Annotated in this window: 57 protein-coding genes, 3 pseudogenes and 1 other annotated feature (2 of these 61 only partly in view); of the genes and pseudogenes, 32 read left to right on the top strand and 28 right to left on the bottom strand. The window is 53.0% G+C overall.

The genetic code is table 11. The features are described 5' to 3' along the window. A protein-coding gene (locus tag ACFFLD_RS13865) for a bile acid:sodium symporter family protein (RefSeq protein WP_240720505.1) crosses the window boundary here: on the top strand, positions 1–464 show its 3' portion. 457 nt of this gene lie to the left of the window's left edge; the window shows 464 of its 921 coding nt (coding positions 458–921); its start codon lies off the left edge, out of view; its stop codon occupies positions 462–464. Between the two features lie 375 nt (positions 465–839). On the opposite strand, the gene ACFFLD_RS13870 is transcribed toward ACFFLD_RS13865, so the two are convergent. Further along, positions 840–1,280, bottom strand: coding sequence for a DUF411 domain-containing protein (locus ACFFLD_RS13870; RefSeq protein ID WP_240720504.1), 441 nt, complete (start codon positions 1,278–1,280; stop codon positions 840–842). A gap of 13 nt (positions 1,281–1,293) precedes the next feature. Then, a complete protein-coding gene (locus ACFFLD_RS13875; protein WP_268762349.1) occupies positions 1,294–1,428 on the bottom strand; it encodes a hypothetical protein in 135 nt (44 codons plus the stop codon). A 538-nt stretch (positions 1,429–1,966) separates the two neighbouring features. On the opposite strand from ACFFLD_RS13875, the gene ACFFLD_RS13880 reads away from it, so the two are divergent. Beyond that, positions 1,967–2,338, top strand: a complete 372-nt coding sequence (locus ACFFLD_RS13880) for a copper resistance CopC family protein (RefSeq protein WP_159340858.1) — start codon at positions 1,967–1,969, stop codon at positions 2,336–2,338. Positions 2,339–2,389: 51 nt separating this feature from the next. Continuing rightward, positions 2,390–3,247, top strand: a complete 858-nt coding sequence (locus ACFFLD_RS13885) for a copper resistance D family protein (protein ID WP_240720503.1) — start codon at positions 2,390–2,392, stop codon at positions 3,245–3,247. A gap of 144 nt (positions 3,248–3,391) precedes the next feature. Here ACFFLD_RS13885 and ACFFLD_RS13890 read toward each other — a convergent pair. Then, positions 3,392–4,231, bottom strand: a pseudogene (locus ACFFLD_RS13890) (IS5 family transposase). Positions 4,232–4,430: 199 nt separating this feature from the next. Here ACFFLD_RS13890 and ACFFLD_RS13895 point away from each other — a divergent pair. From ACFFLD_RS13895 to egtD, 20 genes and pseudogenes are all read left to right on the top strand, one after another. After that, positions 4,431–4,964, top strand: a complete 534-nt coding sequence (locus ACFFLD_RS13895; RefSeq protein ID WP_386036791.1) for a cupredoxin domain-containing protein — start codon at positions 4,431–4,433, stop codon at positions 4,962–4,964. 14 nt (positions 4,965–4,978) lie between these two features. Further along, positions 4,979–5,644, top strand: coding sequence for a response regulator transcription factor (locus tag ACFFLD_RS13900; RefSeq protein ID WP_306420934.1), 666 nt, complete (start codon positions 4,979–4,981; stop codon positions 5,642–5,644). Further along, on the top strand, positions 5,631–6,965 hold the full coding sequence (locus ACFFLD_RS13905) for an ATP-binding protein (RefSeq protein WP_386036795.1): 1,335 nt from the start codon (positions 5,631–5,633) through the stop codon (positions 6,963–6,965). Before ACFFLD_RS13900 ends, ACFFLD_RS13905 begins: the two co-directional genes overlap by 14 nt. 68 nt (positions 6,966–7,033) lie before the next feature. Continuing rightward, positions 7,034–8,911, top strand: coding sequence for a copper resistance system multicopper oxidase (locus ACFFLD_RS13910; RefSeq protein ID WP_386036798.1), 1,878 nt, complete (start codon positions 7,034–7,036; stop codon positions 8,909–8,911). A 9-nt stretch (positions 8,912–8,920) separates the two neighbouring features. Next, positions 8,921–9,691: a copper resistance protein B gene (locus ACFFLD_RS13915; RefSeq protein WP_240720563.1), complete on the top strand. Its 771-nt coding sequence runs from the start codon at positions 8,921–8,923 to the stop codon at positions 9,689–9,691. A gap of 132 nt (positions 9,692–9,823) precedes the next feature. Then, positions 9,824–10,240: a hypothetical protein gene (locus ACFFLD_RS13920; RefSeq protein WP_240720564.1), complete on the top strand. Its 417-nt coding sequence runs from the start codon at positions 9,824–9,826 to the stop codon at positions 10,238–10,240. Between the two features lie 198 nt (positions 10,241–10,438). Next, on the top strand, positions 10,439–11,197 hold the full coding sequence (locus ACFFLD_RS13925) for a glutaredoxin (protein ID WP_240720565.1): 759 nt from the start codon (positions 10,439–10,441) through the stop codon (positions 11,195–11,197). Positions 11,198–11,360: 163 nt separating this feature from the next. Further along, the gene (locus tag ACFFLD_RS13930) at positions 11,361–12,698 is read left to right on the top strand and encodes an APC family permease (RefSeq protein WP_035556027.1); all 1,338 of its coding nucleotides are present in this window, start codon (positions 11,361–11,363) and stop codon (positions 12,696–12,698) included. Positions 12,699–13,196: 498 nt separating this feature from the next. Further along, a pseudogene (locus tag ACFFLD_RS13935) lies at positions 13,197–14,294 on the top strand (IS3 family transposase). Then, positions 13,472–13,588, top strand: a sequence feature (AL1L pseudoknot). Its footprint overlaps the pseudogene before it by 117 nt. A 288-nt stretch (positions 14,295–14,582) precedes the next feature. After that, positions 14,583–14,778, top strand: a pseudogene (locus ACFFLD_RS13940) (IS30 family transposase); the annotation flags it as partial. 212 nt (positions 14,779–14,990) lie between these two features. Continuing rightward, the gene (locus tag ACFFLD_RS13945) at positions 14,991–15,338 is read left to right on the top strand and encodes an NADH-quinone oxidoreductase subunit A (RefSeq protein ID WP_035556078.1); all 348 of its coding nucleotides are present in this window, start codon (positions 14,991–14,993) and stop codon (positions 15,336–15,338) included. Further along, the gene (locus ACFFLD_RS13950) at positions 15,329–16,645 is read left to right on the top strand and encodes an NADH-quinone oxidoreductase subunit D-related protein (protein WP_386036804.1); all 1,317 of its coding nucleotides are present in this window, start codon (positions 15,329–15,331) and stop codon (positions 16,643–16,645) included. The genes ACFFLD_RS13945 and ACFFLD_RS13950 overlap by 10 nt, the downstream gene beginning before the upstream one ends. Continuing rightward, positions 16,632–17,558, top strand: a complete 927-nt coding sequence (locus ACFFLD_RS13955) for an NADH-quinone oxidoreductase subunit H (protein WP_113271257.1) — start codon at positions 16,632–16,634, stop codon at positions 17,556–17,558. Before ACFFLD_RS13950 ends, ACFFLD_RS13955 begins: the two co-directional genes overlap by 14 nt. Then, positions 17,555–18,181: an NADH-quinone oxidoreductase subunit J gene (locus tag ACFFLD_RS13960; RefSeq protein ID WP_045812309.1), complete on the top strand. Its 627-nt coding sequence runs from the start codon at positions 17,555–17,557 to the stop codon at positions 18,179–18,181. The genes ACFFLD_RS13955 and ACFFLD_RS13960 overlap by 4 nt, the downstream gene beginning before the upstream one ends. Before the next feature lie 30 nt (positions 18,182–18,211). Further along, complete coding sequence (gene nuoK, locus ACFFLD_RS13965; RefSeq protein ID WP_035413666.1) at positions 18,212–18,517, top strand: NADH-quinone oxidoreductase subunit NuoK; 306 nt, start codon at positions 18,212–18,214, stop codon at positions 18,515–18,517. After that, positions 18,517–20,490: an NADH-quinone oxidoreductase subunit 5 family protein gene (locus tag ACFFLD_RS13970; RefSeq protein ID WP_386036809.1), complete on the top strand. Its 1,974-nt coding sequence runs from the start codon at positions 18,517–18,519 to the stop codon at positions 20,488–20,490. Before nuoK ends, ACFFLD_RS13970 begins: the two co-directional genes overlap by 1 nt. Next, positions 20,487–21,974, top strand: coding sequence for a complex I subunit 4 family protein (locus ACFFLD_RS13975; protein WP_206604585.1), 1,488 nt, complete (start codon positions 20,487–20,489; stop codon positions 21,972–21,974). The genes ACFFLD_RS13970 and ACFFLD_RS13975 overlap by 4 nt, the downstream gene beginning before the upstream one ends. Then, positions 21,974–23,383, top strand: a complete 1,410-nt coding sequence (locus ACFFLD_RS13980; RefSeq protein WP_113271255.1) for an NADH-quinone oxidoreductase subunit N — start codon at positions 21,974–21,976, stop codon at positions 23,381–23,383. Before ACFFLD_RS13975 ends, ACFFLD_RS13980 begins: the two co-directional genes overlap by 1 nt. 52 nt (positions 23,384–23,435) lie before the next feature. Continuing rightward, positions 23,436–24,743, top strand: coding sequence for an ergothioneine biosynthesis protein EgtB (egtB, locus tag ACFFLD_RS13985; RefSeq protein WP_386036813.1), 1,308 nt, complete (start codon positions 23,436–23,438; stop codon positions 24,741–24,743). 2 nt (positions 24,744–24,745) lie between these two features. Next, positions 24,746–25,708, top strand: coding sequence for an L-histidine N(alpha)-methyltransferase (gene egtD / locus ACFFLD_RS13990; RefSeq protein WP_083025447.1), 963 nt, complete (start codon positions 24,746–24,748; stop codon positions 25,706–25,708). Positions 25,709–26,187: 479 nt separating this feature from the next. Here the strand turns inward: egtD and ACFFLD_RS13995 are convergent, their stop codons facing one another. The 4 genes from ACFFLD_RS13995 to ACFFLD_RS14010 form a co-directional block, all read right to left on the bottom strand. Beyond that, complete coding sequence (locus tag ACFFLD_RS13995) at positions 26,188–26,364, bottom strand: hypothetical protein (protein ID WP_386036816.1); 177 nt, start codon at positions 26,362–26,364, stop codon at positions 26,188–26,190. 354 nt (positions 26,365–26,718) lie between these two features. Beyond that, positions 26,719–27,258, bottom strand: coding sequence for an HPP family protein (locus ACFFLD_RS14000; protein ID WP_386036819.1), 540 nt, complete (start codon positions 27,256–27,258; stop codon positions 26,719–26,721). Then, positions 27,258–30,086, bottom strand: coding sequence for a molybdopterin oxidoreductase family protein (locus ACFFLD_RS14005; RefSeq protein WP_386036822.1), 2,829 nt, complete (start codon positions 30,084–30,086; stop codon positions 27,258–27,260). The genes ACFFLD_RS14000 and ACFFLD_RS14005 overlap by 1 nt, the downstream gene beginning before the upstream one ends. A gap of 267 nt (positions 30,087–30,353) precedes the next feature. Then, positions 30,354–30,611, bottom strand: a complete 258-nt coding sequence (locus tag ACFFLD_RS14010; protein ID WP_386036942.1) for a tyrosine-type recombinase/integrase — start codon at positions 30,609–30,611, stop codon at positions 30,354–30,356. Positions 30,612–31,059: 448 nt separating this feature from the next. Between ACFFLD_RS14010 and ACFFLD_RS14015 the strand changes: the two genes are divergently transcribed. The 5 genes from ACFFLD_RS14015 to ACFFLD_RS14035 all read left to right on the top strand — a co-directional run bounded on the left by ACFFLD_RS14015 (position 31,060) and on the right by ACFFLD_RS14035 (position 34,942). Next, positions 31,060–32,292: a hypothetical protein gene (locus ACFFLD_RS14015; protein ID WP_386036826.1), complete on the top strand. Its 1,233-nt coding sequence runs from the start codon at positions 31,060–31,062 to the stop codon at positions 32,290–32,292. Positions 32,293–32,499: 207 nt separating this feature from the next. Next, positions 32,500–33,045 (top strand): c-type cytochrome, encoded by a 546-nt coding sequence (locus ACFFLD_RS14020; protein ID WP_386036829.1) that lies wholly within the window; start codon positions 32,500–32,502, stop codon positions 33,043–33,045. Positions 33,046–33,056: 11 nt separating this feature from the next. Further along, complete coding sequence (locus ACFFLD_RS14025) at positions 33,057–33,512, top strand: DUF305 domain-containing protein (protein ID WP_386036832.1); 456 nt, start codon at positions 33,057–33,059, stop codon at positions 33,510–33,512. Beyond that, the gene (locus tag ACFFLD_RS14030) at positions 33,512–34,075 is read left to right on the top strand and encodes a hypothetical protein (protein ID WP_386036835.1); all 564 of its coding nucleotides are present in this window, start codon (positions 33,512–33,514) and stop codon (positions 34,073–34,075) included. The genes ACFFLD_RS14025 and ACFFLD_RS14030 overlap by 1 nt, the downstream gene beginning before the upstream one ends. A gap of 126 nt (positions 34,076–34,201) precedes the next feature. Then, positions 34,202–34,942 (top strand): ZIP family metal transporter, encoded by a 741-nt coding sequence (locus ACFFLD_RS14035; RefSeq protein WP_386036837.1) that lies wholly within the window; start codon positions 34,202–34,204, stop codon positions 34,940–34,942. A 603-nt stretch (positions 34,943–35,545) separates the two neighbouring features. On the opposite strand, the gene ACFFLD_RS14040 is transcribed toward ACFFLD_RS14035, so the two are convergent. The 7 genes from ACFFLD_RS14040 to ACFFLD_RS14070 form a co-directional block, all read right to left on the bottom strand. Next, positions 35,546–36,046: a c-type cytochrome gene (locus ACFFLD_RS14040; protein WP_386036840.1), complete on the bottom strand. Its 501-nt coding sequence runs from the start codon at positions 36,044–36,046 to the stop codon at positions 35,546–35,548. Further along, complete coding sequence (locus tag ACFFLD_RS14045) at positions 36,006–36,872, bottom strand: WD40/YVTN/BNR-like repeat-containing protein (RefSeq protein WP_386036843.1); 867 nt, start codon at positions 36,870–36,872, stop codon at positions 36,006–36,008. Before ACFFLD_RS14045 ends, ACFFLD_RS14040 begins: the two co-directional genes overlap by 41 nt. 23 nt (positions 36,873–36,895) lie before the next feature. Then, positions 36,896–37,639, bottom strand: a complete 744-nt coding sequence (locus ACFFLD_RS14050; protein ID WP_386036846.1) for a cytochrome c biogenesis CcdA family protein — start codon at positions 37,637–37,639, stop codon at positions 36,896–36,898. Positions 37,640–37,655: 16 nt separating this feature from the next. Continuing rightward, entirely contained in the window at positions 37,656–38,039 is a 384-nt protein-coding gene (locus ACFFLD_RS14055) for a hypothetical protein (RefSeq protein WP_101146723.1), read from the bottom strand. A 12-nt stretch (positions 38,040–38,051) separates the two neighbouring features. Further along, complete coding sequence (locus ACFFLD_RS14060) at positions 38,052–38,600, bottom strand: TlpA family protein disulfide reductase (RefSeq protein WP_101146722.1); 549 nt, start codon at positions 38,598–38,600, stop codon at positions 38,052–38,054. Between the two features lie 14 nt (positions 38,601–38,614). Then, positions 38,615–39,055 carry a DUF411 domain-containing protein gene (locus tag ACFFLD_RS14065; protein WP_386036849.1) on the bottom strand — a complete coding sequence of 147 codons (441 nt, stop codon included), beginning with the start codon at positions 39,053–39,055 and terminating at the stop codon, positions 38,615–38,617. Positions 39,056–39,154: 99 nt separating this feature from the next. Continuing rightward, entirely contained in the window at positions 39,155–39,391 is a 237-nt protein-coding gene (locus ACFFLD_RS14070; RefSeq protein ID WP_062363006.1) for a hypothetical protein, read from the bottom strand. 246 nt (positions 39,392–39,637) lie between these two features. Here ACFFLD_RS14070 and ACFFLD_RS14075 point away from each other — a divergent pair, with 246 nt between their 5' ends. Beyond that, positions 39,638–40,063 carry a MerR family transcriptional regulator gene (locus ACFFLD_RS14075; RefSeq protein ID WP_035563000.1) on the top strand — a complete coding sequence of 142 codons (426 nt, stop codon included), beginning with the start codon at positions 39,638–39,640 and terminating at the stop codon, positions 40,061–40,063. Here ACFFLD_RS14075 and ACFFLD_RS14080 read toward each other — a convergent pair. The 10 genes from ACFFLD_RS14080 to ACFFLD_RS14125 all read right to left on the bottom strand — a co-directional run bounded on the left by ACFFLD_RS14080 (position 40,060) and on the right by ACFFLD_RS14125 (position 48,303). After that, the gene (locus ACFFLD_RS14080; RefSeq protein ID WP_386036853.1) at positions 40,060–40,794 is read right to left on the bottom strand and encodes a sulfite exporter TauE/SafE family protein; all 735 of its coding nucleotides are present in this window, start codon (positions 40,792–40,794) and stop codon (positions 40,060–40,062) included. The two genes, ACFFLD_RS14075 and ACFFLD_RS14080, sit on opposite strands and share 4 nt — an antisense overlap. After that, positions 40,795–41,337: a protein-disulfide reductase DsbD N-terminal domain-containing protein gene (locus ACFFLD_RS14085; RefSeq protein WP_386036856.1), complete on the bottom strand. Its 543-nt coding sequence runs from the start codon at positions 41,335–41,337 to the stop codon at positions 40,795–40,797. Then, the gene (lgt, locus tag ACFFLD_RS14090) at positions 41,334–42,146 is read right to left on the bottom strand and encodes a prolipoprotein diacylglyceryl transferase (RefSeq protein ID WP_386036859.1); all 813 of its coding nucleotides are present in this window, start codon (positions 42,144–42,146) and stop codon (positions 41,334–41,336) included. The genes ACFFLD_RS14085 and lgt overlap by 4 nt, the downstream gene beginning before the upstream one ends. 66 nt (positions 42,147–42,212) lie before the next feature. Continuing rightward, positions 42,213–42,740, bottom strand: coding sequence for a DsbE family thiol:disulfide interchange protein (locus ACFFLD_RS14095; protein WP_386036862.1), 528 nt, complete (start codon positions 42,738–42,740; stop codon positions 42,213–42,215). A gap of 90 nt (positions 42,741–42,830) precedes the next feature. Continuing rightward, positions 42,831–43,508 (bottom strand): TVP38/TMEM64 family protein, encoded by a 678-nt coding sequence (locus tag ACFFLD_RS14100; protein WP_053856992.1) that lies wholly within the window; start codon positions 43,506–43,508, stop codon positions 42,831–42,833. Positions 43,509–43,569: 61 nt separating this feature from the next. Further along, positions 43,570–44,400 (bottom strand): thiol:disulfide interchange protein DsbG, encoded by an 831-nt coding sequence (gene dsbG, locus ACFFLD_RS14105; protein ID WP_022522190.1) that lies wholly within the window; start codon positions 44,398–44,400, stop codon positions 43,570–43,572. Positions 44,401–44,465: 65 nt separating this feature from the next. Further along, on the bottom strand, positions 44,466–44,591 hold the full coding sequence (locus ACFFLD_RS14110) for a hypothetical protein (RefSeq protein WP_386036867.1): 126 nt from the start codon (positions 44,589–44,591) through the stop codon (positions 44,466–44,468). A 33-nt stretch (positions 44,592–44,624) separates the two neighbouring features. Continuing rightward, entirely contained in the window at positions 44,625–47,099 is a 2,475-nt protein-coding gene (locus ACFFLD_RS14115) for a heavy metal translocating P-type ATPase (protein ID WP_227404212.1), read from the bottom strand. A gap of 80 nt (positions 47,100–47,179) precedes the next feature. Next, complete coding sequence (locus ACFFLD_RS14120; protein WP_035563017.1) at positions 47,180–47,587, bottom strand: heavy metal-responsive transcriptional regulator; 408 nt, start codon at positions 47,585–47,587, stop codon at positions 47,180–47,182. A gap of 80 nt (positions 47,588–47,667) precedes the next feature. Further along, entirely contained in the window at positions 47,668–48,303 is a 636-nt protein-coding gene (locus ACFFLD_RS14125; RefSeq protein ID WP_386036872.1) for a peroxiredoxin, read from the bottom strand. A 247-nt stretch (positions 48,304–48,550) separates the two neighbouring features. Between ACFFLD_RS14125 and ACFFLD_RS14130 the strand changes: the two genes are divergently transcribed. Then, the gene (locus ACFFLD_RS14130) at positions 48,551–49,273 is read left to right on the top strand and encodes a cytochrome c biogenesis CcdA family protein (protein WP_386036875.1); all 723 of its coding nucleotides are present in this window, start codon (positions 48,551–48,553) and stop codon (positions 49,271–49,273) included. Between the two features lie 713 nt (positions 49,274–49,986). Here the strand turns inward: ACFFLD_RS14130 and ACFFLD_RS14135 are convergent. Both ACFFLD_RS14135 and ACFFLD_RS14140 read right to left on the bottom strand, forming a co-directional pair. Then, positions 49,987–51,033: a DNA-binding protein gene (locus ACFFLD_RS14135; protein ID WP_240719882.1), complete on the bottom strand. Its 1,047-nt coding sequence runs from the start codon at positions 51,031–51,033 to the stop codon at positions 49,987–49,989. 267 nt (positions 51,034–51,300) lie between these two features. Continuing rightward, entirely contained in the window at positions 51,301–52,203 is a 903-nt protein-coding gene (locus tag ACFFLD_RS14140; RefSeq protein ID WP_240719881.1) for an ArdC family protein, read from the bottom strand. A 138-nt stretch (positions 52,204–52,341) separates the two neighbouring features. Between ACFFLD_RS14140 and ACFFLD_RS14145 the strand changes: the two genes are divergently transcribed. Then, positions 52,342–52,896 (top strand): JAB domain-containing protein, encoded by a 555-nt coding sequence (locus ACFFLD_RS14145; protein WP_240719879.1) that lies wholly within the window; start codon positions 52,342–52,344, stop codon positions 52,894–52,896. A 1,185-nt stretch (positions 52,897–54,081) separates the two neighbouring features. On the opposite strand, the gene ACFFLD_RS14150 is transcribed toward ACFFLD_RS14145, so the two are convergent. Both ACFFLD_RS14150 and ACFFLD_RS14155 read right to left on the bottom strand, forming a co-directional pair. Continuing rightward, a complete protein-coding gene (locus ACFFLD_RS14150; protein WP_035561720.1) occupies positions 54,082–55,113 on the bottom strand; it encodes a hypothetical protein in 1,032 nt (343 codons plus the stop codon). A 33-nt stretch (positions 55,114–55,146) separates the two neighbouring features. After that, positions 55,147–55,503 (bottom strand): histone-like nucleoid-structuring protein, MvaT/MvaU family, encoded by a 357-nt coding sequence (locus tag ACFFLD_RS14155; protein WP_240719877.1) that lies wholly within the window; start codon positions 55,501–55,503, stop codon positions 55,147–55,149. Between the two features lie 601 nt (positions 55,504–56,104). Between ACFFLD_RS14155 and ACFFLD_RS14160 the strand changes: the two genes are divergently transcribed. Further along, positions 56,105–56,353 carry the 5' portion of a hypothetical protein gene (locus tag ACFFLD_RS14160; RefSeq protein WP_386036881.1) on the top strand. It continues 75 nt past the right edge of the window, so the window shows 249 of its 324 coding nt (coding positions 1–249); its start codon is at positions 56,105–56,107; its stop codon lies off the right edge, out of view.

Consider the following 56,353-nt stretch of genomic DNA (forward strand, 5'->3'; position numbering starts at 1 on the left):
ACGTGCCGCTTGGTTCAATTATTCTTGAATTAACACTAATCGTGCTTGTCCCCACCGTGATTGGTGTCAGCTTGCGGACAAAGTTTTCGGCCTTTTTTGCACAGCATGATTCAGCGTATGCAGGGATAGGGTCGATTCTGTATCTGCTGATCCTACTCGCCGTGGTAGGTCCGAATGCCACCACGATCATTGGTTATGGCTGGTATGCATTTGTGATTGCGGGGGCGGCCCTGTGCCTCAATTTGATTGGGTATCTTGTAGGAATGGCCTCACGGTTACTTACCTCCGATCGCAAAGAGGTGATCACCTATCTTTTCACTGTCAGTAAAAAGGAATTCAGCATTGCCGCAGCGTTTGTCGCTGCTTCCGGTTTGCCATCAGAAATCGCGATTCCAGCCGCTTTTTTTGCAGTGATTCAAATGATCACTTCGCCCATCGCAGCGAAGATTCTCGCCCGCCACTGAAGGTTGGCAGTATGACGCTTCACCAGAAGTGCACCTGGCATCTGGTTTGCGCGCAGGATGCTCTTACCAGCAATACGGCAATAGCCTAATGTGGCACATAGCACCTTCGCTGAGTCACCGTGCCCAATACCGACCTTGTTAAAAGCATTCCTCACCGAGGCTTCGCAGGGTATCTGTTCATTTTTGGATTTAGGGTGCTTAAAAGTATCAGCGAACCCTGGGAAAGGCCCCGCCAATTTCTGGATGATTTCTTGAACATGTCGCACGTTAGAGAGCGTCTGACGCAACCAATTTTCAAATCATCTCGAAACACACCTGGTGCTTAACAAACATCTCATGTAGTACAAGAGGTCTAATTATGTCATCCAAAACCTACTACAGCGTCATAAACGCCTTGTCTTCTTGATCCGTAAAGGAATACACGTCATAGGGCGCTTCCTGAGGCCCTGGCATCCCCGGTGTACCGATGGGCATACCTGCTAGGCCAATGCCGTCTGCATCAGGCTGTTGCTCAAACAGCGCCTGTACGGCTTCCATCGGAACGTGGCCCTCAATCCAATACTCGCCGATTTCGATGGTATGGCACGATCCAAGACCATAGGGAACACCCGCCTGTTGTTTGATATCACCCAGCTCGACGTCATCAATAATGGTTACGTCTACGCCAAGTTCCTCAAGATGGCGCGCATATTCGTCACAACAGCCGCACTGGGGGTTCTTATACAGTGTCGCCTCTGGCGGTAACGCCGCTTGAGCGGAGACCGTCCCAATTAGCATGAAACCCGAGAGCAAAAGTTTGGTGGTCATATGTTGCATTAATTTCAACTCCTTAATGTGAACGACTGAAGAGGTACTTGGCCAGCGACGCGATCGCCAAGCCAATTAATAACAGCATAGCCAGGGGCATCAACCAGTCTAACCACCCCATTGACCCCATAAAAGCAAAGCATTCCGCGTTCATCATGACATCACTCCTGATTTATGCCTTGAGCAAAGATGGCGCTACTTAAGACACTGAGGATTGCAGCCCCACCAATAGCAAAGTTCATCGTGTGCTTAACCATGATATTTCCTCTCATCATGTTGCTGATCGAGACATTGCCTTATCCGATAAAAATGGAAGAAGGCAGAGTTAGCTTTTGTTATAAGCCTACAACCTATAGGTAGCCCAAAGGTAAAGAAGAAACTGATCCCAAACGCTAGATTTGTCACAGGTCATTTTTTCCGCCATTTTCAGCTCTGTTTCAGGTTGGTACGCTATAACACCGACTCAGTTCCATGAAGAAGAGCGCGTACAAATGCTGCTCAAATACATCTCCACCCAAGAAGCGAAAACCCAGCAGCCAAAGAATTCCTGAATGCTCTCTTGGTTCTTTAAGAGCAAGATGCCATGTGCCTTGTTCGTCAAATAGGGCAAATGAACGATGTCTGAAGGCTCAACCGAATCAGATTTGAAGCCTCCGCGACGAACCATTCAAGCCTAAAAAATATAAGGAAACGGTATGCAAAAGAAGACGACTTCGCTCCCTATTATTCACGCTACCTTAGCAACGCTGTTGCTGTCGCTCGCAAGCCCAGTGTTGGCCCATGAAGGGGGCGCAAGCACTTCGCCTAAGGATGGCGTCACCATTCAGGATTCCCCAGCAGAGATTGGCATCGAGTTTGGTGGCATGATGCGCATCACCCAGTTTGAAGTGGCAGGCCCGGACGGCCCCGTTCCTCTTGATGGTCAGCCAGGCAGTGAACAGGTCGATCGCTACTTCGTAAAGCCCAGTGACATTCTTTCGGCTGGGGATTACCAGGTGCGCTGGCGTGGCCTATCGGATGACGGGCACATGATGTCTGACGGTTTTAACTTCTCGGTCGAGCCTTGACCCGTGGTCTGGTGGCCCTCAGTAAATAGCCTTGATGTCTGGACCGTCGCGATGATTCTCGTGGCGGCCGGGATTTACCTTAGTGCCCTAGTCGCGACGGGGGCCGTGTTGTTTCGTCTAGCGTTTCCCCGACTCCCTGATCACGACCGGAGGCGCGTCGCCCGCATGGGCATCTTTGCTGCCTGGGCGGGGGTCATTCTGATTCTGTTCCAGTGGCCTTTAGAAGCTGGTTACCTTGGGGGCGGCAATATCGCTGCTGCAACCAACCCAATGCTGCTCGGAATCGTGTTCGAGGGTGCGTCCGGGGTCCGACTAATACTGGCGGTAACTGGCTTGCTGCTGGTCCAGGCGATTCAGCTTAATAACTTAGCGCTCTCGAAATCAGCCAACAGCTTGAGCCTAGTAGGCGTGTTACTGGTGATGCTGGCTTTCGTGCAGGTGGGGCATACAGTAAACACCCCACGCCTCGTTCTAGCTGGCTTGCTGATCGTTCACCTGATGGCGGCAGCATTCTGGGTGGCCTCGCTGTGGCCGCTGTTCCATTTAGTGGGACGGGGTCACAACCAGGACAATACCGCCCACATTCTGACCCGTTTCGGGAAACTCGCTATAAGCGGAGTCGGCTTGTTGGTACTGGCGGGCGTCACGTTGGCCACGCTACTAGCAGGCGGTCTCACGCCACTGCTCACCACGGCATATGGACAGTTCTTGATTGGCAAGGTATTGATTGTGGCGGTGCTACTGTTATTTGCTGCCGCGAACAAGTGGCGGCTTGTTCCGGCCTTTGAGAACGGCGACGCAACAGCCCCAAGACGGTTACAGAGAAGTATTGCACTGGAGATGGTGCTGGTCGCGGTTATCTTGTTGATCACGGCGGTGCTGACAAGAGTGTCATCACCGAATGGGTGACTAACAGGTCAACCACCTTGTTGAGCCATTCCAGAGATCGACCATTAACGTCGCCTTCTTGTGGGCCGTACTCTGAGGTTTAGGCGGAGGCTGCCATAGGCAATTGCACCAAAAAGACGAAAAGTCATTGCTGCAGCGTTGACTCTAGGTTTTGTATGAAAAGTTGGCTCGCAAGCAACGATCGATGCACATGACGCATACCATCGCTCTAAAGCTGCTGGCTAATTTTCATAGCGTGTGGCGATTCAGCGTAGCTCATTCAGCCAACCAAAGCAGCGCTCTACCGCATTGCGTTGCCGATACTTATATTTATCAAACCGTCTTGGCAATCCCGGGCGGGCTCTTCGATGCATATTCCGTTGAGCTATAACGGGCTTCATACCTTGTCTGTCACAATAGTGGCGTAGCTCATCGCTGTCATAGCCCTTACCCACCACTATGTAGCGACTACGCTTGCGGGGCCGACCAGTTCTACCTCGTGGGTGGATCCTTTCTAAGATAGAGATGAATTGTCGAGAATCGGCCTGTTGGCCGGGTGACAAAGTGAAGGTCAAAGGCCAGCCGTGTCGGTCATATACCAAGTGAATTTTGTGGTTAATCCGCCGCGACTACAGCCAAGCGCATGATCTACCGGTTCTTTGAGCCCCCTTTTAGTGCCTCCAGCGGCAGCACGTTTTGCTCGAACTGAGGTGGCATCAATCATCCATGTATTCAAGTCCGAAAGGCCACCTTCACGCAGTTGAAGCTGCAGGCGGGCCAAGGGTGCCATCATCGCGCCACTGGCGGAAACGTTCATAGGCGGTAGACCAGGGGGCCATATAGTTCAGGTAAATCGCGCCATTTGGCACCCGAGCATAATATCCAGAAAATACCATTGAGCACTTGCCGGTCATCGCGTCTGGGCCTGCCCATGGTTTGAGGAGGCGAAACGATATCTTCAATCTGTGCCCAACCGTCATCAGATATCTCGTAACGTCCAACCATCGTTTTCCCTATGCTGCTATTGCATAGGGAAAGTTAGCAGATAAGACTTTTCGTACAAAACCTAATCAGGGGATCAGGATCCATCATCATGTTAGCAATGCTTTTGGGTAGCAGGTGATATTTTTACGTTAGGTTCAGGCTCGTTTCAGGTTAACACCGTATAAAGAACAAGTGACAATAACCTCTGAGGTAAATGACCATGCGCAAAATCTCCTTAACAACGTCTTTGTTTGCCCTTTCACTAAGCTTGATAACGAGTGCGGCATGGGCTTCGCCCGGCCAAGGCAGTGGTGACAATGGCCTAACCGAGGCTGACGTTGACCGCACGATCAGCCTCGACGCTGGCGATATGTGGTTCGACCCTGAAGCGCTAGAAATGGCGGCAGGGGAAGTGGTTAAATTTGAAATTACTAACACCGGCAATCTAGAACACGAATTTGTGATTGGTAGCAAAGAAGCCCAAGAAGAACATCGCCAGATGATGCTAAACATGGCCAATGGCGGAGGCCATGACATGTCGAATATGGCACACGGTGAAGGCCACGATATGTCCAATATGTCAAACGGCGATGGTCACGATATGGCCAATATGAGCATGGAAGGCGTCACCATTGCGCCTGGTGAGACTGGGTCTCTATTATGGCGTGTTCCTGATAATGTTAACGAGCTAGAGTATGCCTGTAACATTCCCGGCCATTACGAATCCGGCATGTACGGCAATTTTTCTCTCTAATCTGACGTATATCCATGAAACTGTTGCTACTTGAAGATGATGACTTGCTAGCGGAAAGCTTAGCAGAGAGTCTCAAAGACAACGGTTACCTAGTTGATTTGGCCGCTTCCTTGAAAGCGGCCAAGTCGCTGATGGCAACCGAGCATTATGAACTGGCGATCTTAGATGTCGGTTTGCCCGACGGCTCAGGGCTGGATCTGCTCGCCCAGTGGCGCAGGCAAAAACGCGACACGCCTATTTTGATCCTGACGGCCCGCGATACCTGGGAAGATAAAGTTGTCGGCCTTGAGACGGGGGCCGATGACTATCTCACCAAGCCCTTCCACGAAGCCGAACTGATGGCCCGGCTGAAGGCCTTGCTACGCAGGCCGTCTGGTCAGTTATCTCAAGTGATCACGCTTAACGGCGTTTCGTTGGATGGTGCTGGTCAACGAGTGTGTCTAGAAGGTGAAACGTGGCGTTCGCTCACGGCGACCGAGTTTCGGTTACTACGCTACTTAATGCTGCATCCTGATCGCATTCACTCGAAAGAGCAGCTACTAGAGCAGCTCTATGCATTGGATCAGGATGCCGCCGCGCCTAACTTGGTCGAAGTCTATGTCGCTCGTCTGCGTCGTTATCTAGGCAAATCCATTATCCAAACTCGCCGCGGCCAGGGGTATTTCTTTGCTTCACATTGATCGGCGCAGTTTACGTTTTCGACTACTCGCCTGGCTAGGCGGCGTGGCGCTATTCGTGGTGGTGACGACCTGGCTACTGCATGGCATATTGTTACAGAATCTTGCTCGGGATTTTTTGGGTGAGCGTCTTCAGCGCGAAGCCAATCATGCGGTCGCACAGCTAGAGCAGGATCAATCGGCTGTCCCGACTGCGCTAGACTCGGTTAGCCAAGGCTATCAAGTCTTTCATCATCTCTACGTACTCCGCTTTAACGGCTTGATCAGCGCTTCTGACCCACAGTGGCAACAACAGCTGGCACCGTTGCTAAATGAAAGCGGCGATGCCCTAATAGACGTGAATCGTGGAACGCAGCACATGCTCGTCTACCGACGTCATTTTGAGTGGCAGGGCACACAGGGTGTGCTGCTAGTGGGTGAGGATTTTTCTCAAGTAGAAGCAGGGCTTGCAACTTTGCACTGGTGGGTAGGTGGGATTGCCGCTGTGCTTTTAGGGATGCTCATCATACTCAATATGCTAGCGGTTAACCGTGGGCTCACGCCACTTTGGCAACTGCGTCAACAACTTGAAGCCTTGCGATCAGGCAAACGTGATCGCTTGTTATTAGTAGCCCCTTCCGAGCTAGATGAATTAGTCGACCAGTTGAACTGGTTTATGGATGATATCGATCATCGATTACAACGCTCGCGGGAATCAGTCGCCAATCTTTCTCATGCTTTAAAAACCCCGCTGGCAGCAATTACCCAAGTACTGCGCGGCAATCGGCCCATTGATGAAAACCGACGGCATAAACTGCTCAGTCGTATTGAAGATATTAACGCTCAGTTAGCTGCAGAGCTGCGTCGCTCGCGTATTGCAGGGCCTAACGCGGGTCGAATGGCGAACGTCACGCGAGATAGTTCACGACTCATCGAGATGTTCCGCAGCCTTTACCCTGAGCGTATCTTCAACCTCACCCACTCGGCAGGCGAGAAAGACCTAGTGCCTATTGAGGCTCACGACTTTTCTGAAATATTAGGCATCGTGCTCGATAACGCTGGCAAATGGGCGAATAGGTGCGTTAATTGCGATATTGCCGTCTCCGCTACCACACTCACGCTCACCCTTGATGATGACGGTTTCGGCGTTGCAGAAGAAGATCTTTCGCGCTTGGGAGAGCGTGGCACACGATTGGATGAACGCCGTCCCGGCTACGGCTTAGGCCTGTCGATTCTTGCGCAGTTAATTGCCCGCTACTCAGGGCACTCGCGTTTTGAGCGTAGTCCACTGGGTGGACTGCGCGTTACGGTTACGTTGCCTCTTGCAGTTGAAGTGATTAATTAATCACTTTTCAGCTTTGATTCAGCTTCTTCCATCAAGATGGTGCCATTCATCATTGATGGGAGTTACACATGGCACGCTCAAGCATCATTTCTCACCCGCTTTCTCGCCGGCAGGTCCTAAAAGGCGGCGCTGCCCTAGGAATAGGTTCCGCTGCGGCAATGGGATTAACCCCCGCCTGGGCAAACCCCTGGGGCCGCAGCAATGTCTACGCGCAGGGCGTTGAAGAAGGGCCCGAGGTATCGCTGGCGATCCGCCGTGAATCGTTGCCTATTGACGGACAAGAAGCCCAACCAATTACCATTAACGGTACCAGTCCTGGCCCGCTGATTCGCTTACAAGAAGGGCAGGACGCGGTGCTTCGCGTCACTAACCTGCTTGATGAACCTACTTCTATCCATTGGCATGGCCTCATCCTACCGCCGGAAATGGATGGTGTGCCTGGTGTCAGCTTTGCCGGTATCGCCCCTGGTGAAACTTTTACCTATCGTTTCCCTGTCAGGCAGAACGGCACCTACTGGTACCACAGCCACTCAGGTCTGCAGGAACAGCTAGGCCATGCGGGGCCGCTGATTATCGACGCCGCCGAGCGCGAGCCTATCCGTTACGACCGTGAGCATGTGTTACTGCTCACCGACTGGACCTTTGAAGAACCGATGTCGGTGTTCCGTAATCTGAAAACCATGGAAGGCTATTACAACTTCCAAGAGCGCACGATTGCTGATTTTTTCGCCGATGTACGCGAAAAGGGTTTCTCACAAACCGCCGAGATGCGCGGTATGTGGGCCCAAATGCGTATGAGCTCGCGGGATATCGCCGATGTCACCGGCAGCACTTATACCTACCTGCTCAACGGCCACTCCCCCCAGGAAAACTGGAACGCGCTGTTCAAGGCCGGTGAGCGGGTACGGCTACGCGTGATTAACGGTTCGGCCATGTCATACTTCGATGTCCGTATACCTGGCTTGAAGATGACCGTGGTGGCCGCCGATGGCCAACCGGTCCAGCCCGTCCCTGTTGATGAGTTCCGCATTGGCGTGGCGGAAACCTACGATGTGCTTGTTTCACCTGAAGACGACCGGGCATACACCATCTTCGCCGAAGCCATGGATCGCAGCGGCTATGCTCGCGCCACGCTAGCCCCACGTGAAGGCATGCAGGCGGAGATTCCTGAACGCCGTCAAATTGCCGACCGCGGTATGGAAGCCATGGGTGCCCACGGCATGGGTGGTATGGATCATTCTGGCATGTCAAATATGGAAGGTATGGATCACTCCAATATGCCGGGAATGAGCAGTGACGATGCTGGTATGGAAGGCATGGATCACTCCAACATGGAGGGAATGGATCATTCCAGCATGGCGGGGATGGACCACTCCAGCATGTCCAACATGCAAGGCATGGATCACTCTAATATGGGTGGCATGGCGGGTGAACAGGCGAAAATCGGCGAAAATGGCTTGCTCGTTGCCGGTGAGGCCCAGCCCGGCTCTCGCTACGACCAGGCGGGCATCGGCATCGACCCTGATGAACGTCGTGTTTTAGTCTACCGCGATTTAAAAGCCTTCACGCCATGGCCTGACCGCCGTGAACCAGGCCGTGAGCTTGAGCTGCACCTGACCGGCAATATGGAACGTTATATGTGGTCGTTCGACGGTAAGAAGTTTAGCGAAGTGACCGGCCCCATCCATTTTGAGAAAGATGAGCGACTGCGTCTTATCCTCATTAACGACACCATGATGGAGCATCCTATCCACCTCCACGGCATGTGGATGGAGCTGGAAAACGGCCAGGGTGAATTGATTCCGCGCAAACACACCCTGAATGTGAAGCCCGGCGAACGCGTGTCTGCGCTGATCACCGCTGACGCCGAGGGTAGCTGGGCGTTCCACTGCCACCTTCTCTATCACATGGATGCCGGTATGTTCCGCGTTGTTCAGGTTTCTTAAGGAGGCAGTATGAAAACCAAGCACTACTTAACCCTCGCCAGCGCCGCCCTCGGCATGGCCGCTGCCACGACTGCTCAAGCCGAAGACGGCTATGCTGCTCCCGATCATTGGCCCGCACCCACGGTAGAACACAACATGGGCATGGCGTTGTTCGATCGGCTTGAATACACCGTTCCCGACAAAGGCCAAGACGCCGTGGTATGGGACTTTCAAGGCTGGTATGGCGGTGATATCAACCGTGTTTACCTGAAGTCAGAGGGCGAAAATGTCCAGGGCGACGGCGAGGATGCTGAGTTTGAATCCCTGGAACTACTCTATAGTCGCCTAGTGGCTGATTTTTGGGAGTTACAGGGCGGCGTGGGTTACCAGGGTGGCGTCTTTTCCGATGACCACGCTGAGCGAACCTATGGCGTAGTGGGCCTACAAGGTGTGATGCCCTATGGCATTGAGACTGACGTTGCCATGCAAGTGAGTGAAGATGGCGACGTGGCTGCCAGTTTTGAGGGCGAATACGATCTGCGACTCACACAGCGGCTCTACCTACAGCCGCGCACCGAAATCGCCGTGGCCGCCAGTGAAGTGGAAGAGTTTGGCGTGGGCGAAGGGCTTAACTCGGTTCGTGCTGGCCTGCGGCTAGGCTATGAAGTCACCCGCCGCTTCGCCCCCTATATCGGTGCTTATTGGGAGAAAGAGTACGGTGATACAGCGGATCTATCCCGTGCCAGTGGCGATAACACGGAAGATACTGGAGTTGTTGCAGGTGTTAGACTGATGTTCTAACAACTCTGGTAATGGATAACTTTTAACGTCACCAAGTGGTGGCGTTTTTTTTATTTTTTTATTTTTAAATTCAGCTTCGTTTCAAAAACCACAGCTAATATAAACAAGTCATCAACCACTGGAGTAATTATCATGAAAGTTAAATCAATTATCTTTGGAACACTTGTAGCCAGCATTCTTTCAACACCTGCATTGGCTAACTTCGGCAATACAACCCAGGATCTGCCCCTACTTGAAAGAGGCGTCTCTTCTACACAAGTGCTTGCCCAGGGCCAATCAAAGCGTTTCAATATTAACATTGAACAAGCGACTACGCTGAAGGTGGCAAGCGAGCACTTTCCAGGCGCAACCAGCACTGGAAACCGTATCTCCGCTGTGCTTTATAATGCAGCGGGACAGCAGGTAGCAGAAGCATCCAGCCCACGTGGCCATTTTGAAATGGTCCGCCAACTGCAGCCAGGCAATTATCAACTTGAAGTGACAGGCAATGCACTGGGAGGTACTAAAGAAAATGACAATAACCGCTATGAGTTACATGTTGACTATTAATATATAGTCACTAATTTAAGATACAGGGCCAGCCTTTATGCTGGCCTTTTTATTTAACATATATTTCTATCGTTGCAGAAACCTATTCGTAACCGTAGCTAGAATTATTAAAATAAATGAGTAGGCTATACTTGCCTGTGTGTAGCACAAAGGTTCTATATTTTTAGTAAATACCATGTTCTTAGCGAAGGAAAATCAATGCCAACGTCAACACCCACTGCCTATGCACGGGTTTACCGGATGAAAACCGCTGAGCACATGTGCCCGTTCGGTTTGAAGACGGTTGATCTACTCAAGCGCAAAGGCTTTAAGGTCGACGACCACACCTTAACGTCTCGCGATGAAATCGATGCTTTCAAAGAACAGGAAAACGTCGACACGACGCCCCAGGTGTATATCGGTGACCAACGTATCGGTGGCTATGAAGAGCTGCGCAAACATCTGGGAATGAGCGTTCCCAATGCAAAAGAAACCACTTATCGGCCGGTAATTGCCATTTTTTCTACTGCGCTGCTGATTGGCTTGGCGATTAGCTGGGCTACTCAGGACACACTGTTTACTGCACGCATGCCGGAGTATGCCGTGGCCACGGCGATGGTGCTGCTGGGCCTGCAGAAGCTGCAGGATGTCGAAAGTTTCAGCAGTATGTTTTTGAATTACGACCTTTTGGCCCAGCGCTACGTGCCCTACAGCTATTTTTACCCCTACGCCGAGACAGTTGCAGGCATTTTAATGCTAGCTGGTGCGTTAATTTGGCTTGCAGCACCACTGGCACTATTTGTCGGTACGGTGGGGGCGGTCTCCGTCTTTAAAGCCGTTTATATCGACAAGCGTGAGCTTAAATGCGCCTGCGTCGGCGGCAACAGCAATGTGCCACTGGGTTTTGTGTCGCTAACCGAAAACCTCGTGATGATCGCTATGGGACTGTGGATGCCGTTGCGGATGTTGTTGGGGTAAGACCCGTACTCTTACGCCAAACCATGATATAGGTCAGTTAAATGACTGAACCATATTCAGGTTACGTTCAGCTAACTCAACCACACTTGGTGTTGAACTTATCCCACACTGGCCTAAGGCGGTGAACACGCACGCCTTAGGCTTAATCCATAGGAGTGTTTGCATGGCTGACCAGGATAGAACGCCACATTACGAAGAAGGAAGCCTCTCACTAATCGGTGCCGTAGCACTTGGCACTGGAGTAATGATCGGCGCAGGAATCTTTGCGTTAACTGGACAGATGGCGGAAATGACCGGCCCTCTATTTCCCCTAGCCTTTTTGGCTGCCGCGGTCATTGTCTCTTTCAGCGCTTACTCTTACGTCAAAATGTCCAATACTTACCCATCTGCCGGGGGGATTGGCATGTATTTGCAAAAAGCGTATGGCTCAACGCTCCCCACCGCTTTCCATGCGCTATTGATGTATTTTTCCATGGTGATTGCGCAGAGCTTTTTGGCGAGAACTTTCGGTTCTTACACGCTGGAGCTATTTGACCTGGGTGATCGCGCTGTGTTTGTGCCACTACTCGGTGTGGGCTTATTGCTCGCGGCTTTTTTGATCAATTTATCCACCAACAAGTTGATTGAAACAGTTGCCTCGGTGCTGGGCTTCATCAAAATTGGCGGCATCATCGTGTTTGGTGTTGTCGGTGTTTTTATTGCAGATTCTATCGACATGGGTACTGGCGGGGATGCGCCATCCCCAACCCTCTCAGGCTTCTTGGGCGCGACGGCGCTAGGTATTTTGGCTTTCAAAGGTTTTACGACCATTACCAATAGTGGCTCGGAGCTGAAAAACCCAAAGCGCAACCTGGGCAAGGCCATCATGATCTCCATCGCGCTATGTGTAGTCATCTATGCGCTTGTGGGCTTTGCGGTGGCCAGCAATCTTTCCTTGTCTGAGATTATCGAAACTCAAGACTATTCGCTGGCGGCAGCGGCTCGGCCCGCACTTGGTGAAGCTGCCGTTGGCTTTACCGTTGTTTTAGCCATGCTAGCCACAGCAGGCGGGATCATCGCCAGTGTTTTCGCCGTATCACGCATGCTAGCCATGCTGACTGAAATGAAATTGGTTCCACACCGCCACTTCCATATGCCAGGTAGCCTGCAAAAGCACACGTTGGTGTACACCATTGTGTTTGGCTTAATCTTGACTGCGTTTTTTGATCTTAGCCGTATCGCGGCGCTCGGCATTATTTTTTACTTGATCATGGATATCGCTATCCATTGGGGAGTGCTGCGCCATCTCAGGAAAAGTGTGGGCGCTAACGCGGTTATTCCAAGCATTGCCATTCTGCTAGATGTCCTCGTATTGAGTGGCTTTGTTTGGGTAAAAGCCACTTCAGATCCACTGGTACTTATCGTTGCCGCCGGATTGATGGCCGTGCTGCTCATCGGCGAATGGCTATTTCTTGCCAAGCGCAACAATTCAGCCGATAGCGAACAGTTTCATTCCCACTAACCACAACTGTACATGTGAAGAGCCCCGGATATTCTATATACCAGTTCGGCTCTTAAAGTAACGCCTTTCATACTCAACCGGTGACATGTTATCACTTGTGCTATATCAGTGACCTCAGGGCAGTACACCGTCATTTTGAACGGTTATTTAGAAATGTCGCATGTTAGGCCAATCTTGGTGTGAATCGCTGTGCTCGTGATCAATTACCTCTCTCATTCCTGCGTAATACAGGTCTCGAAGGGGGTGGGGCCAGGTGACCCAAAGCTGGCCCGGTGGGAATACTGCACACAAAGAAAATTTTCGCTTGGCGTCGGACAGTAGGGGGGATGTTGCATAGATAGAGGCGGTGCCTTGTCATTGTCACCAAAGCACGAGGGGGAATACTGCATAGATAACCAGAGTGGGAATGTTGCACAGCAATGATCTGTTCAGCTTGGAAGTGAAAACCTGAACCGCCCCGGCTTTACCGGAGACTCCATATATTGAGAGGATGGCGTCATGAACTCACCAAAACGATATTCCCCGGAAGTCCGGGAGCGGGGTGTTCGATTAGTCATTGAACAGCAATGGGAATACCTATCCAAGTGGGCAGCAATCTGCTCCATTGCTAGTAAGTTAGGCTGCACACCAGAGACCTTGAGAGCCTGGTGCAAACGCACAGAACTCACGCAGGAAAACAGCTCGGTTAACCTGTCTGAACATGAACGACTCAAGCAGCTAGAGCGTGAAAACACCGAATTGAAGCGTGCCAATGAAATTCTCCGTAAGGCGGCTGCTTTTTTCGCCCAGGCGGAGCTCGACCGCAAACCCAATTGATGGTGTCATTTATCGACGAGCATCGTGCTCAGTTTGGGGTCGAGTCGATTTGTAGTCAGCTGCCAATCGCGCCATCGAAGTATTACCACCACAAGGCACTTTGAAGCCGATCCTGAACGACGAGCAGAGCGATATCGGCAGGATGCGTTTCTTACGGCTGAGATTCATCGGGTATAGAAGGAAAATTTCTGCGTTTACGGTGCTCGTAAGGTCTGGCGGCAACTCCACGTTAATGTTGCTCGCTGCACCATAGAACGGCTCATGCGCCCTAATAGGCTTTGGGTGGCCGATTTTACCTACGTCGCTACCTGGTCTGGCTTCGTTTATGTTGCGTTCGTTATCGATGTTTACGCACGATGTATTGTGAGTTGGCGTGTAGCGATGTCGATGAAAACGGGACAGGTACTGGACGCCCTGGAGCTAGCTCTGTGGGCACAAAAACACATACGAGGGTTGATCCACCATAGTGATCGGGGAAGACAATATCCCTCGATTCGCTATACAGAGCGTATGGCTGACGAGGGTATCGATGCCTCAGTCGGCACCACCGGCGACTCCTACGACAATGCACTGACCGAGACCATCATCGGCCTATTCAAAACGGAGGTGATTCACCATCGTGGCCCATGGAAGGGGCTGGATACCGTTGAGTATGCCAGGCTGGAATGGGTTGACTGGTTCTACAATCGCCGACTACAGGAACCCATCGGAAACGTTTCACCAGCAGAACGAGAAAGGACGTATTGTCGTCAACTGGAGGAGTCGGGTGAAGCTGCCTGACTCAAACAAACCGGTCTCCAGAATAACCGGGGAGGTTCATCCCGGGGTTACTCGCTTTGAGAATAGAAATACCGGCCCCAGTCATGGGCGCAAGCACACCGAGCTTGATGAGTAGCGGTCTGCAGTTCATCTTCCTAGTAGTTATAAACAGACACCTCAACTGTGCCAGTCCATGTTGTCACAGCGCCATATAGTTCATGGCAAACACGGTGTAGACACGAACTGAATGTGCTTCTCTGGAAACCGGTGCAGCACCTGCCAACTGATTGGACAACAACGGCATGGTTAATTATCAAGACAACGAGTGTTGCTATCTACTTTTGTGATCCACACAGCCTATGACAACGCGGTAGCAATAAAAACATCGACGGCTTAATACAGCCGAAAGGGGCGGAACTGCCGCGCCACACCCAAGAGGACATTGTATTACCAGTTGAATAGGAAGCGCCTTGACTTCAGGTGGCCAGTTGAGGCGCTGGTCTAAACACCATTAATGCTCACCCGCCATCTATTAGGTAGCGTTGCCCTCAGAGCCTGCACCCACCTTGCGGTTTATTACTTTTTGCACCATGTTTTAGGCAGCATATTCAGTTTGCATTCAGGTTTGATATCTACACTTGTATAAATGCGCTGCTTCAGCCTGCTACGTTGTAATTTACGGCAAGGATTTGCTGGCTAATGACGCGAGGGATTCGCATGGAACTGTTGACTCTGCTTATTGTTTTATTACTGAGCCTAGGAGCCGGCCTGCTAGTGCAGTGGCTGCCTATGCGCCACCAGCCGATAGCCACCTACCCGCAGCGCGCGCCTTTTCTTGGCGGTGGTACACCTGACAGCCATGCCTGGAGCCGCTATCACGTACGTTATTATCCCATGACGCTACTGTTGATCGCCTTCGAAATGGAGATGATGTTCATGTATCCATGGGCGGTTGTCTTCGTCGAGAAGGGCATGATGGCGGTAATGGAGATGGGCATGTTCCTGGCCATCCTGTCGGTGGGCATTGTTTACGCCTGGCGTGAGGGGGTGTTCAAGTGGCAGTGAACTGGCTACGGAAACTTGCTTCGCGCACGCGGGTTCCCGTGTTTCCTGTGCTGGGCAAGCAGGGCGATAGAGCGCTGCGGTACCTCGCACTATCGCCGGAAATCGAACTGGTCGATTCGCCACGCCACGCCAGTGTGTTGCTGATTGCGGGAGAGGTTCCAGCTGATCGATTAGAGCCTCTACGTCGTGTTCACGATCAGTTGCCTGATCCTTTCACTACGTTGTGGTTTCGTAACGAACCGTGGCCTCATCTTGAAAACGTGGATCGGATCGATGATCTCACCGATTTACCTGCGGCCCTAGTCACAGCACATCGTGAACTGATGACAGGCCAGCGTGACAGTGGATGCCGCATCTTATCGGATAGGCCGCCCAATCCTTGGAAAGGTGAAGGCGACTTCGGCCAAGGTGGCGAAGGCATGATGGATGGGGTGCCCTACGGGCGGCCCATGGCCATGAATATGCAGGACGATATCCGCGATGGTTTGACGCTGGATTCGCTGACTTTCCGGCTCGGGCCGTTCTTCATGGCATTTCCGCCCGGCATGGCAGCAGAAATCACGCTACAGGGCGATCTCGTTCAAACATGGAACACCCATCTCGCTCCATATCCGCAGAGCCTCGATCCAGTATTTGTCATCGCCCGGGAGCGACCGGTTCCTATCGCTGAGCTTGAGCTCGCCCGGGCCCGCCATCACTTGCACCGCCTGTTTCATGCCCTGCATCTTGCCGGGCTGGAGAGTGCCAGTCTGGGTGCCTTGCGCCTGGCACAGAACCTCTCGACCTTAAGCTCGCTAGATGGGCTACGTCGACGCCTGGTTCGCAGTGGCTTCTTTCATCTGGCTGCTGTAGGCGGTGGTTTGCTCAATACCGAGCAGGCCCGGCAGTTTGGCGGGCCTGCCGCTCGTGCTGCCGGGCTGGCTGATGATTTGCGTTCACACGATGCCGGTTATCGCCGTCTAGGGTTTTCCCCCGTATGCCAGGACGGAGGAGGAGTCTCGGCCCGTTGGAAGCAAATCTTGGACGAAGTCGAACAATCCTTAATGTTGGCACGCCAGGCCGAACGGGATGAGGTGTACACGAACGATGTGGATTGCATCGAGACGCCACGGGGGCCGTGGGACGAACAGCCTCCCGAAGATGCTAGCGCGATTCTTGACGAGATCTTACCAGGCCTGGAGTGGGGCGATGCACTGGCTACTATTGCTAGTCTGGATATAGCGGCGGTAGCCGATAGAGGGGGCGGAACACAGTCGCCTGGTGAGTCACGGGCAGTGCAGGGAGGTTCGGGTAATGTTGTTAAGTGAGCTGTTCCTGCCAGTACTGATGGTGATGTTCATGCTGACTGTCGGCGCCTACGTCGTGGCGGTGCTTGATCGGCTTATTGCCGGTGCATTCGGCGCCCCTCAGGCAGGCCGTGTCTGGCTTGCTCCCATGGCCCGAGGGGCTTGGCTGATGACCCAACACGCCAATGCCACCGAAGCACCGGACTGGCAGGCCTGGCGGCTGGCGCCGGCACTGTATTTGGCGTTGGCTGCAATCGGACTGGCCGTGGTGCCGTGGTCGGAGTCGCTGGTCGCCACTGACTTGGTCACCAGCGTGGTGCTGTGGGGCAGCGTGGAAGCATTAGCGACAGTGGTTATCTTCTTGCATGGCTGGTCGGCAAACGCGCTGCTGGCACTCATCGGCGGCTACCGTTATGTGGCGCTAGGGCTCTCTTACATCCTGATCAGCATGTTTGTGCTAATTGGCGTGGCATTGCCGGCCGAATCGCTACAGTTCACCCAAGTGGTCGCCTCGCAAGAAGCGCTGTGGAATGTCATACGCCAACCGCTGGGGTTGCCATTGTTCCTGATTGTCGGCCTAGGCATGACCTTCTGGGGCCCGCTCAACCTTGCTGATTCGAAGGACCTGGCTGGAGGAACGGCTTCTGAGATCTCTGGGCCACCTCGGCTGGTCTGGGATGTGGCTCGGGCGGCCATGTTGGTTGCTTTCAGTGGTGTGGCAGCAAGTGCTTTTTTAGGTGGCTGGATGGGACCTTGGCTACCCGGTCCGTTATGGATGGCCATCAAGATGCTGGCAGTGCTACTCGTGTTGCTATTGCTTGGACGGGTACTGCCGCGTATTGCCCCTGAGCGCTGCGTCACCTTGATGTGGGTGGTGCTGTTACCACTGTCGTTTATCGACCTGGTGTGGGCTGGCATAGGGGCGCTGCTATGAATCACGGCATTGGCATTGATATCACGTTTCTATCATTGGCCACGCTCGCGGTGGTCACCGGATGGCGAGTGTTTCGTACCGATTCCATGGTACGCGCCTCCTTTTTCCTGCTGGTGTCGTTCATCGCCGTAGGCGTGATCATGATTCTGCTGGCAGCGGAATACCTGGGCGTGGCGATGTTCTTCATGATGGCTGTGGAGATGACGGTCATGGCGCTGTTCATGGTCATGTTCATGATGAATCCTGCCGGCCTTAACCCGATGAATATGGTTCACCAGGAACGTATCGCTATCGGGGCGGGGATTGTCGGCTTCCTGGTATTGGGCGCCATGGCGCTATTGGCTGCCTTTCCTGACCAGCCGGTCTCGGCAGACCTTGAGCCAGTTAGATCCCTAGGCAATGAGATGCTTGGTGACTCGATGCTGATCTTCGAGTCGGCGGGCATCGTGCTTTTAACCACCATGATCGGCGTGGTGGTGTTGTCGAGTCATCGGGGCCGCTATGGGGCGGCTGCAGTGGGTTCGCTACCGCCGGGGCTGGAGCCGGGTGGCGACCCGGCGGGTAAGCTCGAGGAGGACGAAGAGGAAGAGAGTGGTGGTCATCAACACCATCATCACCACTGACCAAGCAGACAGATAGGCAGGGAGGCTTGCATGACACTAACCACACTTTTGCTATTGGCAGCGGCACTGATTGGCATCGGGATTTATGGTGCGCTTTCCCAGCAATCGTTCGTGATGCTGATGATGGGACTGGAACTGATCCTCAATGGCGTCATGCTCGCCGCGGTGGCGTTCTGGGCCTTTAGCGGGGCTGGGGCGCCAGAAGGGCAACTGCTGACGATCATTGTTATGGCGGTGATGGCCATTGAGATGGCCATGGGATTTGCTTTGGTAGTAGCCGTCTTCCGCGGTAAGCAGGCCGACATGACCGAGTCACTGACCGGGTTGAAGCACTGATGTTGTGGTTTGTTCCTCTTTTCCCACTGCTTGCCGCCCCCGGGATGTATTGGCTTGGCAAGCGCTTGTCCGCTAGGGATAGTGGTCGAGCCGTGTTGGGCCTGATGGGGGCGGCAGTCGCTGTCGTTACCCTGCTGCTCGCGAGTGTGGCGCTCATGGGGGACTGGGGTGGTGCCTATCGCTGGAGCTCACGGATCGTCCTGTCGGTTGGGATGACACCAGCGAGCGCTGTATTTGCCATCGTCGTGCCACTGATCGCTACACTGATCATAGCCTATAGCGCCTACCATGAGTCTGAGCCCGTCAGTGAGGGCGTGCCAACGCGTCCACCCGTCAGGTTGGTCGCTCTGCTGACGGCATTTGTCGGGGCGATGGAGCTTCTCGTGCTGGCTGAGGATCTGGTGACCCTGCTGATCGCCTGGGAGCTGGTCGGGGCCTGTTCATGGGCACTGATTGCCCACGAGTGGCAAGAGGGCGACAACCTGCGGGATGCCGCCTGGGCGTTCCTGGTCACTCGCTTCGGGGATCTGGGGCTGTACATTGCAGCGGCGGCAGCGTTTGCCGGCACTGGCTCGTTTGCCTTTGCTGACCTGTCCCAACTCGATGGATGGCTACTGGATGTGTTTGTTGCCGGCGCCGTGTTGGCTGCAGCGGCCAAGTCCGCCCAGGTTCCCTTCTCGCCATGGTTGTTTGCCGCCATGTCCGGGCCAACACCGGTGTCGGCATTACTCCACGCGGCGACCATGGTCGCCGCAGGTATCTATCTGGTGATTCGGCTGCATGCGGAGATGGCTGCCGTTGCCTGGTTTGGGCCGGTTGCCATCACGTTAGGCTTGGCCACCGCCCTGGCAGGGGGTGTCGTGGCCTATCTGCAAAGGCATGCCAAGAAGCTGCTGGCCGCCTCGACATCGGCTCAGTATGGCTTGATGTGGTTAGCGGTTGGGGCAGGCTTTCCCGGTGTCGCCCTGGTGCACTTCGTCACCCACGCCTTCACGAAAGCGGCTTTGTTCCTAGCAGCCGGCATTGCCGAACGTCATGTCGGCAGCTACTCGTTAAATACGATGCGCCTTGGGCGACTGCTTCCGAGGATTGCAGTGGCGACCATGGTGGCCAGTCTGGCGCTGGCAGGGGTTATCCCGCTGGGGGCATCTTGGAGCAAGGAGAAGATCATCACTGCTGCTGGCCATCAGGCGTCCTGGCTGGCCGTGATCGCCGCCATCGCTGGTGGGCTCAGCGCGTTGTATGCAACACGCTTTCAGTTGCTCGCATTTGGACGAGATCTGCATGGCCCCACGAAAACTGCCCCATCACAGCCAGGGCACTCCTCGGTTGAGGCCGGCTCGCTCTACCTGCTTTCGGCAGGCACGCTAGTGCTATCTCTGCTCTGGTGGCCCGGTGTGGGAAACGACCTTGCTAACCTGCTATCGATCCAGCTTCCCCAAACCAAACTGTGGGAACTGATCCTGTCGCTACTGCTGGTGGCGCTAGGCATTGGCGCTGGGTTTTGGACGGTGCGCCGTGAGGGGTCGAATCAGAGCCGACAGAGCGAGACGCATGCTGCTATGGCGAACTGGTTTGGCCTGCCAGCTCTGGCAGAGCGGGGGATTGCTACATTCATGAGGTTCAGCCATGGCCTGGCACGTTTCGATGATCGCGTAGTGGATGCTGGATTACGGGGCCGCGGAGTAAGTGCTGCGATATCCTTCAGCCATGGCCTGGCACGCTTCGACGATCGAGCTGTAGATGCTGGCATCCGCGCCAGCGCCCGTTTTGGCGTGTGGCTGGCCAAGGTCAGTGATCGACGTGGCGAAGGGGCATTCGATGGCGCAACGAGCCTACTAGCGAGAGGCGTTGACTGGGCGGGCCAAGTAGCGCGGCAGGCCCATACCGGACAGACGCATCATTACTACACCGGTATCGCGGCAGGGTTCGCCGTAATTTTTATAATCTTGGGCATAGGAGCACTCCTTTGATTCTCACCGCAACCTTGGGCCTTCCCATGCTGGGAGCTCTCGTACTCGCCGTTTCACGCCGTTGGACAGAGACCACGGCTCGCCTGTTTGCTGTGGGGGTTTCCCTATTGCCTGTATTACTGCTGGCCTGGGCTTGGCTGCAGTTCGATACCCAAGGCGCACTATTTCAATTTGTCGAAGAGGTGCCTTGGGTACCCAGCCTGGGCATGGCATACCGGCTAGGCGTAGACGGCATCGCGCTGGCTATCGCGACGATGAGTTCCTTGGTCTTCGCTGCCAGTATTGCCTATCCCATTAACACGCAGAACCAGCCTCGGCAGTACTACGCTTGGATGCTCTTTCTGCAGTCCGTGTCGCTTGGCGTCTTCCTCTCATTGGACCTGCTGCTCTTCTATGTCTTTTTCGACCTGAGCCTGGTGGGGATGTTTTTCCTGATCGGCCGCTGGGGGCACGGTCAGGCCCAGCATTCAGCATTCAAGTTCTTTCTTTACACTTTCTGTGGTTCGCTACTGTTGTTGCTGGCATTCATCGGGCTTTATCTATCAGTCGAGCCACACACCTTTGACATGCGAGTGCTGATCGAGCAGCAGCCATTGGCGGGAGCGGGTGTGTCTGCTGGCCTCATATTTCTCGCCCTCATGCTCGGCTTCGCCATCAAGACTCCCATCGTGCCCGTGCATACCTGGTTGCCCCAAGCGCATGTCGACGCTCCCGGACCGGCCTCGGCAGTTCTCGCCGGGGTGCTGCTCAAGATGGGCACCTACGGGATTCTGAGGATTCCGTACTCAATGATGGGGGAGACCTTTGCCCGCTACGCTCTGATTATCGCTCTCTTTGCTGTGGTTTCTATTCTCTATGGTGCCCTCGTGGCATTTGGCCAGGGAAATTTGAAACGACGCATTGCCTATACCTCTATCAATCATATGGGCTACACGGTGCTAGGGATCGCCGTGGCTGGCGCCTTGTTCCAGGATGCGGTATATGCCCGCGAGATGGCACTGATAGGGGCCACGGTAGAGATGGTGGCACACGGACTGATTACCGGGGCGCTGTTTCTGATCTGCGGCTCGTTCTGGCAGCGCACCGAGGAATACGATTTGGATAGCTATGGTGGGCTGCTCCGACAGGCACCGCTATTGGCAACGTTCGCCATACTCGCCTCGTTTGCCAGCCTGGGGCTTCCTGGTCTGGCCGGCTTCGTGGCGGAGTTCCATATCTTTGCCGGCACCTTTGCCGTCTACCCTTGGCTCGCTGTCATTGGTGTGCTGGGCATTCTGATCACGGCAGCGTTGTTTCTGCAGATGCTGCAAAAACTGTTCTTCGGGGCGATGCCGCAGCGATGGGCGAAGTTTGACGATCTACGCCCAGCTGAGTGGGGTGTGCTCGGGGTGCTGTCGGCAGGCTTCGTGATCATTGGTATTGCGCCGCAGTTCCTGCTGACCCTCATAGAGGCTTCAGCAACGCTGTTGGTAGGAGCCCGCTGATGCCTATTGGTGATGTGTTGCCGGAAATCAGCCTGACGCTCGGTGCTGTGATTATCGTATTGTTCGCGGCTTTCGCCCGACAACACCAGCATGTCTGGGCGGCTGTACTGGCGTTGCTCACGATTGGGCTTTGTATTGGGTTGACCTTTACTCAGTGGGATGGACCGCCGAGGCTGACGTTCTCGGGTGTGTGGGCCCTGGACGGCATGGCACTCTCCAGCAAACTAGTCGTGTTGATTGCCGGCGCGCTGGTTATTGCCATGTCCCCTGAGTGGATGCAGACCGATCGCCGCCATGCCGAGTATTACGCATTGATGTTGTTCGCGCTGTTGGGTGTGATCATGATGGCGTCAGCCAGTGACACCATGGAACTGGTCGTCGGTGTGTTGCTGTCGTCGGTGGCCAGCTATCCGCTGGCTGCCTATCACCGCACCTGGGCACCCGCCCTGGAAGCTGGCATGAAGTATTTTCTGATGGGAGCCTTGACCAACACTTTACTGACGATAGGCGTTGTCGTGTTGTTCGGCCTGACTGGTAACACAGGCTATCCAGAAATCGCACAAAAACTTTCCGTAGGTCACGACAGCCTGGCGCTAACCATCGCCACTGCCTCTATCATACTGGGCTTGTCCTTCAAGCTGGCGGCTTTTCCGGCCCACGCCTGGATGCCGGATGTAGCCCAAGGTTCCCCGGCACCGGTGGCAGCCTTCTTGACCGTAATTCCCAAGATTGGCGCTGCCGTCGCATTGGCCCGTTTCGTGTCATTAATGCCGCCGGATGTCGCCTGGCGAGCGATTGTGGCTCTGATCTCGGTCACGACCATGACGCTGGGTAACGTGGCTGCCCTTCGACAGACAGATGTACGGCGCCTGCTGGGTTGGTCATCGGTTTCCCAGTCCGGCTATGCCTTGATGGCTATCGTGGTAATGGGAACAAGCGACCAGGCTCTACCGGCGCTGGTGTTCTTTTTGGCCAGCTACGCCATTGCTAACTTGGCGGCTTTCGCTGTGGTCACCTATCTGAGAGGGCGCACTGCACTGGAGAGCTATCAGGGGCTAGCCAGACAGGCACCTATTGCCACAACGATACTAATCGCTTCGCTACTTTCTTTAGTGGGTATCCCGCCGCTGATCGGTTTTTTTGGCAAACTCATGTTGTTCAGCGTCACGATTGAGGGGGGATACGCTTGGCTGGCATTCGTGGCTGCCGCCAACACCGTTGTCTCGCTGTTCTATTACCTGCGCATCGTGGCGCGGATGATGTTTAGCGATACCCGACCCACTGTGCATGTACTGGTGGGCCAGTGGGCACGAACCACCATGATCGTGTCTGGCTTGCTGTTGATTGTCGGTGGGCTTGGTGCAGAAATGCTAATGGAGTTCACGGATTCGATAGGCTTTGTGCGTTAGGCCTGGCCTGCCGAATCAAGCTAAACGGAGTAATACTTAGAGGGAGTTATTTATGTCACCTATTCAAGATTTAACTATCGAAACAATCGATAGCATTCATACCAAGGAGTGGCTGCGTGCGTACCAGCGGGTTCGTGCCGCCACCGACGCAATTTGCGAACCTCTGCATAAAGAAGATTACATGGTGCAGAGCATGCCGGACGTCAGTCCCCCGAAATGGCACATCGCCCATGTCAGCTGGTTCTTCGAAGCCTTCATCCTCAAGCCGTTTCACCCCAGCTACCAGACCCTCGACCCCGCATACGATTACCTTTTCAACTCTTACTATGAGACCCACGGTACGCCGTTTCCTCGTCCTGAACGCGGCATGATTTCGCGCCCCACAGTGGATGACGTCTATCGCTATCGCGCGCACATTAATCAGGCCATGGAAGAATTGCTCAACGACCCTCCGCAAGAACACCTGCAGGAGATTCTCCATCGTCTGGAGCTTGGGTTGCCTCACGAGCAGCAACATCAGGAACTGCTGTTCATGGACATAAAGCATATCCTGGCCCAGAACCCGCTCTGCCCAGTCTATCGAGGTGATCTTGTGTCGGCACCCGCCCATGAGGTCGGTGAACTCGGTTGGCACGCTTATCCAGCCGGAGTGCGGCAGATAGGTCATGATGCCAACGATAGCAGTTTTGCCTACGACAACGAAATGGGGCGTCATCGTCAATTCATTGAGGCTTTCCAGATCGCTGACCGTCCGGTTACCAATGGTGAATTTCTCACGTTCATGCAGGCGGGGGGATACGACAAACCTGACTATTGGCTGTCGGATGGCTGGGCCACGGTCAAGGCGGAAGGCTGGAAGGCGCCACTTTACTGGGTCGAGCGGGACGGCGTCTGGCATCACTATACTTTAAGCGGGCTGGTGCCAGTGGACGTGAATGCGCCGGTTTGCCATGTCAGCTTCTACGAGGCCGATGCCTATGCCCAATGGGCCGGCGCACGCCTACCTACTGAGGCCGAGTGGGAGGCGGTGGCTCAACATGTCCCCCTGCATGGCAACTTCGTCGAACAAGGCCATCTTCAGCCGGTCGCGGCTGCCCCCGGCGGATCCAGCGAGGGGCCGAGGCAGATGTTCGGTGATGTTTGGGAGTGGACCGGCAGCGCCTATCGGCCCTATCCAGGATTTCGCAAGTTGCCGGGCAGCTTAGGTGAATACAACGGCAAGTTTATGTCGGGGCAGATGGTGCTTAGAGGTGGCTGTTGTGCCACCCCGGAAGACCATATCCGCACGACCTATCGTAATTTTTTCCCACCTCATGCCCGTTGGGCATTTTCCGGATTCCGTCTTGCTAAGGAGAGCTAATCATGAGCCTGGCCGTACAATTCCACGACTTGCACCCGTCCCCAGCCTCAACATCGCTTCGCGATGAGATACTGACGGGATTCAGAGCCGATCAAAAGTTCGCCTCGCCAAAGTTCTTTTATGATCAGCGTGGTTCTGAGTTATTTGATCAAATTTGTGAGCAGCCAGAATACTACCCGACACGGACCGAGGAGGCGATCCTCGCGGAGGCCGCCGATGATATAGCCGAGATAGCCGGGCATGAAGCCACGTTGATCGAGCTTGGCAGCGGGGCGAGCCGTAAGGTACGACTTCTACTGGAAGCCATGCGTCCTAGCAGTTACCTGGGAATCGACATCTCGCGGGATTTTCTGCTCGACAGTACACGACGACTAGCGGCGGATTACCCATGGCTTGAAGTGCATGCCGCCTGTGCCGATTTCTGTTGCAATATGGCCTTACCGGACGGGCTATGCTGCGAAAGACCGGTCGGTTTTTTTCCTGGTTCAAGTATCGGTAATTTCGACCCCCAAGCCGCTGAAGATTTTCTTCGTGGACTGCATTCTTTGTTACCCACCGGCAGCGGATTGTTGGTAGGAGTCGACTTGGTTAAGGATAAGCCGACCCTTGAAGCCGCCTACAACGATGCAGCGGGTGTGACGGCAGCATTCAACCTAAATCTATTGGAACGGCTACGGCATGAGCTGCACGCTAAAATCGATCCCGCCAATTTTGTCCATCATGCGTTCTTCAACGAAGCGCACTCTCGTATTGAGATGCATCTGGTCAGTCAGTTACCTCAAGTCGTCACTATTGAAGGGGAGCGCTTCAGTTTTCTGGAAGGCGAGACAATCCACACTGAAAACTCGTATAAATACACGCTCGAGGGGTTTCAGGCGTTGGCGGGACGTGCGGGATTTGAGGCGCTCTCGTCCTGGACCGATGCGAATAGCTTGTTTAGCGTCCACTACCTGACGCGTGCCTAGGGGACACTGATAGCGCGGCCACTACAACTCCACATTAAGCGCTGATAGGGAAGGCCAAGGACAGGCCAATCCCGGGAGTACACATAAGGGGTCGCGCCAGTTCGCGGTGTCACTTCGGCGCTGAGGGTAGTCACCTTGAATTGAGGGGCGCGCTTAAGGACCATTCCTTCGTAGCAGATAGCTGCAGTGATGCCGGTGGTCGTGGCTCTTGGCAGGTCTCGATGGCACGCATGCGTGCCATCTGGAAGGGCAGGTGAGGGCCGAACCAAGCATTGTTGCTGACATTTACTAGTAACTGCGCCTTGGACAGAAGTTCTGTGACTTCGGCACCAAGACCGCTTCGTAGGAGATGAAGACCCCTACGGGCGTCTCTGATGAATTAAGGACGTGCGCTTGCCTTCCCGGTGTGAAAACAAACATGGCCGCCCCGAGCACGTCGGGGACCGAACCCAAGAAGTCTCGAAACGGGACATATTCACCTAAGGGCACCAAGTGCGTTGGTAGTAGAAGCCTGAGAGATGGGAGAGGCTTACCACCACAGTGTAGATACGACCCTCCGCTTCGCGTATCGGGACGCCAATCAGTAACAAGTTGCCTGCCTGCTCGGCTAACGCCCCAAGCTCAGCAAGATATTCATTAGCCTGGTTATACCACATCGGGATTGCTGCTTCTGGCCAGATCCCGATGACGGTCCCGAGGGCAAGGTACCGTGGCTTTTTTCGAGCACTACGCTTACTTATTAGCACTAGGGAAACACTACATAAATCCCACCGGAGCTGCCAGGCAGCCATCGACAGGGTAATGGTATCTAGCTTTCTGTCACCGTCTGCCAAAGCTGCCCTATGAATAGAGTTCTTTGCTGTGCGAGCGCAAGAAAAAGCCTTGCTACGCAGATTATCGACTGGCGTAACCTCCATTGAGTGACGAAAACCGCTGTAAACCGACAATTAGTTTCCCGCGTTCACGGCCTATTAGCGTCACGGAGCCCGCCGCAACCCGCTCAGATCAAACTATTGATTACGCTTATCACCGAACAAAATTCCAGCACGCGCGCGCCGCAACGGCTCTCCGATCAAGACAATCAGCCCGACCCCAACCGCAATGGCGAGCATATCGGAAGGTACCAGCTTGAAACCGCCTAAGGCGATCAGCAGAGCTGTAGCCGCAGCCGGCGGGTGCGAGGCCTTAAGTAGCTGCTGAACGAGCAGGCAAATTCCCATCGCGATGGCCGATGCACCGACGCGCGACAGGAGCATGGTCTGGCTCGACAGCACCGATGGGGCCTGGCTCGCCCCGGTCAGTAGAACACCGACTGCGCCTGCGGCCACGCCAATCAAGTGCCCCATCACCGTGTTGTAAAGCCTGGCCGACTCTAGGTTGGGCTTGTGCACATGCAGGAAAATGCTCGGACCCAGGCTGGGGCATAGCCAGGGTTGACCGGCAATGACCGCTACACCCCCGATCAATAGCGTCGTGAATGCAGCGGTGACCGGGGACCAGAACCACTCCGGTCCGCCAAATGGCTTTCCATTCTTCGTATCCTCGCCCATCAACTTGGCACTATCAGACTTTGCGGAGCGGTCTGTTTGATTCGCGTCTTCAGCCAGGCCAATTGCCGACTGTTATGCTCCGACATGCGCTGCAATAGCTCCATCATTTCGTCGTCGCGCAGCGCCTGCGTAGCTTGCTTCAACACAACGATCGATATATGCGATTCCTGTGCCAGCAACCAGCAATCATGCAAATCACGCAGTAGCGAAAGAGGGCCCTTATGGTGGCTCGGCTGAAGCACCTCAAGCAGCTTATCTGCCTCCTTTTCCTGAGTTTCGCCGTAGCGCTGGATGCATGGTTGCAAGTCTTCGGAATGCTCTTGTGAGAAGCGCGCTAGCATTTTGCATATCGCGCCAATGTCCGGCTCGGCTTTATGCTTTTCCGCCACGGCGAACAGCGCCTGAGCAGTGGCGCGCGAGCTATCGTCGAGCAGACCGAGGTAATCGGCCACATGCGCCCTGGGGTTCTCCGAAGCCTCCTTTAAATGCTCGTCGCGCATCGGATCATCCATCTCGAAGGGCTCGCCCGGTTGCATCTTTCGCAAACGCACCGCGGCGTACTTGAAATACGGCTGTTTGCTCACCGGATCCCACTCATACAGCGTCATCTCGTTGACTGCCCGCGGCCGCTCGTCATTGTCCCAGTAGCCATAGTGAAACGGCATGAACACATGGCCTGGCTCGATATCACCAAGACACGCGGGAGCGTAGGCCCACCCGCGCCGGCTCTCGATCTGCAAAATGTCTCCCTCTTCGACCCCCAGACGCGTTGCATCGTCGACATTAAGCTGGATAAAGGCATCCGGCGCAGCTTCGTTCAGCTCGCGAGAATGTGCAGTCTTGGTTCGCGTGTGAAATTGGAACACCACCCTTCCGGTGGTCAAGTGCAACGGATAGTCCTCATCGACTATTTCGTGAGGAACAACGTAGTCGGCGCCCTTCAAAAGAGCGCGGCCAGCGGGGTTCAGCGCTTTAAACGTTTTGGGCGTGACGGCCGCACCGGTGTCCAGGTCATGGCCGAAGTTCTCCGCTGTGTCGTAGAATGTACGGAAAACATGATCGGAATAGAGGTGCTCGCGCCCGTGCGGATACTGCTCATTGCACGGCCACTGGATACCGGAGCCGCCGCTCAGCTTCTCATAGCTCATGCCCGTGTAATCACAGAGTTGGCCCCGCGTACATTCGCGCCACGCATCAAACGCTTCCTCGGGCGTGTTCCACTTGATCAACGGCTCGCCATCCTTGTCTCGAAAATCCATGCGGCGTGCATAATCAAGCCAGATATCGAGGTCGGCTCGCGCCTCGCCGGGGGGCTCGATGGCCTTATGCGAAATATGCACTGTCCGGTCGACGTTCGTGAAGCAGCCTGTTTTCTCGCCCCAGATCGCTGCCGGCAGCACGACATCGGCCAGAAGGGTCGTCTCGGTATGAAAACCATCTTGAGCCACCACGAAGAGATCTTTGCGAGCGAGCATCGCGCGTACTCGATGTAGGTCCGGCAGCGACACGGCGGGATTGGTGGCCGAGATCCAGAGCATCTTTAAAGTACCTTTTTCCGCGTAGCGGAAGATCTCCAATGCATGGGTCGGCGGTTTCCAGGCGGGGAGCTGTTCTTTTTCTATGTTCCACAGATCCGCCAGTTGCTGGACATGGTCCGGGTTTTCCCAGTTACGAAAGGCCGGCAAGTCGCCGTCGGCACCGCACTCGCGCGTGTTCTGTGCCGTGGGTTGGCCATTCATTTGTAATACACCGCTGCCAGGCTTCCCGATCAGGCCACGGATGAGGTTAATGTTGTTGACCTGAACCGCAGCGGCCGTTGCCTGGTTAGACTGATAGACGCCCTGCAAGACAGTAGAGACCAAGCTTTTAACCTCACCGAGAATGGTGGCAGCAGCACGCAGGTCAGCTACCGGCACGTCAGTCAGTTCTTCGACACGCTCCGGCGAATACTTCGCCACCGTTTGCCTGAGCTTGTCGAAGTCCATCGTGTGATTGTCGATGAAGTCCTGGTCGATATGCCCCGCTTCAATAATCAGGTGGAGCAGGCCGTTGAGCAGCGGCACGTTGGTGCCGACCCGTGGCGCCAGGTGAACGTCCGCCTTGGCCGCAGTGGCTGTACGCCGCGGATCGATTACCACCAGCTTGGGCGGGTTGGGTCCACTTAGCCGGTCGAGAATCCGCATCCACAACACAGTCTGGGTATTGGAAATGTTATGGCCAACGTGAAGAATCCCCTCGGTCATATCCAGATCGGTATAGCTTCCCGGCTGACCGTCCGAGCCGAAGCTTTCCTTCAACGCTGCCGCAGCGGTTGCAGTGCATAATCGGGTATTACCGTCCATATGAGGTGTGCCGAGGCCAGCCTTACCGATCACGGCGAGGGTATAGTACTCCTCCAGAAATAGCTGGCCCGACGTATAGAAGCCTATTGCATTAGCCGTGTACTGCTCATAAATCTCTTTTGAGCGGCGCACGATCAGCTCCATCGCTTCGTCCCAGCTAGCCGGTTCCAGTTGGCCGCTGTCACGGCGAATCAACGGCTGAGTGAGCCGATTATCGCTGTGGTTGGCAATCCAGCCATGCAACCCCTTCGGCCCGAGCCGACCTCGGTTGACCCGGTCATCGGTGCGACCGCGCACGCCGACGATTTTTCCTTCCTTGACGGCGATGTCTAACCCACATCCGTTCGAGCACAATACACAGGCCGATTGCACCCAGCGCTCAGGCTCGTCGGCAAGCTGATAATCAGGGCGATCGGGCCATTGGCCAACGTAGGGCGTTCTATCACCCCAGATATTGTCGATACTGTCTCGGGATTGTGCGGTCATGGCAGGCTCCTAACATGCATGTATGTGACAACTGAGAGCAGCATAGTAGATAACGGCCATCTCAACAGGAGCGGTCTAGCTGAATCGGACCAGGTATTCTAGACACTGTTTGGTCTAGTATTTGGGGTTTGAAGGGTTTGTCTAAGCGGTCAATGTAAGTGTTCGAATAAGGTTTTCATCTAACGATGAGCCATTATGTCAGCTTTCACTAAAAGATCGCTTCTGGCCGGGCAACGACGGCCCGAAATAGGCCGTCGTTTGTCTATATCAAACTTCTGTCTGTTCTGCCACTTCCAACGCATTGTCTACTTCAACCTCAAGATATCGGACGATGCTTTCCAGCTTCGTGTGACCCAGGAGCAGTTGCACTGCCCTCAAATTTTTCGTGCGACGGTATATAAGCGAAGCTTTGGTGAGGCGCACCATGTGTGTGCCATAGATACATGCATCTAAACCTATTTCGGTGACCCAGGCTTTCAGAATACGGGCATATTGGCGCGTGGAGAGATGCTCTGAGCTATTGATTCAGCTGGGAAACATGAAGTCTCTTTTTCTGAGTTGAGCAAGCTGTATCCAGTCCATAACTGAGATAGGGGTTTGCTCGGTTATTTCGAACTGTTCAGGTCTTTGCTTTTTTGCTGCGTCCAATGGCTCGTGAGGGCATACACGCATCATGGGCTATATCCCGTACTCGTAAATTGACGAGGTCGTAGCTCCGAAATTTACTATCCTATCGTTGACCAGGCTAAAGAGGAGGAGATCTTTCGTCTTTTTAGCAAGTTGTATCCGAACACTAATAGCTCAGGTATTTTTAAGAAGCATAGGCCTCCTGTTCTACCAACTTGCCTTTACGACAAGATGCAATGGAGATTTCAGCCGAAACGTTTATGGGTTGGAGATCGGCGATATAGACACGGAGGGTATTCTCTTGCAAGACACCTATTATTCCCCAGCACAAACGAAGGCGAGAAAGTTGAACCAGCACTGCGTCTGCGTCACTCTTCATCGGCCGGAAGTGGTTCGTCGTCTAGCTAACCAGTTGGGAAGTAATGCGAACGACATGCTTTCCAGTTCAGTCTGGCATCACTTCTTTTCAGATGTTGCGGTTTTTGTTCCCAGCCAAGATCTAGATCGGATGCTGGCCATTGTCGGAGCTCTGGAAGCCGCGGCCGAGCTCCCCGACTTCCATCGCCGTGTTTTATCCAGAGCTCCTCAGAGCGCCCGAGCCAATCCTGGTCCCGTAGGCGCCTTCATGGGCTATGATTTTCACCTCGGTGGGGAGAGTCCACGCCTTATCGAAGTCAACACCAATGCAGGGGGCGCCTTTCTCAATGTTGAGCTTGCACGAGCCCAACTGCAATGCTGCAGCGGGGCTACTCGGGTGGCTTGGGCCGAAAACTTTGATAATGCAGTCATCGCTCAGTTCGAGAGTGAATGGCGCGCCCAGCGGGGCAGTGGACGACCGAAAAGCATAGCGATCGTCGATGACCAGCCTATCGAGCAATACCTCTATCCTGAGTTCCGACTAGCACAGCAGCTGTTTCGGGATAATGGAATCGATGCCTACATAGTCTCTCCCTCTGATCTCAGATATGAGTTTGGTGCGTTATACAGCGGCGGCAAGCGAATCGACATGGTTTACAATCGCCTAGTGGACTTCGCTCTGGAGGTGCCGGAGCATGCCGCACTGCGCTCGGCTTGGCTGGACGGAGGCGCTGTCATAACCCCCAACCCATTCTCACACGCGCTCTTTGCGGACAAGCGCAATTTAGCCGAATGGTCTGATCCTTCCATTCTTCAGGATTGGGGGTTGAGCCCAGAGAACGCCGAGCTGCTTCGCTGCGGCGTTCCGCGCACCGTTAGGGTTGCCGCTAGTAACGCAGATGAGCTTTGGCAACAGCGACGGCTGTGGTTTTTTAAACCAGTGGCAGGTTATGGCAGCAAGGGCGCTTATCGGGGCAGCAAACTTACCAAACGCACATTTTCCCAGATACTCGAAAGTGACTATATCGCTCAGGCGTACGTGCCTCCCTCGGAGCGACTGGTTCTGGTCGATGGCGAGCGGGAAATGCTCAAGGTAGACGTACGGCTATATACCTATCGTGGCAATCTGATTCTGGCTGCGGCACGCCTGTACCAAGGCCAAACCACGAATTTTCGTACACCGGGGGGCGGATTCGCACCCATACTCATTGAGCCGATCTGACATAAGGCGTGGCTTTCCAACCATAGTCTCACGGAGCGGCCTGGCACTGATCTGCAGCCTGGGTAGACGCTCGCTCAAACAAGTTCAGCAAAACAGACCATCTTATTGTTTAACTTTGGCGTGCCAGTAAAACCTTACTACTCTGAACAAATCACGTGATGAGAGGTGAATCAACGCTTCCTTTCTAGGAACAAGCGAGGTGCCGCAATGCAGCCGAAAACTAAGCATTTAGCGCTGGGAGCAGCCGCTGGGCTTGCAATACTCATTCTGATTTCACTCCTTGTCGTCGTTTGGGTGGCTTATTCCGGCACCTACAACATCGCGGCGACTCAAGGCCATCAGCCCCTTGTACGCTGGACGCTGGTGACAACGATGAAAAATTCTGTAGCAGACAGAGCAGAGGCCATCACGACTCCTTCATTGAACGATGAGATGGTGACTGACGGAGCGACCGGCTACAAGACGATGTGTCAACATTGCCACGGCGGCCCTGGGGTTCGACAAAGTGAGTGGGCTAGAGGCATGCTGCCGGAGCCGCCACATCTGCCCGATGCCATCTCCGAATGGGAGCCCCGCGAAGTATTCTGGTTGGCTAAACATGGGATACGAATGAGTGGTATGCCTGCGTTCGGACCTACTCACAGTGATGATGAAATCTGGAACATAACTGCGTTTGTCATGCGGCTACCCGGCATGACGGAAGATGAGTACGCAAGCTTTGAAACGGACAGTTCAACAGATCATGGACACTAAAGGAAAACGCTATGAACATGTCTTATTGGCGTTTCGGCGCGATGATCGCCACCTCTACGGTCATTATGTACGGGGTGATGTATCTCAATACGTATGCCTATGAACATGTCTTCTGGAGCGAAACCAGAGCATGGATGGCACTTGTGATGGGCGCTGTGATGGCGGTGATAATGCTGAGCTTTATGCTCAATATGTATCAGAAGAAACTGATCAATATCGCCATTTTTATGGGCAGCGCTCTGCTTTTCACCGCCGCATTATGGCTCGTCCGCAGCCAGGCTACCGTGGGCGATGGCGAGTACATGAAGGCAATGATTCCTCACCATTCGATCGCGATCTTAACCAGCGAGCGAGCACAAATTTCGGACCCGCGTGTGCGTAAGCTCGCCGATGAAATTATAGAGGCACAGCGTCGCGAAATTGCGGAAATGAAATATCTCATACGCGATTTGGAGAGGGCCGACTGATGTTTATTCCTTCACAGAACCGCCCTCGTCAGCTCTTTATCCTTTCGGCAGTAACGCTGGGCACCGCTTTTCTCACCGGTTGTGGCGATCCTGCCCCTGGCGAAGGAGTGGAAAATCCGATGATGCAAGGGCCGCCTCCCGAAGTGGTTGGTGCGCCGGAGGCTGTCAGCTCGCCTGATATACCGGCGATCGATCCCCAAACGATGCAAGAAGCCGAGATCGAAAAGGTGCTGGGAGACGCTGCGTATTGCACCTATCGGTATACCGCAGAAAGCCCGCCGATTCTCGCTATCGACAACACGGATCAAGGCCAGGGTTCTCGCGCAGTTACCAAGATTCATGGTCGTCTAGTGGAGTTATCAGCAGACCACAAGCCTGATTATGAAAACTTGAAGCAAGGCCTCATGCTCACCGCAGAAGGGTTGACGATGAGGGTGTTTTCGGATGAAGAAGAACCAGAATCAGCGGAGCCAGGAGAGCTCATTACAGCAGAGCTACACTTTTCTCTTCAGCAGGGTTTGAACGCCGGGTATCTAGGTTGGTATAGGTGCGAAACAGAATAGGCAATGCCTCTTCAGTGCCTCTTGATAGTACGCCCGTTCGGGACTTGGCGAAGCGAGTAAAAGCTGGTCGGCGTGTTTTTAGCGTAAAAAGACCAGCGACGATCAGCTAAAGACCTGGAGAGGCTGATGCAAGAAATATGGACAGTTCTCGGCCTGGCATTACTCCCTGCGGTAGGAAACCTAGCCGGTGGCCTACTAGCAGAATTTACCGGGACGCCAATTGCTCGGCTAAACAAAGCATTGCATGCTGCATCCGGGATAGTCCTCGCGGTTGTTTCCATTGAAATCATGCCTGGAGCCCTGGCTGTTCTCTCTGGTTGGGCCGTAGGAGTGGCGTTTGGGCTGGGCGGGATCGCGTATATCGTTATCGAAGCAGCCGTGGACAGAGTGCAACAATCTCAGGGCCAGGCGAGCAATGCCAGTCGAGCCATATGGATGATCTATATCGCAGTGTCCATCGACCTGTTCAGTGACGGTCTGTTGATAGGTACTGGTTCAACGGTCGCTGTGTCGATGGCAGTTGTGCTCGCGTTGGGGCAAGTTTTGGCAGATGCTCCGGAAGGATACGCGACCGTTGCGAATATGAAAGAAAAGGGGGTTCCGCGGACGCAGCGGATGATGCTCTCGACTCTGTTCTTCATACCTGTGCTTAGTGCAGCGATAGTTGCCTATTATCTCCTTCGGGATCAGAGCGAAGCATTACAAATGATGGGGCTTGTCTTTGCGGCTGGCCTGCTCACGGTTGCCGCCGTAGAAGACATGCTTAATGAGGCGCATGAGACAGCGGGCGACACGCGGGGATCCATCGTGGCGTTTATTGGCGGGTTCGTACTGTTCACTTTCGTCTCAGCTGGCTTGGGAAGCTAGGTTTACGAATAAATTCCATCACTGACCGACTGCATCTGCCTACTGCTCACCGTTGCACTAATGTGGAGTTTTACTCGAAGTGCAGTGTGATGTATGCCACTGATCTACTCAAGGCACTTCTGGTGGGCTTGAGTTTGCTACACTCCAGACGCACTGAGGCTAAGGCGCTAAGCATGATGTCGAACGACATGAACTACACTTGTGTATAGATTGTTTTCCCTCTCACACTAGCGGACCCGAAACAGGAATGTCGCATACAAAATTTATTCAGCGATGATATCGATGCATTTCAGATGGAGGCAGACGAATTGGGGCTAGTCGCGAAGGATGAGTATTTTCGCGGCTAAAGAAGAAATAAACCGCCATACCAATATCGATATACCAGCGGTATCAGGCGTCCGCTTCTGAATGAGAAATTCCTAGGTTAAAAATGGAGCAGCTAACGGCCGAGGCTGTGTGAAAAAGCGGTGTCCATTAAAAGATGAAACATGTGGTTAACATGGATAATGGCTCAGGTGCTCAATTGAGGCTCTGGCCTAAGTGGCTTGAAAGTATGAGGACACTTAAAGTGACAATGCAAATTCGTTATAGGCATGAACGCTATCATTCTTGGGGTATTTCAGTTTGTATGGGAAAGGGGTTCTCAGCACTTTCGTCTGCTTGGTGACGCCTTTGCTCTTGCGTCCATAATGACTTGAGATAATTCACCACATCGCGGATCTCGGTGGGAGCCAAAATCTCCTGGTACGCTGGCATTGTTAGCCTATCAGTTTTATTCCAGGGGTCACGCCAACCTTCAGCAATAATTCGGTAGAGCATGGCATCAGAGTGTTTCCAGGTATGGCCCTCTGGCCCATGTGGTGGAGCAGGTAACTCCCCCAGAGCATTTTGCCCTTCCCAGTTGGGCATGCCTTCGCCTTGTGTACCGTGGCAACTGGCACAGTATTGTCGGTAAACTATTTTTCCGTCTTCCAACTGAGGAGTATTGCTTGAAAAAAGGCGATCCTCAGCCATGGCGTGCCCCACAACCATTAGTGTCAGCCATAAGGCAAAGAACCAGCGCTTACGCATCGGGATAAGCCCAGGATTGGCCTTCGTCTTCACTGCGCAAAAGCTCCCCTTTCTGATTTAAACCATAGAGCGTGCCTTTGGGAGAGAGGGTGAGCGCAACGAGCACTGTGCCGTCACCAGCTACTGGTTGCCACTCTTGTCCACCCGTTTCGCTTCGCCATAGGCCCTGCTGCGTAGCCACATAGACTCGCTTTGGGTTGTCAAGGCTATAAGCCATATCATAGACGCTGCCAGCATCAAGCTCTCCGGTCGGTCTCCAGCCGCAAAAGCAGTCCATCGATAGACGCACCGCATCGTCCGATACCGCGTAAAGCCAGCCAGTCTGCATGCTACCTTCCATGTCAGAGTGAACGAGTCGGTTAACCTTTTGTGAAGGACCACTGTCCATTTTTTTCCAGGTGGTGCCAGCATCTTGGCTTTGGTAGATGCCGTTTTCGGCAATCACCGCATAAAGTGTTTCGTCCTGGCGGCGATGCACGGTTAGCGCAGTCACCTCCCGGCTAGGTAGGTTAGCGCTGAGCTCTTGCCAGGTTTCACCATTGTCGGTGCTACGCTGCACCCCAATTGAGGTGCCTGCAATATAGAGCGTTTGCGAGTCAGTATAGGGAACCGATACCGCTAGCAACTGGCCTTCAGTCACGTCTTCGGGCAAGGGAATCGCATTCCAAACCAAGCCTTCGTCGGTACGCTGAAATAGCTGGTTGGCCTCAATCTTAAACAGGCGTTTGCCTGTTACGTCATAATGCAATGAAAGCAACCCTTCTTCGGTTGCCAAGGCCGTGCTGGTGCTGCCAAGGCTGACTGCGACCAAACCTGCCAGCAAGAAGACACGTAAAAAACGACTCTTGATGTTGCGCATTTCAAGATTTCCTTAAATAACGATTAGCCGATAACCCCGAGGGCAGGGAAAGTACGCAATAACCAATATGACAGCTCGGATAGTTTGCCTGTGATCATTAAGCTACCCATCAGGATCATTATTACCCCAGCCGCTATATGGATGAAATGCCCCCAGCGACGCAGGAATTTCTGGTGCTTTATGAAGCGATCAAGTGAAAGGGCACTCAGCATGAAGGGCACGCCCAGACCCAAAGAATAAACGCCGAGCAACGCCATCCCGCTCCAGGCGTTGGCCGTGGAGGCGCTGACGGTAAGAATGGCACCCAGAATTGGGCCAATGCAGGGGGACCAGCCAAATGCAAACGCTAAACCAAGTAAGTAAGCTGCACTGCGGGTTCCACCGACGTCCTTCAGTCGACCCATAAACCGCCATTCTTGATGAAACCAGCGCCATGGCATGAGCCCGGTCATGAAGGCGCCAAACAGGATGACGATAAGGCCACCGACTAGGTTTGCTTCTTGGCGATACACCAGCAGCAGACGACCAATGGCAGTGGAGCTGGCTCCCAGCAACAAAAAAACGGTTGAAAAACCGAGCACGAACCATACCGACTGGGTTAACACCCTCAGACGTTCTCGTCTATCCGCTTCCTGTAATTGTCCGAGCGAGCGGCCGGTCATGAAAGAAAGATAGCCAGGCACAAGTGGCAAAACACAGGGCGAAATGAACGAGATCAGGCCTGCCAGAAAGGCAGTGACCAGTCCTATATTGGCTACTTCAAGCATTACCCTTTACCCATGGCTAGGCTTGGAATTTAGATGAGGACTGCTTGATTGACTCGCTTTGATCGACTAGTTGGCGAGTGGTAGGCGCTGTTCCGGCATTCACTTCTGAAGCGTCTTCTACCCGAGCCTGAACATTGGTAGCGTCGCTTTGCTCGGTCGCTTCACCTTTTTTGTCTTTGCACTTCATCATGCATAGGCCTAATCCGCACATAATGAGACATGGCAATAGGCTCAATAGAATAGGCGCAATGCCTAGCAAAACCAGATTATCCCAGCCAAAAGCAAGGCCGCCAGCCACTGCCACGCTACCCAGCAACATCAGGCCGCGTGACCCTGTCAAAAAGCCATTTAGCCCCGATTTTTGTTTGCCCTGTTGGGTTTTGTCGTCACAACAACTCATGGTGCTACCTCATTATCTGGTTGCAATCATTTCGGCAAGAAAGTCGATCATGTCTTGAGTATTCCACTCGGCTTCCCCCACGAGGCGCCCAATTTCTTTGCCTTGGCGGTCAAGTAGAAGCGTCGTGGGAATACCTACGGCCCCAAGATCTGCGCTAGCCATTCCGGTTTTATCTATATAGGGAGCCAGATGTTCAATGCCTATCTCTTGATAGAATTCATTAACAATCTCGACCCCCTTACGGTCGATCGATAAGGCGACCACCTCAAAATCATCGCTGCCAAGCTCATCTTGTAGGGCATCTAAAGTGGGCATTTCCTCTCGGCAAGGCCCGCACCATGTTGCCCAGATGTTGAGTAGAATCAGCTTTCCTTCAAAGTCAGCCAACGTGAAAGGGGTACCGTCGCTATCCTCGAAGCTGATTTGTGCCACATCGTTGGGGGTAGCCCAGAGAAGAAACCCCTGTGGCCCTGAACTTTCTGACGGGGCGGCCATGGCAAGGGATGTGGCAGTCATCAGAAATACAGCTACGAAATGTCCTGTCAGGATGGGGTGTTTCATCGCCGCACTATCCTTTAGTGAGTCGCGTAAATGTCGGGGCTCTCAGTCGATTGCGAGGCGATGGCATAGACTTCCAACGGGCCACGCTTTTCTCCCGACATGCCCGGTGAGCCAAGCGGCATTCCCGGCACACTCAGCCCTATGATAGAGGGCTTTTCATCAAGCACTTGGGTCACGCTCTCAACAGGCACATGCCCTTCGAAGAGATAGTCTCCTACGACCGTGGTATGGCAGCCATGCAGTTCTTCAGGGATGTTATACTCGGCTTTCATTTTAACGAGATCATGGGTGTCGATCGTCTCCACGTCGAAGCCGTTTTGTTCCAAATACTTGGCATATTCGGCACAACATCCGCAATTGGGATTTTTGTAGAGAGTCGCTGATATATCAGCCGCCAATCCCGATACGGGAAAAGCCAGCAAAGACGTAACGGCAAGCGCTTTCCAATGTTTCATATGTTGTGTGTCCGGTTAGATATCAGATAGGAAGGTCCAAGCGACGCTACCCGCATGATGAAAAGGTTGCTTGCGTACAAGCAACCTATCCGAGCCGCTTTAAGCGTCGTCGTTCTCATGCTGCATGTTTTCCATCATGGCGTTACATTTTTCCATCATGGACTTCATATCGCCCATCATGTCGTGCATACCCCCTGCTTGCATCATATTGCTATGCATGGCGTTGCCCTCCATCGGCTTCTGTTGATTCTCTTCTTGGGCAAAAAGCGAGCTAGCTCCGAAGCTGCTGGCAGCAACAATGGCAGTAAACAGGATCGCAGTATTACGTTTACGCATGACACTCTCCTCTGTGTGTGAGTCACTCTGCCAAACGCGCTGGTGGTAGGACTTGATTACGGTTTTTTATCCTGTGGCAGGAGTGCTTTTTTAAGATATCCTTAAAGCAGACTTTAAGGTCAAGGCCTCATTTTAAATTTCGTTATACAACCTAAATGTTTGTCATGAGCGCTCAGCTGAAGACTTGACCTTTGGGCAGCCTAACGGTTGTAAGCTGGCTACGAATAAACGAATGAGGATAAGCCAATGCGAGTCTCAGAGCTGGCTCAGACGGGAGGGGTAACGGCAGAAACGGTACGCCACTATACAAGGGAAGGGTTATTGCAACCGCACCGCGACCCGCGCAACGGTTATCAACTCTACGATGCAGAGTCCTTGGGGCGCCTACGTTTTATCGATTGCCTGCGTTCGCTGGGTGTTAGTCTTCCAGAGATCAAGCAAATATTATCTTGGGCGGATCAAGGCACTGCAGAGTTTATTGAACCAGTACCACTCGCCACTCAAAGGGGACGTCTTTACTTGCGGGCTCAAGAGTTCCAGGTGATAGCGCGCTGGATAGATAATATGAATCAAGACAAGATGACTGAAAGTTTCAGCCTGAAGGAGCTCATCGAATCGCTTGGATCTAGAAAATCAGACGTCGAGATTAATGATAAGCGAGGTCATCATTAATGGTGCGATGAGGTCATGGCACCGTGCGTATCCACCATCCCTATCATGGATTCCAAATACCAGAGTTGCCAGACGGCAAACGCAATAATTAGCAGCGCTGCTAGCGTACGAGTCGCAGGACTACGTATCCATATTGAGACGCGGCGCGCTGCCACACCGGTCGCTAGGACGGCAGGCAGGGTGCCGAGCCCGAAGGCCCCCATCATCGCGGCGGCACGCAATGGCTCGGCTACGGCCAGACTCCAGGCCAGCATCGAATAGATTAGCCCACATGGCATCCAGCCCCATAGCGAGCCAAGTGCGAACGCTTGGGGCACTTTTACAACAGGCATCAAGCGACGTCCTAATGGTTCGATGCGGCGCCACAGAACGCGCCCTAGTGCCTCGATACGTAGCAAGCCCTTCCACCAGTTGGCGATATAAAGCGCCATCAGTATCAACATGACCGCCGCCAGGATACGCAATACCACGGCGAAGCTGTCCAATGCATGGTTGAGCACGGAACCGAGCAGGGCCACCAAGGCACCCGCGATCATGTAGCTGCTGATACGGCCTAAATTATAGCCGAGCAACAGAGCTGCTAAACGGCTAGGTTGTCGCATGCTGGGGGGCACAGCAAAAGTCAGGGCACTCATGATGCCGCCACACATGCCGATACAGTGCGCGCCTCCCAGCAAGCCGAAGACGAAGGCCGCCGCCAGCGGCGGCAGGCTCAGGTCGGAGGGATTCATTTAAGGAGCGCCTTTGGTGCTATCCGCCGTACCAAGGGAGAGGCTGGTGGTGAAGGTCGCCGGAGGGGAGCCGTACGGTAAGATAAGTTCGACTTGTTCGGGTGGATAGCAAAGTCCTTGATCGGAACAGCCCTGAAAGGTCACCATGACGGCCAACGGCCCGGTCACGGTGTCGCTCGCCTCGATGGGCGCACTCACCAACACCTGATCGTAGAAAACATTAATGTTTCCCAAAGATGCGTGCGACATTGGCTCACCAGGTGGCAAAGCCAGCTCCCCGAAATTGATACCTTGAGAGAGGCTCTCAATCGCAAACTGATGCCGATGAAGGTAATAGTTTTCGGCGACGGTGAAACCGACATAAACCCGATCATCGTCTCGCCAGGCGGTGGTTCGAAAGGCTTCTGTAGCCGGTAGAAAGTCACGTTGCGTCGAACGGCTAAAAGGGGAGCTTTTGTCACCAACCTCAAATATCTCTTCACGTGCCGCTACCGGTGTGACTATAAAGAGTGCCAACGTTAGAAAAGCGAAGACTTGTTTCATGAGTTTAACGCCGCCTTTGGCTTATCCACTGGCTGACGTCTGGACCAAGCGACCAGAGCAAAACCCGCTATGAGCATCGGTAGTGTCAACAGCTGCCCCATGGTCAACCAGCCAAAAGCGATGAATCCCAACTGAGGGTCTGGGAGGCGCACGAACTCCACGATGAAGCGAAAGGCTCCGTACAGAAGCAGGAACAACCCAGAGATGAGGCCTCGCTGACGCGGTCGGCGTGATAGCCACCACAGCACGGCAAACAACACGACACCTTCAAGGGCAAACTCGTAGAGAGCCGAAGGATGGCGTGGATCTGAGTCTAATCCTGTCATGGATGGAAACACCATTGCCCAAGGTACATCACTAACTCTTCCCGGTAACTCGTGATTGATGAAGTTACCGAGGCGACCCGCTCCCAGGCCGATCGGGACTAACGGAGCAATGAAGTCAGTCAGTTGAATAAAAGCCAGTTGCTGTTTGCGAGCAAACAGCCAGGCAGCCACTAATACACCGGCAAGGCCACCATGAAAGCTCATGCCTCCTTCCCAGATTTTTAGTAACCAAAGGGGGTTGGCTTGCAGTTGTTCGAGCCCGTAAAACAGCGCATAGCCAAGGCGGCCGCCAACGATGATGCCGATGGCGCCGTAGAAGATCAGGTCTCCCATATCATCGTGGCTTAGGCCGAGTCGGTGGGCACGACGCCGACCCAACCACCAAGCGGCGACTAGCCCGATGACATACATTAAGCCATACCAGTGGATCTGAAGAGGGCCTATGGCGATGGCGATCGGATCAATTTGAGGGTATTGCAGCATATATCTTCCTTAAATTAGCGTTACAGTTGGAGTCATCAATAAAAATAATGCGTTTTCATAGCCGTTTTATCGTTTCCACTTCTCGACTTCTTGGATGACTCGCTCAACATCTTCAGACGTTATGTAACCTGTATGTTTGTAACGAATAGTGCCCTCGGTATCGACCAGATAGCTTTCTGGGGCGCCATACACACCTAGCTCAAAACCTAGGTTACCCTCTGGATCAAAGATATTGACCTCAAAAGGGTTCCCGAACTCGTCAAGAAACTCGAGCCCCTTTGCCTGGGTATCCTTATAGTTGATGCCAACCAAGCGGACGCCTCGCGCGGCTAAATCCAATAACTGCGGCATTTCATGTTTGCAAGTCGGACACCACTCTCCCCACACATTGACTAATGTCACCTTTCCTTTAAAAAGAGATTCATCAACGAGCCTTGAGGGGTCTTCCAGCGTTGTCAGTCTGAATGGCGGAAACGGCTGAGCTAACAAGGGTGAGTCTCTGGCACTAGGATCCATTGATAAGCCCTGATAAAAGAAAAAGCTCAAACCAAAAAAGCCCAATAGGGGTAAAAATAGCAATGTCCGAAATTTCACGTGTACGTCTCACTGGTAGTAGCGGGTAAGTGCCTGCTGAGCATTGTTAATGCTTACGAAAGTTGATTTAGAGCACTCGGTTGCTATCGGTCATGGCTGTCGAGCCCATAAGCGTTTCGCCAGCAGCGGCAGCAATGTAATGCCACTGATGAGAATCAGCGCGATTGTGAGGCCACGGGAGTCGGCCGTAATCAGCACTTCGCCGAACATGACGATTAGATACGCCGTGGGGATCACGCCGGCCAGTGTGGCGATCAAAAAGCGCCAGAAAGACAGGGGGGTGATACCTGCCGCATAGCTGACGGCATCAAACGAAAGGAAGGGCACCAATCGGGATGCAAAAACGATGAGCATCAAGCCTGTCTGAGAGCGCTCCTTTCCCAGCCAGTTGAGGATGGGCCGCGTACGCGGCCAGCGTTGCATCACTTCATAGCCGAGCAAACGAGCAATGCAGAAAGCGAGCAGAGCACCGGCTTCGGCACCGATAACGACATAGATCGTCCCCCAAACTGGGCCGTAAAGCGCACCAGCCACCATCGCAATTGGGCCACTGGGAATCGGGCTCATGACAATGGCCGCCATCATCATAAAGATGATGGCCAACGGCCCCCAGACGCCCAGCCTATCAAGCCACTCACGCAAGGCCTGCTTGTCGGTCAAGACCGACAAGGCGCCGGTCTCCATCAGAATCCAATAAAGGGCCGCCAAGCCCATCAATAGAGTGAGCCCCAAAAAGAGCGTTTGCTTTACGCTAAGCTTGGTTGCCATGTGCATCTCAGTGGTCGTGATTGGGGAGACTCGCATCTCAGCCCTGTACCGTTATGGTGTATCATTCAACGCCCAATATTTCGCGAAACTGGTCGGTCGACACTGCGCCATTGATACGCTGAACTTTCCCGGCTTCATCACGGTAGTAGCTGGTCGGCGTTCCCGTAGCACCGGCCTCACGCATGATCTGGGCGTGATTTCTAAGAAGCGCTTGACTCTCCTCCGACGGCTCCACCGGCCTTATGCCGCCATTGCGAAATTCCAGTTCATGAGTTTCGAGAGCACTGGCCGGATTGTCGGATTCAAGGATTGCAGCAGCTTTGCGAAGACTGTCCTCTGATAGCACGCCGACCAGCACGTGACGAAGCTGTAACACGCCTTGCTCAATGAGCGGGCGCGAATTTTTCCAGAGTGCATTGCAGTAGGGGCAGTTGGGGTCTGTTAGTGTGTACACAATATGCGAAGCATCATCATTCCCCTCCGAGATAAAACGAGTGTTTTCAAACGCACTCCAGGTAGCTTCCAGCATGGGGTCCAGCACCAGAGCCTGAAGCTGGCTTTCCATAACGGCATTGCCCTGCGGGTCGATTAACGTACCAATGACGGCGTAGTCGGAAGAGGAGGAGATATAAGCTGCCATAGGCTCATTATCATAAGACAAGGCATAGCCTTGGAGACCGTCAGGCGCTTCGAAGCTGCCATGGAAGGTGAACCCTTGATCCACCAATGCGGTAATCGATTTGGGCAAGGGAGACTCAGTATTCGTGGCACTGCTGGCCTGACGACTCTCAGTGGCATCAGTACTTGCTTCCTGCGCCAACGCAGGCAACGTTATAAGACCTAACAGACCTGCAGCAGCTAGGCAATAAGTGATAGGTAGGATATATCTCATGGATGCTCTCTTTATTAGTTTCTGATCTACCCAAGGGGGACGATTGTATTCGGTTGCCAGCTTCATCACTTCTTATTAAAAAACAGGTATTTGATGAGCGCAGCAACACCAAGCCCCAGCGCAATAATCAACAAGATCGCTATTAGGCCCATCCCTGCCATACTCCACATGCAGCTTTCACTTCCCATCATTTTGAATTCCTCGTTAACACGACATTGTTTGGTTTAGGCGCGATGAACAGCATCGTTTGGACGTGGTGTGGCATTGCCGGTATCCGATGTGAAACGGCGTAGCCGCAACGAGTTAGTCAGCACAAAAACACTGGAAATGCTCATGGCCGCCGCCGCCAGCATGGGGCTGAGCAATACGCCGATGAACGGATAGAGCACGCCCGCCGCTACGGGGATTAGTGCTACGTTGTAGCCATAGGCCCAAACGAAATTGCCGATAATGGTCCGGTGGGTACGCTTGGAGAGCGCTGTGGCATTGACGATGCCTCGCAAATCGCCACTCATCAGCACCACATCGCCAGACTCGATGGCGATATCGGTACCAGTGCCGATCGCAATGCCCACGTCGGCCTGCGCTAACGCGGGAGCATCATTGATTCCATCTCCCACAAAAGCGACACGCTTGCCCTCCGCTTGGAGACGCCGGATCTCTGCCGCTTTCTGGTCGGGCAGCACCTCGGCGAGAACCTGCTGGATGCCAACCTGCCGTGCGATAGCATCGGCAGTAGCACGGTTATCGCCGGTGAGCATGGCCACGTCCAGCCCTTGCGCTTTGAGTGCTGCGATAGCCTCGGCAGAGCCTTCTTTAAGGGGATCCGCCACCGCGATGACTGCAGCAAGCTGACCGTCTACCGCGGCATAGAGTGGGCTCTTGGCGTTCTCGGCCAACACCTTGGCGCGTGTTTCTGCCTGGCCGAGGTTGATTTCCAGCCGACGCATGTAACGATCAGCTCCTACTTGCACCAAGTGGCCGTCGACCTCGGCTTCAATGCCGTAGCCAGGCTCGGCACTAAAGCGACTGACCGGGGGTAATTCCAGCCCACGGGCCTTGGCGCCCTGTACAATAGCCTCGGCGATGGGGTGCTCGCTTTGAGCTTCCACCGCCGCGACCAGTCGCAGCACTTCGTTTTCATGGCCGTTGATCGCTTCGAAGTCGGTCAGTTCGGGGCGCCCTTGGGTCAAAGTGCCGGTCTTGTCCAGTACCACCGTATTCATCTTGGCCAGCGTCTCAAGCGCCGCCCCTTTACGAAATAGCACTCCCATCTCGGCCCCTTTCCCGGTACTGACCATGATGGCCGTTGGGGTGGCCAGACCCATCGCACAGGGGCAGGCAATTAGCAGCACGCTAACGGTAGTGACGAAGGCAAAGGACAAAGACGGCGCCGGTCCGAAAGCGAACCAGAGTGCAAAGGTAATCGCGGCAATAACGATGACCACAGGAACAAACACACCAGCAACCTTGTCGGCTAATTGCTGAATGGGGGGCTTCTCCGCTTGGGCCGTTTCCACCATCTTGACGATCTGCGACAAGACGGTGTCGGCACCGACTCGCGTGGCCCGAAAGGTAAGTGCACCGTTCTTGTTGATAGTGCCACCGACGACTTCGGAACCCTTCTGTTTGACGACCGGCACTGGCTCACCGCTGATCATCGACTCATCAATGTAGGAGTGACCCTCCTCAACGATGCCATCGACTGGAACACGCTCCCCTGGGCGAACCAAAATACGATCGCCCGTGACGACGGCGTCGATAGGCAGCTCGACGGTTTCATCCTCGCGGATGACACGGGCAGTTTTCGCCTGTAATTGCAGAAGCTTCTTGATCGCCTCGGAAGTGCGACCTTTGGCAATGTGTTCAAAATAGCGACCGAGCAGAATTAGCGTCACAATGACCGCTGCCGCTTCGAAATAGCTCACGGCTGTTCCGACGGGGAAGAGCGCGGGCGCCAGCAAGGCGGCGACTGAATAGAAGTAGGCAGCGCTCGAGCCGATCATGACGAGGCTGTTCATGCCCGGATTAAAATGCCGGAGTTCGGCGAAGCCGGCACGATAGAAGCGTGCACCTGCATAAAACTGCACCGGTGTCGCCAATAACCACTCGACGCCCATCCAGGCGCGATGCGGCATTAGACTTGTTAACAGCGTGTCAAAAGCGGGAATCATTTTCCCCATGGCGATAATGACCACCGGAATCGTGAATATTGCCGCGAGCACGACTCGGCGGCGAAGCTCAGCTCTCTCCCGGTCCTCGCTGTCCGTCGGTGGCGGCGTATCGGTATCCTGTGGTTCATAGCCTGCCTCGCGGATGGCATGCTGAATACGCGGTAGAGAAACGACTCCCGGCAGGAAACGAACGAAGGCTTTCTGGGTGGCGAGGTTAACACTCACCTCCACTATGCCGGGCAGCTTCGTTAGCGTTCGCTCAATCCGAGAGACACAAGATCCGCAACTCATGCCGGTGACGGGTATGTCGAGGCTTTCTACCACCGGTTGATAGCCCGCCGTTTCAATGGCATTGAGTAGGTTAGCGGTTGCGGTACCTGCTTCGACCTGGATAGCCGCCTTCTGTGTGGCGAGGTTTACTTGAGCGTTGATCACTCCTGGCTGCTGGCTGAGTGCACGCTCCACACGCCCAACACAGGAAGCACAGGACATACCACGAATCTCGATGTCGACGTGTTGCGTCATAATGACGATCTCCCTGTTAATTTATCGACGACCCGATAGGCAAACTTGATTCCCATGTTCGCTGTCGAGAAAATGCCCAATCATTCAGTCTGCTCAGCGATAGCTTCAACAATCGGGCAGCCTTCCTGCATAGGCCCTTCGCCTGCACACTCACTCAATGTTTTCGATAATACGGCTTCAATCCGCGTGAGGTGTTTGATCTGCTCGCGCACTTTATGCAGCTTCTCGCCGGCGATGCGTTTAGCTTGTGCCCGGTCGCCATTAGCATCCTGAAGCATTAACAGCTCCCGAATCTCTTGTAGCGTGAAGCCCCACTGCTTGGCATGAACGATAAACTGCAACCGATCCACGGCTTCTAATGGGTAACGCCGATAGTTGGCATCGGTCCTCCTCGGAGGAGGCATAAGTTTCTCTTTTTCGTAGAATCGAATCGCCTGGCTAGCGACTCCACTTCGTTCGGCAAGCTCGCCGATACTTAGTGTTTGCATGACGTTACCTCACGACATTGCTAGTCTGAACGTCCAATAACCTGACTCAGTTGATATGCCTCATACACCGGCCGAGGCTCCTATTGATTCGGTTGGCGCACGACCCTAAGGTAGGGCGTCTTAGTGTTCCAACCTTCGGGAAAGTGTTGCTTGGCGTCATCATTTGATAGCGATGGCGAGATGATGACATCGTCACCGTTTTGCCAGTTAACGGGCGTGGCCACTTTGTGTTTGTCGGTTAACTGCAGCGAATCAAGAACCCGCAGTATCTCGTCGACATTACGTCCTGTGCTGGGTGGATACGTCAAAGTGAGACGAATTTTCTTGTCAGAATCGATGATGAAGACCGTACGCACCGTCAGTTTAGGGTCGGCTTTCGGGTGAATCATTCCATACAGCTTCGCCACCACCTGATCTTCGTCAGCCAGCAAGGGGTAGTTCAGAGCTGCGCCCTGAGTCTGTTCAATATCCCTCGCCCAGTCGTGGTGAGAGCTAAGTGGATCCACCGAAACCCCAACCAGTTTGGCTCCTCGCTGGTTGAATTCGAGCTTTCGCTTGGCAAACGCGCCCAGTTCTGTGGTGCATACTGGCGTAAAATCAGCGGGGTGCGAGAACAGCACCGCCCAGCTGTCGTCAAGCCATTGATGAAAGTTGACCGTACCTTGTGTAGATTCGATCGTGAAGTTTGGTGCTGTCTCGCCCAGTTGTAGCGCCATGGAAATGTCCTCATGTTATTCATTGAGTAGCCACCATAACTTTGAAGTCAACTTTAAGGTCAAGCGTGATGTGTAATATTTGCAGTTCGGTAGGAGGCAAATAATTTGCCAATAAAGGTTGACCTTAAAGCAACTGTAAGCCTTAAAATTCTTATGGCGCTAAAATGGACATGATATGAGGTAGCACCATGGAATTGGTATCAATTCCCTTGTTGGCTGTCTCCATAACTTAAGTTGCGATAACACATTGGAATCTCTCTCTTCCATCGGCTTGGTCGGCGCCTTTATCGGCGGATTGGTCTCCTTCTTTTCGCCTTGCACGCTGCCCCTGTTACCGGCCTATCTGTCGGTGGTCACAGGCGGTAGTGCCGGTAAAGCCGACAGGCGTTTAGAGGCATTGACTCTCAGTGCCTTCTTCGTCTTCGGCTTCAGCATCGTGTTCATCCTACTCGGGCTCGGCGCCAGTAGTATCGGACAACTGATGCGAGGGTATCGCCAAGAATTCAACTGGGTTGCTGGCTCGGCGGTGATCGTGCTGGGCCTCTTCATGACCGGGGTGTTCCGGTTGCCGCTTTTCCAGCGTACCCTTCAGTTCACTCCCAGTGTCCAGGGTGGCTCCCCTTTGTCGGCGACTGTATTCGGGGTATCTTTCGCCATCGGTTGGACACCGTGTATCGGTCCTATACTGGGCGCTATTCTGATGGCCACGTCTAACGCTGCTAGTGCCCAGTCTGGAATGGTTTATCTCAGTGCCTACTCTGCTGGCCTAGCGCTGCCTTTTCTTGCCAGCACTTTACTGATTAACCGATTCGCTCTGCACCGGAAAAGCCTAGGAAGGTGGAGCGCCTATGCTCGCCCCGTCGCGGGCACGGTTGTGATTCTGATGGGTATCGCCATCGTCTCAGGTAGCATGACGCGGCTTTCCAGTATCATGGTCGACCTTTTTCCTTCCCTGGCGACACTGGGGTAGCTTGGTCGTAAGAGATGTAGAGCTTTATTTTCATACTAACTTCTTAAGAAGCTTATTAGTCTGAGCTTGTCTCCTAAAAGGAAATAATCCTTATAACGCATATAACTTTATTCCTCACATTGTTAATTTATTCGCTTGCTGGCTTTACTTAAGAGCTCTGTGGCGAACTAACATCCAGTAGCAGCGACCGCCGCAGTACTTTTTTTATGGCTCTGATTGCAGCGCTGCACAATGGCTGGCGGGTGGGCTGTCTTGATACTTAACTAATAACTCGTCCTGCAACACAATGTATCACTTGAAGCCAAAGCGATTAAAGACCGCAAATTCACTGTAGTATTTTGGCAACAGTGTGAAACGATAGACCCTATCCTTATGTAAAATAGTTTCTTATCAATTAGTTAACTGCAAAATCTCGTATGCATGACTACTCCATGGCCAAAAGATGTATAAACGACTGGGAGACAATAACCACCAATTGAGTTTTACAAAACTTCCGTCTCGTCATTGTTATAGATAAGAGTACCCGCTTTCATTTGCTTACTATAGATAGCCGCACCTCGAGCAGAGCGGCTATTATGATTTCTTTTAGACTATCGTAAGGTTGCCAGAGCTGAATATTATTGTTACTAAATGATTCACTCCCTTTCGGGAAAGTTGCCAACGTTTTCATTTCCAAAATGAATCCGATGAGTATTGGGGCTGACTGTTGCCTTTTACTCATCCTTTGATCCACTGTCTTTTTGGTTAGGTTGAAGCCGTTTCTGGTGGTCAGCTAACTGCTGGCGCAGCTCCTCTTCGCGAGATTGAGCTATTGCCAACTGTGTCCGAGTTTCTGAAAGATCCTGCTGGGTGTGCGCCAATTCCTCAATCCACTTGGTGGCAGCTTTCAACTCACTACCGGCTTCACTGGCAGAGGCTTTGAACTTGTCGACATCGGAACGAAGCGAAGCATTCTCGTCCTGCAGCTCTTCGCTGCGCTTCACAACCGAGGCCTTTTCCGCACGAAGGCTGGCGTAATCCTGTTGAAGTGAGGACAGGTCTTCATTGACCGCTTCGAGGGTATTTTGAAACCGTAATTCGCGTTGTTGGGTGGATTCCAGCTCCCGGGTAGTGGCCTTCAACTCGCTTTCTTTAGTAGCCAACAGGGTGTTTGCCTCGGCCTTCTCGTCACGCAACTGGTCGACCAACGCCTGTTGGCGCTGTGCTTCAGCGCGCATTGTTTCCAACTGCTGATTCTGGCGGGCAAGCTGGTCATGTAGATCAGAGACGCGCTCCATAGCATCGGCTGACCGTTGCTTTAAGGTGGCATGCTCTGTCACCAACGTCCGGTTATCGTCCGTAAGATGCTCGATATGCTTATCATTCTGTTTGTTTTGGTCTAGTAAGGCCGAGATGCTTGCTTCCAGCCGCTCGATTTCGCGAAGGGCCTCATCGCGCTCGTCGTTGGCTGTTACCTCGCGCTGCACAGATTCTGCACGAATTCTTTCGACCTCTTCATCAGCGAGCTGAGTTGCTGAACGCCACAGCTCGCCGCCTACTCGTTCCAAAACAGTGCGGATCTCATTAGGCATTTCACGCACAGCAATGGCACTGACTTTCAAATTTTCGCGCCACTCGCGCATGACAGGGGAGATGTGCGACAGCGAGCCGCCCCCCAATCGCTCACGCACTTGCTCATTGGTAGGCCTGTCGATGCCTTCAGCAGCCAGCTTCTCGGCAGCATCAAGTATGCGATCTCGGATTTCCGGCTTGATAAGCATCTCTGGGTCTCCTTATGTGTATGTATTGTATGTATGTATAATACATACAATACAAGATGCAAACAAGAAATAGCTTGGTATTCACTAAAAGCGCTGGCGCAAGCCTGCTTGCTGCCGTATCTGTGCAACATTCCCACCGATACAGCTGCCGTTCGCCGTGCTTTTGATGCCGGAACAGGCTGATAATACTGTTGCTGTGCAACATCCCCACCGCTGAGGTCGGACAAAAAAAAGCCTCCCGAGAGGGAGGCTGTTGAATGGAACAAATCAAGCTGCCGCGGTTGCTGCAGTTGAATCTTCTACTCCGTCGATCAACCCACACTGTTGTGCCATTTGCTCGATGAAGTTAACCGCCTTCTGCGCATCAGCCAGAGCACGGTCGATCTCTTTGGCTTGGTCACCTTTGAGCCGTGAAGCCCATCCAGTGAGATAGGACGCTGAGTTTTCGGGAGTAGCAGGAAGACCAAAGCGCATGGCTGCAAGCCAGGCGCCAGCTTCTGCCACTACTTCCTCTCGAGCGCGATCGCTCTTGTCCCGGTTGAGGCGGGAGGGAGCACCAGTGGCATGGATCAGCTCATGCAGGCCGGTAGCCGCAATTTCACTAACCCCATGGAACTGTTCAGGGCGAGGTAGGCGAATGCCATCCGTTGAGGGTCTGTAGTAGGCCTTGTCACCGCCCCAGCTTAAAGGGATACCCGATGCCTCAATTAGCCGCGCAACGAACTGCACGGGCTCAGGTTGAGCTTCTATGACTGGTGGCTTTGCAGCCTCTGTCAATGGGTCCGCTAGCTGCTCCTCGTTAAACACATAGAAAATACGGTTCACGGGGATGACTTTCTCCTCCGTAGTACCGTTCTCCTTCTTCTCGCGCTTTTTATGGAACTTCCAGAATTCCACGGGAGTACCCTTCTCGCCCTTACGGGGGTGTGTACCCAGATCCTTCGCTTGCTTGAAGGTAACCCAGGCTGGGCTGGTATAGCCGCTTTTATCCGAAGCAATCCAGAGACTCACGATGTTTGACCAGCCAGTGTAAGCACGCCCCGAGGAGGCGTTATAGGGCTGGCTCACATCTTTGTCGCCGGGTTTCCAAGGCTTCTGCCAAGGGGCTGTGCCTTCCATCAAGCCTTGAATAAGGGCTTCACGGATATCATCGATTGCACGCTTGTTCATGATCTATTTCCTCTCTCATTCCTGCAGTAGTGCTGGTCTCAAGAAGAGATAGGGCGCCAGGTGACAGCCGGTGGGGGGGTCAGTGCTTCCCCGAACTCTAATCGAGACCCGGCAGCGGGAATGAGAGAGGAGAGAATAATGAAGGACACCAACCAGTTGGGTATGTTTGCAGTTAATGAGGCGGCCAAAGTTTATAGTTTCCCTGGAAAGGGGACTGTAGAGACCGCAGAGCAGCGTATAGAGCGTGAAGATGCGGTTATCTCAGAAGCACTGGATATCATCGAAACACGCTTCTATGGTCAGCTTGAGAGTGAAGGTGCAAAGATCACAGCTCCTTGGATAGCGGTTGATTATCTGACGCTCAAGTATGCGGAACTGCCTTACGAAGTGTTCTCTGTGACGTGGCTGAACTCGCAACATCAAGTCATCAAGCATGAGGAGCTTTTTAGAGGCACCGTGGATAAGGCGCCTGTTTATCCTAGGGAGGTGGTTAGAAGGGCGATTGTAACGAATGCTTCCGCCGTATTGCTGTGTCATAACCATCCAAGTGGTAGTCCTCAAGAGAGTGATGGCGATCGTCAGATTACGAAGAGGCTAGTAGAGGCTTTGGGTGTGATCGACGTAAAGGTGATAGACCACATTATTGTGGCTGGCACTGAGCATGTCAGCTTTGCGGAGAGGGGGCTGATATAACTTTAACGGCTTTGCCGTTTTCATGGCCTTACCTGCAATTCAGCTGGTGAGGCTTTTTTATGGGCTATGCTTTAATTGATAAACCTGCTGTGATGTTCATACTGCTCTTCTAATGACCCATAAAGAATGGAGATGGCCAGGGGTTAGGAAAGGCTGGTTAATACAAAAAGGTTAAAGGGTTAAGACTGGGGTAAGACAGGGTTACGAGCAATAATATATGCATCAACCCACTGAAAAGTATGCATTATCTTTCAATAACCGTTGCAACATCCCCACCGCTTGCTATGCAACATCCCCACCGCTTGCTGTGCAACATCCCCACCTAGGGCTCAAAGTTATCCTCCTGATGTCCACAGAAAACGTCTTTTTGTCCACATTTTGGCTCATTTAGGCACCATCTGTGCAACATTCCCACCTGCAAGATTTAAGGCATGATAGGTTGACAGGATCGATTCGATTCGCTCTGCATCTCCTGTGCAATATACCCACCTACTATAGAGGGCTAAATTGCTGGTCAGAAAATAACCTGTGCAGTATCCCCACCGAAACGGTGCAACATTCCCACCTATAAAACGCTACTTTTCCACAGGCTTACCCACAGTAAATGTGGATACGTTGATAGCTATCAGAGCACTTTTATACCGTTATCATTTGAAGCTGCTTAATATAGTGCCTTACCTTCTTTGTCGTCAAATTGTTACTGATCGACAATCCCCTGCCAGGGAGGAATGACACTTTTGAGCACGCTGGCCGTGCTTTAAAGACCTGTCGCGGGGGCTGATGGTGCAACGTTCCCACCTACGTTCTGTGAGCTACACTCTTGAATGCCTACTGTGATAGCAGTCTGCTTACAAGGGTGACTGGACGTTGGCTACGGTCATTGGCGCGGTGATTAAGGAGGTCTGGAAGCATCTATCTGTGCAACATTCCCCCTATTGAGCAAGGTGATTGAGAGGGTCTGGAATCGGCTATCTGTGCAACATTCCCCCCAATGATGGCACACGCTTGGACTGCAATGCGCGCCTCAATGGTTCCTGCAGCACAGCCCGTTGATTACGATCCTGGCTGGCTGGGGTTTGAAGGGCGACGAGTTGCCCGTGTGTGCATTATCCCCCTAAGCAGTAAAGGCCATCTAAATGCATTCAATGATCCAGACTTCACAAAAGGAAATAAGATAATATTATTTTAAAGTGATGTTTCGCTAATAGTATGTAAGTCTTTCTTTAACCGTATTGAGTTACTTTTGTAATTTGCTCTTTTAACAGTTTTGACAAATTTATCTGTAGGAAAGATTGTGTAGTAAATATCAACAAGTTTTTTCCCTTCCGTTATTCTCTTCGCTTTATAACTAGCTATAACCTCATGCTCAACGAGTACGTCTAGGGCAATTTTCATAGCCCGAACATTACTGCCCATGCGATCAGAAAGCCCGCGAGGGCTACCTGACAGGTAAGGAATAAGACGAGGCGTATAGGGATCGTTGGCTGATGCCTGGCTCCAGTAGTGACTCATTCGCTTATGCATGTACCGGGCAAGAGGGCTCTTAATCGACATCGAAGTGCTATAGTCATATAAACGGAAAGTTTGTTTAAGAATGCTCTCAGTTACTAAAGGGTTAAACTGTACATAGCATTTAGTATCGCCTTCACGCATCTGAATATCTTTTCGCGTGGTTAGGCCGACCATAGGAAAAAAGCTTGAGGAAATAACAGTTTCATTATCATTGGTGACCGTTTCAAGCTGTGCGCCACGGCATACAAGTATCGCCTCCTTTATCTCGCTGAGTTTGAACTCATGTTTGTTCCGGCGTAACTCAGCACGCAACTCGTAGAAAGTAAAAAGAACACCAACTTTACCATCGATCATGACGCTTCCGCCATTAACAGCCAGTTTTCTTAAAGCGTCTTCTATAATCTCTTCACGCTCACCAGGATAAACTAGCTCATGTTTGCCTTTACTATTCTCGATAATAGCTGGCTTAACTTTAACCTTTATAACGCGGTCGCCTATACGGCACTCGCGCTCTCTTACCGCGCTGTTAAGGTCTGTGAATCGACGACGCTTCTCCAGAGAATATTTAGGCAATGCATCGTAAATGTCGATGCTATTACTATAATTTCTGTCCCGGCTATCGCTCAGGCTGAATAGGTCAAGCTGAGGCGGCTTATTAACCGCAACTGCTTGTATGTCCTTGTCTTTATTGCTATCGCTGGCCATATCTAACCTCTGTCAGCCTACAGTAATAACCTGCTATTTCTCTTCGACAAGCCAAGAATCAACGACCTCGGCACCGTACTGATCCTTCCAAGCCCTCAGGGTTTTATGATTGCCACCTCTTGTTTCGACAATCTCCCTTTCATAAGGATTGCGATATACCTTTATCATTCGCTTCTTACGTATAGCCGGAGACTCGCTGACGCTTTTTTCAGTATTAACCAATTTAATAACGTCCAGGGCCGATTCATTATAATCAGCCATTAACGTTTTTAAGCGGTTAAAAAAAGCACTTTCACGCTTGAAATCTTCTCGATTCTCAAACGATATAAGTTGTTCTCGAAGAGACTTCGATTGCTCCTGCAGCTGTTGGTATTCACGCAATATAGGCATGTGTTTCCAGACAAGGCAATGTGAAAGTGTGCAAAGCACATTTTGTAGCTAACTCGGCTGTATGTCAACGATATGAGACCGTTGGCAGTGGTCTAAAAGCTAGCGCAAAAATATCTCTCCAAGGATGTGTTTTTCCATTAAAAAATACCCTTATTTCGCAAAATCTACGGGTGATGGCCCTGCCAAAAGCCTAGATTTTGCGTACAGGCTTTCAGGAAATGGCTTTTACCTTGAGAAATAGAATATAGAACAATAACTTAGGGTGATATTTTCCGTTTTTGAGTGATCCTGTGTACACAGTTAAAAAGGCCGTAGTGCTGGCGCTTAGGTTCTCTACTTATTAAAATAGTTATTTAAGAAAGTAGAGAAGGGCAGCGAACCCGAGTAGGCTGTATCAGAGTCACATGAATAAGGCTGTGCTGAATGACTTGGAAGGCAATCTACAAAATTGCGGTCGTTACTTCTTATGCTCAGATGGTCGTCAATAGCATTGCAGCTGATTTAGGTGGTGTTCACATACTGGTGCCGGGACGATGCCCAGTCTGAAGCCAGGCACTAACCCTGACCAGGGGAAAAATCACAACCAAAAGGGAGCAATTGGATGTTTAATCACTTGATTATGCCACCCCGCGCAGGATATGCGGTCATCACTACCAACGATTTCATGGTCATTGTCCGTGATACGGGCGACATTGTTAGTGTCCTAGAGGACGCCGATGCAATTCTTGAGCACTTGAGCTTAACGATCCCGGGCGGGCTGCGTCGCAAGCGAGTCTATGTCGAGTCCGCACCAGGCGTATCAGATTTTCACGAGGTGATGCATGAAAGCGGGGATTTGCTCGATATTGTT

The sequence above is a fragment of the Vreelandella sulfidaeris genome, from assembly GCF_042429665.1.
Taxonomy (GTDB): Bacteria; Pseudomonadota; Gammaproteobacteria; order Pseudomonadales; family Halomonadaceae; genus Vreelandella.

Excerpts from the sequence above, each read along its gene's own strand:
- ACFFLD_RS13870 (WP_240720504.1), bottom strand. The coding sequence starts at position 1,280 with ATGCAACATATGACCACCAAACTTTTGCTCTCGGGTTTCATGCTAATT.
- ACFFLD_RS13875 (WP_268762349.1), bottom strand. The coding sequence starts at position 1,428 with ATGATGAACGCGGAATGCTTTGCTTTTATGGGGTCAATGGGGTGGTTA.
- ACFFLD_RS13880 (WP_159340858.1), top strand. The coding sequence starts at position 1,967 with ATGCAAAAGAAGACGACTTCGCTCCCTATTATTCACGCTACCTTAGCA.
- ACFFLD_RS13885 (WP_240720503.1), top strand. The coding sequence starts at position 2,390 with ATGATTCTCGTGGCGGCCGGGATTTACCTTAGTGCCCTAGTCGCGACG.
- ACFFLD_RS13895 (WP_386036791.1), top strand. The coding sequence starts at position 4,431 with ATGCGCAAAATCTCCTTAACAACGTCTTTGTTTGCCCTTTCACTAAGC.
- ACFFLD_RS13900 (WP_306420934.1), top strand. The coding sequence starts at position 4,979 with ATGAAACTGTTGCTACTTGAAGATGATGACTTGCTAGCGGAAAGCTTA.
- ACFFLD_RS13910 (WP_386036798.1), top strand. The coding sequence starts at position 7,034 with ATGGCACGCTCAAGCATCATTTCTCACCCGCTTTCTCGCCGGCAGGTC.
- ACFFLD_RS13915 (WP_240720563.1), top strand. The coding sequence starts at position 8,921 with ATGAAAACCAAGCACTACTTAACCCTCGCCAGCGCCGCCCTCGGCATG.
- ACFFLD_RS13920 (WP_240720564.1), top strand. The coding sequence starts at position 9,824 with ATGAAAGTTAAATCAATTATCTTTGGAACACTTGTAGCCAGCATTCTT.
- ACFFLD_RS13925 (WP_240720565.1), top strand. The coding sequence starts at position 10,439 with ATGCCAACGTCAACACCCACTGCCTATGCACGGGTTTACCGGATGAAA.
- ACFFLD_RS13930 (WP_035556027.1), top strand. The coding sequence starts at position 11,361 with ATGGCTGACCAGGATAGAACGCCACATTACGAAGAAGGAAGCCTCTCA.
- ACFFLD_RS13945 (WP_035556078.1), top strand. The coding sequence starts at position 14,991 with ATGGAACTGTTGACTCTGCTTATTGTTTTATTACTGAGCCTAGGAGCC.
- ACFFLD_RS13955 (WP_113271257.1), top strand. The coding sequence starts at position 16,632 with ATGTTGTTAAGTGAGCTGTTCCTGCCAGTACTGATGGTGATGTTCATG.
- ACFFLD_RS13960 (WP_045812309.1), top strand. The coding sequence starts at position 17,555 with ATGAATCACGGCATTGGCATTGATATCACGTTTCTATCATTGGCCACG.
- nuoK (WP_035413666.1), top strand. The coding sequence starts at position 18,212 with ATGACACTAACCACACTTTTGCTATTGGCAGCGGCACTGATTGGCATC.
- ACFFLD_RS13970 (WP_386036809.1), top strand. The coding sequence starts at position 18,517 with ATGTTGTGGTTTGTTCCTCTTTTCCCACTGCTTGCCGCCCCCGGGATG.
- ACFFLD_RS13980 (WP_113271255.1), top strand. The coding sequence starts at position 21,974 with ATGCCTATTGGTGATGTGTTGCCGGAAATCAGCCTGACGCTCGGTGCT.
- egtB (WP_386036813.1), top strand. The coding sequence starts at position 23,436 with ATGTCACCTATTCAAGATTTAACTATCGAAACAATCGATAGCATTCAT.
- egtD (WP_083025447.1), top strand. The coding sequence starts at position 24,746 with ATGAGCCTGGCCGTACAATTCCACGACTTGCACCCGTCCCCAGCCTCA.
- ACFFLD_RS13995 (WP_386036816.1), bottom strand. The coding sequence starts at position 26,364 with ATGTGGTATAACCAGGCTAATGAATATCTTGCTGAGCTTGGGGCGTTA.
- ACFFLD_RS14000 (WP_386036819.1), bottom strand. The coding sequence starts at position 27,258 with ATGGGCGAGGATACGAAGAATGGAAAGCCATTTGGCGGACCGGAGTGG.
- ACFFLD_RS14005 (WP_386036822.1), bottom strand. The coding sequence starts at position 30,086 with ATGACCGCACAATCCCGAGACAGTATCGACAATATCTGGGGTGATAGA.
- ACFFLD_RS14020 (WP_386036829.1), top strand. The coding sequence starts at position 32,500 with ATGCAGCCGAAAACTAAGCATTTAGCGCTGGGAGCAGCCGCTGGGCTT.
- ACFFLD_RS14025 (WP_386036832.1), top strand. The coding sequence starts at position 33,057 with ATGAACATGTCTTATTGGCGTTTCGGCGCGATGATCGCCACCTCTACG.
- ACFFLD_RS14030 (WP_386036835.1), top strand. The coding sequence starts at position 33,512 with ATGTTTATTCCTTCACAGAACCGCCCTCGTCAGCTCTTTATCCTTTCG.
- ACFFLD_RS14035 (WP_386036837.1), top strand. The coding sequence starts at position 34,202 with ATGCAAGAAATATGGACAGTTCTCGGCCTGGCATTACTCCCTGCGGTA.
- ACFFLD_RS14045 (WP_386036843.1), bottom strand. The coding sequence starts at position 36,872 with ATGCGCAACATCAAGAGTCGTTTTTTACGTGTCTTCTTGCTGGCAGGT.
- ACFFLD_RS14050 (WP_386036846.1), bottom strand. The coding sequence starts at position 37,639 with ATGCTTGAAGTAGCCAATATAGGACTGGTCACTGCCTTTCTGGCAGGC.
- ACFFLD_RS14055 (WP_101146723.1), bottom strand. The coding sequence starts at position 38,039 with ATGAGTTGTTGTGACGACAAAACCCAACAGGGCAAACAAAAATCGGGG.
- ACFFLD_RS14060 (WP_101146722.1), bottom strand. The coding sequence starts at position 38,600 with ATGAAACACCCCATCCTGACAGGACATTTCGTAGCTGTATTTCTGATG.
- ACFFLD_RS14065 (WP_386036849.1), bottom strand. The coding sequence starts at position 39,055 with ATGAAACATTGGAAAGCGCTTGCCGTTACGTCTTTGCTGGCTTTTCCC.
- ACFFLD_RS14070 (WP_062363006.1), bottom strand. The coding sequence starts at position 39,391 with ATGCGTAAACGTAATACTGCGATCCTGTTTACTGCCATTGTTGCTGCC.
- ACFFLD_RS14075 (WP_035563000.1), top strand. The coding sequence starts at position 39,638 with ATGCGAGTCTCAGAGCTGGCTCAGACGGGAGGGGTAACGGCAGAAACG.
- ACFFLD_RS14080 (WP_386036853.1), bottom strand. The coding sequence starts at position 40,794 with ATGAATCCCTCCGACCTGAGCCTGCCGCCGCTGGCGGCGGCCTTCGTC.
- ACFFLD_RS14085 (WP_386036856.1), bottom strand. The coding sequence starts at position 41,337 with ATGAAACAAGTCTTCGCTTTTCTAACGTTGGCACTCTTTATAGTCACA.
- lgt (WP_386036859.1), bottom strand. The coding sequence starts at position 42,146 with ATGCTGCAATACCCTCAAATTGATCCGATCGCCATCGCCATAGGCCCT.
- ACFFLD_RS14100 (WP_053856992.1), bottom strand. The coding sequence starts at position 43,508 with ATGGCAACCAAGCTTAGCGTAAAGCAAACGCTCTTTTTGGGGCTCACT.
- dsbG (WP_022522190.1), bottom strand. The coding sequence starts at position 44,400 with ATGAGATATATCCTACCTATCACTTATTGCCTAGCTGCTGCAGGTCTG.
- ACFFLD_RS14110 (WP_386036867.1), bottom strand. The coding sequence starts at position 44,591 with ATGATGGGAAGTGAAAGCTGCATGTGGAGTATGGCAGGGATGGGCCTA.
- ACFFLD_RS14115 (WP_227404212.1), bottom strand. The coding sequence starts at position 47,099 with ATGACGCAACACGTCGACATCGAGATTCGTGGTATGTCCTGTGCTTCC.
- ACFFLD_RS14120 (WP_035563017.1), bottom strand. The coding sequence starts at position 47,587 with ATGCAAACACTAAGTATCGGCGAGCTTGCCGAACGAAGTGGAGTCGCT.
- ACFFLD_RS14125 (WP_386036872.1), bottom strand. The coding sequence starts at position 48,303 with ATGGCGCTACAACTGGGCGAGACAGCACCAAACTTCACGATCGAATCT.
- ACFFLD_RS14135 (WP_240719882.1), bottom strand. The coding sequence starts at position 51,033 with ATGCTTATCAAGCCGGAAATCCGAGATCGCATACTTGATGCTGCCGAG.
- ACFFLD_RS14140 (WP_240719881.1), bottom strand. The coding sequence starts at position 52,203 with ATGAACAAGCGTGCAATCGATGATATCCGTGAAGCCCTTATTCAAGGC.
- ACFFLD_RS14145 (WP_240719879.1), top strand. The coding sequence starts at position 52,342 with ATGAAGGACACCAACCAGTTGGGTATGTTTGCAGTTAATGAGGCGGCC.
- ACFFLD_RS14150 (WP_035561720.1), bottom strand. The coding sequence starts at position 55,113 with ATGGCCAGCGATAGCAATAAAGACAAGGACATACAAGCAGTTGCGGTT.
- ACFFLD_RS14155 (WP_240719877.1), bottom strand. The coding sequence starts at position 55,503 with ATGCCTATATTGCGTGAATACCAACAGCTGCAGGAGCAATCGAAGTCT.